The organism is Pseudoalteromonas issachenkonii, assembly GCF_002310795.1.
Lineage (GTDB): Bacteria > Pseudomonadota > Gammaproteobacteria > Enterobacterales > Alteromonadaceae > Pseudoalteromonas > Pseudoalteromonas tetraodonis.
On record NZ_CP011030.1, the window covers coordinates 1,326,441 to 1,384,111 of the forward strand.

General features: G+C 39.4%; 51 protein-coding genes (2 of these 51 cut by a window edge). 33 read left to right on the forward strand and 18 right to left on the reverse strand.

Annotated features, from left to right (window positions below):
* Nucleotides 1-705, forward strand: the 3' portion of a protein-coding gene (locus tag PISS_RS06150; RefSeq protein ID WP_058154447.1) for a hypothetical protein. The gene continues 663 nt to the left of window position 1, outside the view; the window shows 705 of its 1,368 coding nt (coding positions 664-1,368); its start codon lies off the left edge, out of view; it ends in the stop codon at nucleotides 703-705.
* Between the two features lie 23 nt (nucleotides 706-728).
* On the opposite strand, the gene PISS_RS06155 is transcribed toward PISS_RS06150, so the two are convergent.
* From PISS_RS06155 to PISS_RS06180, 6 genes are all read right to left on the reverse strand, one after another.
* Nucleotides 729-983, reverse strand: coding sequence for a hypothetical protein (locus tag PISS_RS06155; RefSeq protein WP_013464674.1), 255 nt, complete (start codon nucleotides 981-983; stop codon nucleotides 729-731).
* A gap of 16 nt (nucleotides 984-999) precedes the next feature.
* Complete coding sequence (locus PISS_RS06160) at nucleotides 1,000-1,836, reverse strand: peptidoglycan binding protein CsiV (RefSeq protein WP_058154448.1); 837 nt, start codon at nucleotides 1,834-1,836, stop codon at nucleotides 1,000-1,002.
* Nucleotides 1,836-5,309, reverse strand: coding sequence for a transcription-repair coupling factor (mfd, locus tag PISS_RS06165; RefSeq protein ID WP_013464676.1), 3,474 nt, complete (start codon nucleotides 5,307-5,309; stop codon nucleotides 1,836-1,838). Before mfd ends, PISS_RS06160 begins: the two co-directional genes overlap by 1 nt.
* 50 nt (nucleotides 5,310-5,359) lie before the next feature.
* Nucleotides 5,360-6,253: a carbon-nitrogen hydrolase gene (locus tag PISS_RS06170; protein WP_058154449.1), complete on the reverse strand. Its 894-nt coding sequence runs from the start codon at nucleotides 6,251-6,253 to the stop codon at nucleotides 5,360-5,362.
* Nucleotides 6,250-7,305 (reverse strand): agmatine deiminase family protein, encoded by a 1,056-nt coding sequence (locus PISS_RS06175; protein WP_058154450.1) that lies wholly within the window; start codon nucleotides 7,303-7,305, stop codon nucleotides 6,250-6,252. The genes PISS_RS06170 and PISS_RS06175 overlap by 4 nt, the downstream gene beginning before the upstream one ends.
* Before the next feature lie 114 nt (nucleotides 7,306-7,419).
* Nucleotides 7,420-8,028, reverse strand: a complete 609-nt coding sequence (locus PISS_RS06180) for a PilZ domain-containing protein (protein ID WP_013464679.1) — start codon at nucleotides 8,026-8,028, stop codon at nucleotides 7,420-7,422.
* A gap of 300 nt (nucleotides 8,029-8,328) precedes the next feature.
* Here PISS_RS06180 and PISS_RS06185 point away from each other — a divergent pair, with 300 nt between their 5' ends.
* From PISS_RS06185 to PISS_RS06195, 3 genes are read left to right on the forward strand one after another with little or no spacing between them, the layout of a single operon-like run.
* Entirely contained in the window at nucleotides 8,329-8,886 is a 558-nt protein-coding gene (locus tag PISS_RS06185) for an RNA polymerase sigma factor (RefSeq protein ID WP_013464680.1), read from the forward strand.
* Nucleotides 8,883-9,959: a FecR family protein gene (locus PISS_RS06190; protein WP_058154451.1), complete on the forward strand. Its 1,077-nt coding sequence runs from the start codon at nucleotides 8,883-8,885 to the stop codon at nucleotides 9,957-9,959. The genes PISS_RS06185 and PISS_RS06190 overlap by 4 nt, the downstream gene beginning before the upstream one ends.
* A gap of 9 nt (nucleotides 9,960-9,968) precedes the next feature.
* On the forward strand, nucleotides 9,969-13,001 hold the full coding sequence (locus PISS_RS06195; protein ID WP_096040830.1) for a TonB-dependent receptor plug domain-containing protein: 3,033 nt from the start codon (nucleotides 9,969-9,971) through the stop codon (nucleotides 12,999-13,001).
* Between the two features lie 65 nt (nucleotides 13,002-13,066).
* Here the strand turns inward: PISS_RS06195 and PISS_RS06200 are convergent, their stop codons facing one another.
* From PISS_RS06200 to PISS_RS06225, 6 genes are all read right to left on the reverse strand, one after another.
* Entirely contained in the window at nucleotides 13,067-13,510 is a 444-nt protein-coding gene (locus PISS_RS06200) for a ferritin-like domain-containing protein (protein ID WP_024601388.1), read from the reverse strand.
* Between the two features lie 172 nt (nucleotides 13,511-13,682).
* Nucleotides 13,683-14,621 (reverse strand): LysR family transcriptional regulator, encoded by a 939-nt coding sequence (locus PISS_RS06205; protein ID WP_028835763.1) that lies wholly within the window; start codon nucleotides 14,619-14,621, stop codon nucleotides 13,683-13,685.
* 16 nt (nucleotides 14,622-14,637) lie between these two features.
* Entirely contained in the window at nucleotides 14,638-16,356 is a 1,719-nt protein-coding gene (gene aceK / locus PISS_RS06210) for a bifunctional isocitrate dehydrogenase kinase/phosphatase (protein WP_058154453.1), read from the reverse strand.
* 355 nt (nucleotides 16,357-16,711) lie between these two features.
* Nucleotides 16,712-17,194 carry a DUF4124 domain-containing protein gene (locus PISS_RS06215; protein ID WP_013464686.1) on the reverse strand — a complete coding sequence of 161 codons (483 nt, stop codon included), beginning with the start codon at nucleotides 17,192-17,194 and terminating at the stop codon, nucleotides 16,712-16,714.
* Between the two features lie 145 nt (nucleotides 17,195-17,339).
* Nucleotides 17,340-18,836, reverse strand: coding sequence for a DUF3413 domain-containing protein (locus tag PISS_RS06220; RefSeq protein ID WP_058154454.1), 1,497 nt, complete (start codon nucleotides 18,834-18,836; stop codon nucleotides 17,340-17,342).
* Nucleotides 18,837-18,841: 5 nt separating this feature from the next.
* On the reverse strand, nucleotides 18,842-19,054 hold the full coding sequence (locus PISS_RS06225; RefSeq protein WP_008109847.1) for a YejL family protein: 213 nt from the start codon (nucleotides 19,052-19,054) through the stop codon (nucleotides 18,842-18,844).
* 63 nt (nucleotides 19,055-19,117) lie between these two features.
* Between PISS_RS06225 and yejK the strand changes: the two genes are divergently transcribed.
* A complete protein-coding gene (gene yejK / locus PISS_RS06230) occupies nucleotides 19,118-20,134 on the forward strand; it encodes a nucleoid-associated protein YejK (protein ID WP_058154455.1) in 1,017 nt (338 codons plus the stop codon).
* 690 nt (nucleotides 20,135-20,824) lie between these two features.
* Here yejK and rne read toward each other — a convergent pair.
* The gene (gene rne, locus PISS_RS06235; protein ID WP_096040831.1) at nucleotides 20,825-24,076 is read right to left on the reverse strand and encodes a ribonuclease E; all 3,252 of its coding nucleotides are present in this window, start codon (nucleotides 24,074-24,076) and stop codon (nucleotides 20,825-20,827) included.
* 770 nt (nucleotides 24,077-24,846) lie between these two features.
* On the opposite strand from rne, the gene rluC reads away from it, so the two are divergent.
* Together rluC and PISS_RS06250 are read left to right on the forward strand one after the other, a co-directional pair.
* The gene (gene rluC / locus PISS_RS06245; protein WP_010389627.1) at nucleotides 24,847-25,806 is read left to right on the forward strand and encodes a 23S rRNA pseudouridine(955/2504/2580) synthase RluC; all 960 of its coding nucleotides are present in this window, start codon (nucleotides 24,847-24,849) and stop codon (nucleotides 25,804-25,806) included.
* 11 nt (nucleotides 25,807-25,817) lie between these two features.
* Complete coding sequence (locus PISS_RS06250; RefSeq protein WP_058154457.1) at nucleotides 25,818-26,462, forward strand: HAD-IA family hydrolase; 645 nt, start codon at nucleotides 25,818-25,820, stop codon at nucleotides 26,460-26,462.
* Here PISS_RS06250 and PISS_RS06255 read toward each other — a convergent pair.
* The gene (locus PISS_RS06255; protein ID WP_058154458.1) at nucleotides 26,455-27,054 is read right to left on the reverse strand and encodes a Maf family protein; all 600 of its coding nucleotides are present in this window, start codon (nucleotides 27,052-27,054) and stop codon (nucleotides 26,455-26,457) included. The two genes, PISS_RS06250 and PISS_RS06255, sit on opposite strands and share 8 nt — an antisense overlap.
* Nucleotides 27,055-27,185: 131 nt before the next feature.
* Between PISS_RS06255 and yceD the strand changes: the two genes are divergently transcribed.
* The 14 genes from yceD (at nucleotide 27,186) to PISS_RS06325 (ending at nucleotide 39,070) form a co-directional block, all read left to right on the forward strand.
* Nucleotides 27,186-27,710, forward strand: a complete 525-nt coding sequence (gene yceD / locus PISS_RS06260) for a 23S rRNA accumulation protein YceD (protein WP_013464694.1) — start codon at nucleotides 27,186-27,188, stop codon at nucleotides 27,708-27,710.
* 9 nt (nucleotides 27,711-27,719) lie between these two features.
* Nucleotides 27,720-27,890: a 50S ribosomal protein L32 gene (gene rpmF, locus PISS_RS06265; protein WP_008109865.1), complete on the forward strand. Its 171-nt coding sequence runs from the start codon at nucleotides 27,720-27,722 to the stop codon at nucleotides 27,888-27,890.
* Between the two features lie 12 nt (nucleotides 27,891-27,902).
* On the forward strand, nucleotides 27,903-28,943 hold the full coding sequence (gene plsX, locus PISS_RS06270) for a phosphate acyltransferase PlsX (RefSeq protein WP_058154459.1): 1,041 nt from the start codon (nucleotides 27,903-27,905) through the stop codon (nucleotides 28,941-28,943).
* Between the two features lie 53 nt (nucleotides 28,944-28,996).
* Nucleotides 28,997-29,923 carry an ACP S-malonyltransferase gene (gene fabD, locus PISS_RS06275; protein ID WP_036956225.1) on the forward strand — a complete coding sequence of 309 codons (927 nt, stop codon included), beginning with the start codon at nucleotides 28,997-28,999 and terminating at the stop codon, nucleotides 29,921-29,923.
* An 11-nt stretch (nucleotides 29,924-29,934) separates the two neighbouring features.
* Nucleotides 29,935-30,681: a 3-oxoacyl-ACP reductase FabG gene (fabG, locus tag PISS_RS06280; RefSeq protein ID WP_013464697.1), complete on the forward strand. Its 747-nt coding sequence runs from the start codon at nucleotides 29,935-29,937 to the stop codon at nucleotides 30,679-30,681.
* 250 nt (nucleotides 30,682-30,931) lie between these two features.
* Entirely contained in the window at nucleotides 30,932-31,168 is a 237-nt protein-coding gene (acpP, locus tag PISS_RS06285; RefSeq protein WP_008109873.1) for an acyl carrier protein, read from the forward strand.
* Between the two features lie 269 nt (nucleotides 31,169-31,437).
* Nucleotides 31,438-32,676 (forward strand): beta-ketoacyl-ACP synthase II, encoded by a 1,239-nt coding sequence (gene fabF / locus PISS_RS06290; protein ID WP_008109876.1) that lies wholly within the window; start codon nucleotides 31,438-31,440, stop codon nucleotides 32,674-32,676.
* Between the two features lie 68 nt (nucleotides 32,677-32,744).
* Nucleotides 32,745-33,536 (forward strand): aminodeoxychorismate lyase, encoded by a 792-nt coding sequence (gene pabC / locus PISS_RS06295; RefSeq protein ID WP_058154460.1) that lies wholly within the window; start codon nucleotides 32,745-32,747, stop codon nucleotides 33,534-33,536.
* Nucleotides 33,536-34,522, forward strand: a complete 987-nt coding sequence (gene mltG, locus PISS_RS06300; RefSeq protein WP_016899837.1) for an endolytic transglycosylase MltG — start codon at nucleotides 33,536-33,538, stop codon at nucleotides 34,520-34,522. Before pabC ends, mltG begins: the two co-directional genes overlap by 1 nt.
* 5 nt (nucleotides 34,523-34,527) lie before the next feature.
* Nucleotides 34,528-35,154, forward strand: a complete 627-nt coding sequence (gene tmk / locus PISS_RS06305; RefSeq protein ID WP_016899838.1) for a dTMP kinase — start codon at nucleotides 34,528-34,530, stop codon at nucleotides 35,152-35,154.
* A gap of 1 nt (nucleotide 35,155) precedes the next feature.
* Complete coding sequence (locus PISS_RS06310; protein WP_013464701.1) at nucleotides 35,156-36,070, forward strand: DNA polymerase III subunit; 915 nt, start codon at nucleotides 35,156-35,158, stop codon at nucleotides 36,068-36,070.
* A gap of 12 nt (nucleotides 36,071-36,082) precedes the next feature.
* A complete protein-coding gene (locus PISS_RS06315) occupies nucleotides 36,083-36,409 on the forward strand; it encodes a PilZ domain-containing protein (RefSeq protein ID WP_008109887.1) in 327 nt (108 codons plus the stop codon).
* A 17-nt stretch (nucleotides 36,410-36,426) separates the two neighbouring features.
* Nucleotides 36,427-37,206: a TatD family hydrolase gene (locus tag PISS_RS06320; RefSeq protein WP_058154461.1), complete on the forward strand. Its 780-nt coding sequence runs from the start codon at nucleotides 36,427-36,429 to the stop codon at nucleotides 37,204-37,206.
* A 4-nt stretch (nucleotides 37,207-37,210) separates the two neighbouring features.
* Nucleotides 37,211-39,070 carry an alkaline phosphatase D family protein gene (locus PISS_RS06325; RefSeq protein ID WP_058154462.1) on the forward strand — a complete coding sequence of 620 codons (1,860 nt, stop codon included), beginning with the start codon at nucleotides 37,211-37,213 and terminating at the stop codon, nucleotides 39,068-39,070.
* Between the two features lie 601 nt (nucleotides 39,071-39,671).
* Here the strand turns inward: PISS_RS06325 and PISS_RS06330 are convergent.
* The 4 genes from PISS_RS06330 to PISS_RS06345 form a co-directional block, all read right to left on the reverse strand.
* The gene (locus PISS_RS06330) at nucleotides 39,672-40,994 is read right to left on the reverse strand and encodes an O-antigen ligase family protein (RefSeq protein WP_028835750.1); all 1,323 of its coding nucleotides are present in this window, start codon (nucleotides 40,992-40,994) and stop codon (nucleotides 39,672-39,674) included.
* Between the two features lie 64 nt (nucleotides 40,995-41,058).
* Nucleotides 41,059-41,604 carry a hypothetical protein gene (locus PISS_RS06335; RefSeq protein WP_058154463.1) on the reverse strand — a complete coding sequence of 182 codons (546 nt, stop codon included), beginning with the start codon at nucleotides 41,602-41,604 and terminating at the stop codon, nucleotides 41,059-41,061.
* 21 nt (nucleotides 41,605-41,625) lie between these two features.
* Nucleotides 41,626-43,632 carry a bifunctional diguanylate cyclase/phosphodiesterase gene (locus PISS_RS06340; RefSeq protein ID WP_058154464.1) on the reverse strand — a complete coding sequence of 669 codons (2,007 nt, stop codon included), beginning with the start codon at nucleotides 43,630-43,632 and terminating at the stop codon, nucleotides 41,626-41,628.
* On the reverse strand, nucleotides 43,616-44,314 hold the full coding sequence (locus PISS_RS06345; protein WP_058155475.1) for a transglutaminase-like cysteine peptidase: 699 nt from the start codon (nucleotides 44,312-44,314) through the stop codon (nucleotides 43,616-43,618). Before PISS_RS06345 ends, PISS_RS06340 begins: the two co-directional genes overlap by 17 nt.
* Before the next feature lie 262 nt (nucleotides 44,315-44,576).
* Between PISS_RS06345 and galU the strand changes: the two genes are divergently transcribed.
* The 12 genes from galU to PISS_RS06410 form a co-directional block, all read left to right on the forward strand.
* A complete protein-coding gene (gene galU / locus PISS_RS06350; protein WP_058154465.1) occupies nucleotides 44,577-45,473 on the forward strand; it encodes a UTP--glucose-1-phosphate uridylyltransferase GalU in 897 nt (298 codons plus the stop codon).
* Nucleotides 45,474-45,512: 39 nt separating this feature from the next.
* Nucleotides 45,513-46,646 (forward strand): non-hydrolyzing UDP-N-acetylglucosamine 2-epimerase, encoded by a 1,134-nt coding sequence (wecB, locus tag PISS_RS06355; protein ID WP_058154466.1) that lies wholly within the window; start codon nucleotides 45,513-45,515, stop codon nucleotides 46,644-46,646.
* 33 nt (nucleotides 46,647-46,679) lie between these two features.
* Nucleotides 46,680-47,930 (forward strand): UDP-N-acetyl-D-mannosamine dehydrogenase, encoded by a 1,251-nt coding sequence (gene wecC / locus PISS_RS06360; protein ID WP_058154467.1) that lies wholly within the window; start codon nucleotides 46,680-46,682, stop codon nucleotides 47,928-47,930.
* A 53-nt stretch (nucleotides 47,931-47,983) separates the two neighbouring features.
* A complete protein-coding gene (locus tag PISS_RS06365; RefSeq protein ID WP_058154468.1) occupies nucleotides 47,984-49,132 on the forward strand; it encodes a VpsD family glycosyltransferase in 1,149 nt (382 codons plus the stop codon).
* A gap of 241 nt (nucleotides 49,133-49,373) precedes the next feature.
* Complete coding sequence (locus PISS_RS06375) at nucleotides 49,374-50,792, forward strand: oligosaccharide flippase family protein (protein ID WP_058154470.1); 1,419 nt, start codon at nucleotides 49,374-49,376, stop codon at nucleotides 50,790-50,792.
* Entirely contained in the window at nucleotides 50,789-51,892 is a 1,104-nt protein-coding gene (locus PISS_RS06380) for a glycosyltransferase (RefSeq protein WP_058154471.1), read from the forward strand. Before PISS_RS06375 ends, PISS_RS06380 begins: the two co-directional genes overlap by 4 nt.
* Entirely contained in the window at nucleotides 51,882-53,021 is a 1,140-nt protein-coding gene (locus PISS_RS06385; RefSeq protein ID WP_058154472.1) for a glycosyltransferase family 4 protein, read from the forward strand. The genes PISS_RS06380 and PISS_RS06385 overlap by 11 nt, the downstream gene beginning before the upstream one ends.
* Nucleotides 53,014-54,474, forward strand: a complete 1,461-nt coding sequence (locus PISS_RS06390; RefSeq protein WP_058154473.1) for an O-antigen ligase family protein — start codon at nucleotides 53,014-53,016, stop codon at nucleotides 54,472-54,474. Before PISS_RS06385 ends, PISS_RS06390 begins: the two co-directional genes overlap by 8 nt.
* 53 nt (nucleotides 54,475-54,527) lie before the next feature.
* Nucleotides 54,528-54,959, forward strand: coding sequence for a serine O-acetyltransferase (locus PISS_RS06395; protein WP_058154474.1), 432 nt, complete (start codon nucleotides 54,528-54,530; stop codon nucleotides 54,957-54,959).
* Nucleotides 54,959-56,293 (forward strand): phenylacetate--CoA ligase family protein, encoded by a 1,335-nt coding sequence (locus tag PISS_RS06400; protein ID WP_058154475.1) that lies wholly within the window; start codon nucleotides 54,959-54,961, stop codon nucleotides 56,291-56,293. The genes PISS_RS06395 and PISS_RS06400 overlap by 1 nt, the downstream gene beginning before the upstream one ends.
* A 1-nt stretch (nucleotide 56,294) precedes the next feature.
* Complete coding sequence (locus PISS_RS06405; RefSeq protein WP_058154476.1) at nucleotides 56,295-57,371, forward strand: glycosyltransferase family 4 protein; 1,077 nt, start codon at nucleotides 56,295-56,297, stop codon at nucleotides 57,369-57,371.
* 2 nt (nucleotides 57,372-57,373) lie between these two features.
* Nucleotides 57,374-57,671, forward strand: the 5' end (the start) of a protein-coding gene (locus tag PISS_RS06410; RefSeq protein ID WP_058154477.1) for a glycoside hydrolase family protein. The gene runs 896 nt beyond the window's last position; the window shows 298 of its 1,194 coding nt (coding positions 1-298); it begins with the start codon at nucleotides 57,374-57,376; the stop codon falls past the right edge of the window.

Genomic DNA, 57,671 nt, shown 5'->3' on the forward strand with positions numbered 1-57,671 from the left:
GGAGTGATTTTACAGCGCCAAACACGCTATCTTAATAGCTATTTAAAGCGGTTGGTAAAAGGCTCTGTAACAGCTGTTATAATGGCTTTTGTGATGGTGGTAATACTCAATGCGCGTTCTACCTTCACTGAAATAACCGCTTCATTAATTCTAATTTTAGGGGTTATTTACGGGCTAAGAGAAATATTTAAAGAAGATATTACCCGTATTATTTGGCGTGCTATTGTGCGAGGGCGGCCAAAATGGCGCTTTATTTTTAAAAACAGTATCACAAAAGATAAAGTGGCGAGTCAGTTTATTTGGTTAGAGTACACCCGGTTTAAAAAAATCCCCAAAGAAGTGAGGAAAATTTTTTCTAAGCGTCGTCAGCAAAACAAACAGGCGGCGCAATGGCTGCATTTTGCTAGTGAAACCCGGGTAAGTGCGAAAGAATTTTTGCCAGGCTACGATAGCTTGCAGCAAACGCTGCAATTTAATCTCGCGCCGTTTGCACGTTATTTAAAAAAAGGGGAAGGGAAGCTCTATCATTTAGAAAACAATAAAATTTCTAAACAGGGAGTAGAAAGGCGCTATCAGTTAAACATGGTATTGGTTCTAACCGAACCGGATAAAACGCTCTATCAGCGTTACAAAATCACTTTAAACCGCAGTAAAATAGTCAACATAGAGCTTATTTACACCAGCGATGCAAAAAAAGAGGAATAACATACGTTATTCCTTTGTTGTCCTTATTTATCCGTTAGCCCTTTTTTGCTGTAAAGCGTTACTTTGTCTGATACCAGGGTAATTTCGATGTTTTTAGCGTCATCACCCCAAGTACAGCTAGTATGTAATGTTTTTTCTACACAGTTATCAGCACTGCCTAAAAGTGCTTCAACTTCTGTTTTGTCCATACCAATTTTAATTTTTTCGTAATTTTCCATGCTTACTTTTGAACAAGCAGCAAGACTCAGTGCTGCAGCAATTATTAGGAGCTTCTTCATTATTATTTTCCTACTGTTAATGGTTAAATTTTCGAATTTGTACAATCATACCCATATGAGGATGATCAAAGTAATGAATATCTTCGCTGAAAACGCGTCTAAATTGTGAAAAACGGGCTGATTCTAGCTCACCATTATCTTGCTTTTCACTAATATCGAAATCCGCATTAATGTATAAATAATGGCGTAAATGTATTTTCAATAAGCCATCTAACTCCCATTTCATGGTCGGAGACTGTGCTTCATTAAACAATGGCTCAGGAGTATCAAGTAAGCTAATAAAGTCGGAATTGGCGTAACTAAAACCGGTGTTCATATTGTTTTTTAATTGGTTGCCTGCAAATAAGTGCATACTAGGGGAGCGTGATTTACTTGCGCCTTCAAACCGCCAGCCGGTATGTAATATAGGGGTGAGTCCTTTTCGGTCTAAAGCTTGGCGTTGTTGTTCAAACTGCAGTTGTTCAGGAGCGAGCAGGTAAGTTTGCTCCATCGTATCTTGTACTGGTGCTTGAGGGGTTACTGGCAGCACATCGTAACTTTTTACATAATCAATGCTGTCGTTACACGCTGCAGACTGTGGGTTTGAATTAACCAAAGTGTCAGCAAATGTACGTGTTTGAAAGCGTGGGTCACCGTTTATACACGCGTCCATTGCTTGGTTTTTATAAGCAGAGGCCAATAAATCTAAGGTGTTTTTATCTTCAATGGCGTCATGCTTTAAGCTAAAGTCTTCTTGTAAGTAAGGAGCAGGGTGCTGTTTAAATATTAACACCTCTACTTCAAACCAGCGCTCTGCAAATGCAGTACTGCTAAATAAGCAGAATAAAATAACCAGCGATTTTTTCAGCAACATTAATGGCTAACCTTTTTTTCGAAATCTGCAATCATAGCAGTGATCATTTTTAAGCGTTCACGGGCATTCGCCTCGCTAATGGCAAAGCGTAATTTATTTGCGCCATCCATTTTATAAATGTGTGGCGCACTTTGTATCAAACCAATAATGAAGCTAGGATTAACCTTGGTATTTTGACTAAACTCAAAGTAGCCTCCTTTCGGGTTAGCTTCTATTTTGGTTATGCCCAAATTACTCGCCTGCATTTTTAGTTGTTGTAAGCTAAACAAGTTTTTAGCTGCATCGGGTAATAAACCAAAGCGATCTATCAATTCTACTTGCAGTTCATCAATATCAGCAAGGTTAGCACAACTTGCTACACGCTTGTACATACCTAAACGCGCGTTAACATCATGAATATAATCATCAGGTAACAAGGCAGGTAGCTTTAAATCAACTTCGGTTTGTTTTTGTAATAGATTTTCAAGGGTTGGCTCTTGACCATTTTTAAGCGCGTTAACAGCCTGTTCAAGCATTTCCATGTATAAATTAAAGCCAATGGTTTGCATTTGTCCAGATTGATCGTCTCCTAATAGCTCACCGGCACCACGAATTTCTAAATCGTGGGTTGCTAAGGCAAAGCCTGCGCCTAAATCTTCTAATGAGGCAATGGCATCTAAACGCTTTTTCGCATCTTTAGAGAGCGCTTTAGGGTTACCTGTGAGTAAATAAGCATAGGCTTGGTGATGACTTCTACCAACACGTCCGCGTAATTGATGCAGCTGAGCAAGACCGAGTTTATCGGCTCTGTCCATAATAATGGTATTTGCTGTGGGTACATCAATGCCGGTTTCAATAATCGTAGTACATACCAGTACATTGTATTTTTGGTGATAAAAATCGGTCATGATCTGCTCAAGCTCTTGCTCTCGCATTTGCCCGTGGGCTGAGGTAACTGTTGCCTCAGGCACCCATTCGCTAATTTCCTGAGCAACACGCTCAATGGTTTCTACATTGTTGTGTAAAAAGTACACCTGGCCGCCGCGTTTAATTTCACGCAGTACCGCTTCGCGAATAAGCTCTTCGTCGCGTTGGCGCACAAAAGTTTTAACAGCTAAGCGTTTAGCCGGTGGGGTAGCAATAATAGATAAATCGCGCATACCACTCATGGCCATGTTTAAAGTACGGGGGATAGGCGTAGCGGTCAGGGTGAGTATGTCAACATCAGCTCTCAGGGCTTTAATTTTTTCTTTTTGGCGCACCCCAAATCGGTGTTCTTCATCAACAATTAACAGGCCTAAGTCTTTAAAATTGATGTCTTGTTGAATTAGTTTATGCGTGCCAATAACCACATCAAGCTTGCCATTACTCATTTTTTCAAGGGTTTCTTTTTGCTCTTTGGTCGAATTAAACCGAGACAATACGCCCACTTCAATTGGAAAATCAGCAAAGCGGTCTTTAAAGTTATCGTAGTGTTGTTGAGCAAGTAGGGTGGTAGGGACTAAAATAGCAACTTGCTTATTATCGTTAACCGCAACGAACGCTGCACGCATTGCTACTTCGGTTTTACCAAAGCCTACATCACCACAGACTAAGCGATCCATGGCTTGTTTTGATTGCATATCACCCAGTACAGCTTCAATAGCGTTACGTTGATCATCCGTTTCTTCAAACGGGAAGCTATCACTAAATTGACGATAAGCTTGGCCATCCAGCGTAAATTTATTACCCGGCTTTGCTTGGCGCTGAGCGTAGATATCGAGCAATTCAGCAGCGACATCGCGTACTTTTTCAGCGGCGCGTTTTTTTGCCTTATCCCACGCATCAGAGCCGAGCTTATGCAGTGGGGCACTGGCTTCTTCACCGCCAGAGTAACGGCTAAGCATATGAAGCGCTGATACCGGCACATAGAGCTTTGCTTCACCGGCATAAATAATGGTTACAAATTCAGTAACCACACCGGCAGCATCAATTGTTTGCAGTCCTTGATAACGGCCAACACCATGGTCAAGGTGCACAACCGGTTGGCCTTCTTTTAACTCTGCTAAGTTACGAATTAGCGCATCTTGGCTTGCTTCATACTTGTGCTTACGGCGTCTGCGTTGTGATACTTTAATTCCAAGCAATTCTTGCTCAGTAATAATGCTCAGGCTAGGTTTTGTGCTAAGCACGACACTTTGTTCAAGTGGGCTTACAATTAAACCAACGTCACTACTGCTGTTGGTAAATTGCTCAAAAGTATCAAATTCTTTAAATTTTAAACCGCTGGGTTTTAATATGCTCAGTAACGATTCACGTCGACCATCCGACTCAACACTAATGACAACTCGGCCTTTTTTCTTTTTTTGCTCTGCCACATAGCTAATGAATGCGTTATAGGGTTCATGTTGTTTATGATCAATGCGGACATTGGGTAATTCATTCACGGCAAGGTTTTTATTGCCCGCTTTAGTACCTAATTTTGCTTGTGATAAACGAATACGGCCATAATTGCCTAAGTTTGAAAATAGCTCATTGATTGGCTGGTACAATTCATCCGGTGGTAAAAGTGGGCGCAAGGGGTCCACACGGCGGTTTTCATAGCGTACATTAACATCGTGCCAAAAGTTATCCGCCGCATGTTCTAAATCGCCTAGCTGCATCACGGTCGTTGATTCAGGCAAATAGTCAAAAATAGTCGCCAAGCCATCAAAAAATAATGGCATGTAGTATTCAATACCTCCAGGCCAATTACCTTTACTAACTTGCATATAGACAGAGTCTTGCTCTGCGCTTGCGCCAAACTTTTCACGATAGTTTATTCTAAAGCGTTCAATATCCGTGTCGTTAGTGGGGAACTCATGGGCAGGAAGTAACTCAATTTTTTCTACTTTTTCATCTGAGCGTTGTGTTTCCACATCAAATAAGCGAATGGTATCAAGCTCGTCATCAAAAAAATCGAGCCTAAATGGGTGTTTACTGCCCATCGGATATAAATCAACAATAGAGCCACGTATTGCATATTCGCCATGCTCCATAACTTGTTGCACGTGCATGTAACCCGCTTGCTCTAAGTTTTCACGCAAAGCGTGGGTGTCTAATCTATCGCCCACTTTAAAATTAAGCGTTGAACCGTATATAAACGAAGCTGGGGCCGTGCGCAGCATCAGCGTTGATACAGGCATAATGAGCACGCTTTGTTGCTCGTTTTTCAGGGTATTAAGCGTTGCTAAGCGCGCTGAAATAATATCTTGATGGGGAGAGAAATGATCATAAGGCAATGTCTCCCAATCCGGAAATATCATTACCGGATTATCAGGAAGCAAATACTCTAATTCGGTTTCAAGGCGCAAAGCACTTGGTGTATCTGGCGTAACTATTAACACTAAGTTATCTTGTTGTTTTACACCTTGTGCAATGGCAATGCTCAAGCCACTGCCTAAAAGCTCGCCCCATTGAATTTTATCTTTTTGAGATTTTACCCAAGGCAAGGCTGCCCATTGCTCAAACGCCATTAATTACTCCATTAAATTAGGCTCTTAGCTGCTAAGAGCCATACTATTATTTAGTCGCGATAGATTTTTGTTAAATCTTGATAATGATCAATTCTGCGGTCGCGTAAATACGGCCAGATACGTCTTACGTTCTCGCTGCGTTTTTGATCAAGTTCAACCATTAATATTTGTTCACTTTGATTATCGGCCTCTGCCAATATTTCGCCTTGGGGACCTGCAATAAACGAGTTACCCCAAAATTGAATGCCGTCACTTTGTCCACTCGGGTCGCGCTCAAGACCAACACGATTACAGCTAATCACCGGAACGCCATTGGCTACCGCATGGGCTCGCTGTGAAATAACCCAAGCATCTTTTTGGCGGGTTTGCTCGTCTTTATCATCGCGTGGATCCCAGCCTATGGCCGTTGGATAAATTAAAAGCTCTGCACCTGCCATCGCCATTAAACGCGCCGCTTCAGGAAACCACTGATCCCAACACACCAGTACGCCAAGTTTGCCCACTGAGGTTTGAATAGGCTCAAAGCCTAAGTCGCCTGGGGTAAAGTAAAACTTTTCATAAAAGCCAGGGTCATCCGGTATATGCATTTTACGGTATTTACCGGCAATACTGCCGTCTTTTTCGAGCACCACTGCGGTATTGTGGTAAAGGCCTGTAGCGCGCTTTTCAAATAAAGACGCCACAATCACAATACCAAGCTCTTTAGCAAGTTCACCTAACGTATTACTACTCGGCCCAGGTATTGTTTCGGCTAAATCAAAGACGTCGACATCTTCGGTTTGGCAAAAGTATAAACTACGGTGTAACTCTTGTAGCACAATAAGTTGTGCACCTTGACTGGCTGCATCGCGAATGCCAGCAATTGATTTTTCAATATTGTGTTCAGCGTTGTCACTGTTGCTTTGTTGTACTAAGGCAACTGATAAATTTGCAGGGCTTGTCATTGTGCTGCTCCAGCTAAAAATCCACGAGGTAATTGCATTGTAATGCAGTGAAGACTGCCAAATTGCTCAATAATAGGTAAACAATTTACCCCAATAATTGTGTGATCTGGGTATGCTTTTTGAACCTGTGCTAACGCGCGTTGGTCGTTTACATCGTTATAAGTAGGCACTAATACCGCATTGTTAATAATTAAGTAATTTGCATAGGTGGCGGGTAAGCGCGTGTTTTCATCATCGTACACGGCTTTTGGCCATGGCAACTCAATTAGTATATATGGAGTACGATCGGCAGTTTTAAAGCTTTGTAGTTGCTTTTGCATGGCATTAAGCGCGCTGAAGTGCTCATCGCTTTCATCGTCACATTGTACATACACAAGGGTATTATTTGGTGCAAAACGCACTAAGGTATCAATGTGGCTGTCGGTGTCGTCACCTGCTAAATAGCCATGATCAACCCATAAAAAATCTGTTGCGCCCAAGTGCGCTTTTAAAAGCGCTTCTATGTCACTTGTGTTTAAATTTGGGTTACGGTTTTTATTAAGCAAACATTCGCTGGTTGTTAGCAACACACCATGCTCGTTTATTTCAATACCGCCTCCTTCAAGTACCATATCGAGCGCTTGATAGTGGTTGTTTTTGCTACTTAACTCTTTTACCAAAGTACGATTAATTTGATTATCTAATGCGCTTTCAAATTTATTGCCCCAACCATTGAAAGTAAAATCATATACTTTTAGTTGCTCGGGTGAGTCAATAGCGCCACAAGTAAGCGGGCCATGATCGCGCGCCCACGTATCGTTGGTAGGGGTTACTACAAAATGAACACGATTCAAAGAGATGTTAGCGCTATTTAGCAATGCTGTAATATGCATTTTTAAGGCACTATTATGCGCCACAATAACAAGCTTTTGCTGCGTTGTTATATGCTTAGCAAGCTCAATATATACAGGTTCTACACGGGCTAAATTATCAGCCCAATCTGTGTCTTTATGCGGCCATGTAAGCATAACAGCGTCTTGCTCGGCCCATTCAGGTAAAAGTCTAAAGTTCATGGATTTTTAATACAAATAAAGATGGGGCTAGTTTAGCAGTTCAATTACTGCTAAGTCACTTCTAAATGAGCGTTTGGCTCACAATTTTAAAGCGATTTGAGAAGTAAATAAACGCTAGCTTTTATCGTTTGTACTCTCTTTGGCTTTTTCAAGTTGCTGGCGCTTTTTAAGCTGGCGAGTTTGCGCATGTAAGCTGGCTCTTACAACCAGCTCTTGGTCGCTGTCTCTTATTGATACAAATAACAGGGTATATTGGTAGTGCTCATTATCTTGTTTTTCAATGGCAACCACTTCGCTATAACAATACACCGCAGAGGCCTCGTGTTGTAAAAAAAGTTTAGTACGAAACTTTTGCCCTAATGTATACAAATGTTCACTGGTAAACTTAATGCCGCCACCGCCGTAACTGTCGCAATAGATTGAGTTATCTTCAGGTTGTTCAGAGGCTAAAATATGACTCATGATCAAATCTATTTTGCGTGACTGGGCTTGTAAAAAAGTAGTTAGTTCTTGGGCAATATCACCTAAATTACGCAAAGGGCCTAAGGCGCTTTGCTCTAAACTGCTTACTTCGTTAGCAAGTTTAAATAAAGGCGGAATATCAGCGTCAAGTTCAGCTAAGCTTTTTGGCACAGCCGAATCATCCACGGCAAACAGATTGACGCGATTACTTTCCTCAATTTGAAAGTAAAGCTCAAAATCTGATAATTTTTGATTATTCATATGTAACTCCTATCCGTTAATAGTAGCGTTGCGACTACTAAATTACTACACAACACGCCAATAAAATTAAGCTAAATATCTGTTTGCCCTCATTATAAAAAGCCAAATCAACTAAAATTGCGCTAACTTTCAATATTTACCAAACAGGCATAATGATTAAAAAAGTTTTAAAAGGTAATACGTTTACATTGCACTATGTATGTTAGCAACTAATAAATAACCAATAATTAACAAAACTCCTTGTAATTAGCCCTAAAACTCGTAATCTTACGGTAATAATAATAACAAGGGACTACCCACGTGGCTCGAGGACTTAAATTAGCCAGTACATTCTCAGACATATCCACGCAACTGCGGCGCTTCGTGTCTAAAATTGTGTTGCCTGACGATGTTGATGATATTGTTCAAGAAACCTTTGTTAAAAGTTATGAAGCTGAATTAAAGCAAGATATTCAATACACCCGTAGCTACATGTTAAAAACAGCTAAACACCTAGCACTTAATCATATAGCTAAATGGGATAATAAATTTAGTACCCCTTTAAACCACGAAACTGAACTTCCCAAATTGCTTAAATCAATGCAATTAGAAGACGAATACACCTCTAAAGAACGTTTTTTATTATTTTGTCGGGCGACTGAGCAATTAAGTCCTGTTGTAAGAAAGTGCTTTATTTTAAAAAAAGTCTATGGAATGAGCCAAAAAGAGATCGCACAGCAAATGCAGCTAAGTCAAAGTACGGTAGAAAAACACATTGCCAAAGGGTTATTAAATACCATGCTATATATGCGCGAACAGTCACACGATGAGAGCGACCATTGCCAACAAAGTGCGGACATAATGAGGGCAGCAAAATGAATAACATCCATCAATTTACCTCAAAAGAATTAATATTAGAAAAAGCATCGCAATGGATCAGTGCTATTGACCGTGGCCTTACAAAAGAAGAGCAAGAACAATTTAAACTGTGGATGCTACAAAGTACTGCTCATCAAAATGCGGTGTATGAATTAGCTCAGCTTTGGGATGACCTGAGTGTACTTAACGAACTCAGCGTATTATTTCCAAATAAACAATCGGCTAATAGCAAAACAAAGCCTGCGTATGTATTTGGCATGGCAGCAAGTATTGTTGCTGCATTAATGATGTGCAGCTATTTATTGCTAAATATAGATAGCAATTTCAACAAAAATTTAGCCAAGGTAAATTATACAAAAATTTATAAAACAAAAGTTGGCGAGCAAGCAACCTATGTTTTACCGGATGGCACAATTGTACAACTTAATACCAATAGCTCATTGGAAGTCGCTTATAGCCAAGGCCGTAGGCAATTGTTACTAAGTCGTGGCGAGGGGCGTTTTAATGTTGCTAAAGATGCATCACGCCCATTCAGCGTGATGGCCGGTGATAAAAGCTTTACCGCTCTCGGTACTATATTTAATGTGCAGCGCAATACTTCGTCAGATCTCGAGCTGGTTGTTACTGAGGGTAAAGTGATGATCACCGATCCTAGCGTTGCTGTTAATGCTGATGATTTTAAAGCGTATCAACAAGCTGATAATAACAATCATGAAATTCGTCAAATTAATGCCAATATTGTGATTTCCGGTGAAAAAGCCATTATTGAACAAAGCGTTACCAAACCAATCACACAGTTATCGGTTGATGATGTACAGCGTGACTTAGCTTGGCAAAATGGCATGTTGATATTTAATGGTGAGCAACTGGTTGATGCCCTAAACGAAGTTAGCCGTTATACCGCCACGCGGTTTGAACTATCATCTGATGAGTTAGCCCGTATAAAAGTGGCCGGTGTTTTTAAAGCGGGTGATGTGGCAGGGCTGTTAGAGAGCTTGCAAAATAATTTTTCGATTGAACATGAACGTTTAGGCGAGCATGTTGTTAGCCTAAAATATCAAAAAAAATCATAGGTAATCGTAATGAAAATCACACCATTGTTAATCAATGTTGCTCATAAGAGTGTAAAAAGTAATTTAAAGATTAAAAAAATGATAAAAAACTATAGAGGATTTTTGTTTGCTAACTGTTTATATAAGTTGCGCAGTAACCATACGTGCCATTTAACTCAATTTGGCCTTGTTGCACCGCTGTTTTTAAGTATCAGTGTGTATGCAAGTCAAACCGAGGGGCAAATGATGCAATTTGATATAAAAGCGCAACGAGCAGACAAAGCCTTAATAGAATTTGCTAAGCAAACAGAACAAACTGTGGTTTTTTCGTATGAACTTGCCAAGCAATACGAAGCAAATTCGTTGTATGGATTTTATTCTCAACTTGATGCACTAAAAGCATTACTGGCTGAGACACAGCTCGATGCGGTTGTTGATCAAAATGGTTTACTGAGTATTAAACTCAAACAAATCAATAGGAAAGATAACAACATGATGAAGCTTTCAGGAGTTAGTGCAGCTGTATTACCTGCTTTACTTGCAGTTAATTCACAAGGAATCAATGCCGCTGAACAAAGCGCAGAACAAAACATCGAAAAAATTGCTATTGTAGGTAGTCGTGTGGCAGGGCGCTCAGTTGAAGACTTACCTGTCCCCGTTGATATTTTAAGTGCAGAAGCACTCGAAAATACCGGCCAAACAGAAGTTGGCCGCATGCTTCAAGCTATCGCACCTTCTTTTAACTTTTCAAGTTCATCTATCAGTGATGGTACTGACGCATTAAGACCAGCAACGCTACGTGGCCTAGGGCCAGATCAAACGTTGGTATTGATCAATGGTAAGCGTCGTCACCAAGCCAGTATTATTCATATTAATACTTCGGTGGGGCGTGGTACGGCGGGTACCGATATGAACGCTATTCCAGCCTCAGCAATTAAACGTATTGAAGTACTGCGTGATGGCGCTGCGGCTCAATATGGTTCTGATGCAATTGCCGGTGTTATAAATATTGTGCTCAAAGATGGCAGCGAAGGTGGTAAAGCCGCTATTAACTACGGTGAGTATTCAGAAGGTGATGGCGAAACTGTTAACATCGACTTTAATAAAGGCTTTGCTTTAGGTGACAATGGTTATTTAAATACAACTATAAACTACCGTGACCGCGCACCAACTAACCGTGCAGGGCTTCATGGTTCATGTCAATTTTATGGTTGTACTGAGCTCAGTGACGGCACGTTACTGGCAGGCGACCCGCGTGAACTAACCGCGCCACGCGATACATTTAGAATTGGCGATGCCGACTCTCAACAATTTGGTTTAACGGTTAACACCGGCTACGAATTAGGAGCGGGTGAACTATACGGTTTTATTACCTACTCAACGCGTGATAACGAATCAGCAGCATTTTTCCGTCATAATGCCAATGCCGGTGGTAACCCAGTATTACAAGATGGTGATGCGACAGTTCCGGCTGGCTTTTTACCAAAAATAAACACTACGATTGACGATATTTCATATAACTTTGGTTATAAAACGCAGTTTGATAACGACTCAAGCTTAGACTTATCGTACACCTATGGTGAAAACAGCATTGATTACACCACTAGCGATACGATTAATGCCTCTTATGCCAACTTCTTACGTTACGACCAAGGCTTAAGCGCTGCAGATATTCGCGCCACTATTCCACGTGAAGGTTACGCGTATGGTATGGAGTTATCACTGCAAACAATTAATCTTGATTTTACTCAAAATTTTGATGATTACTCATTAGCAATGGGCGCAGAAATACGCACCGATGAGTACCGTATTTTAGAGGGCAGCGAATACGCATACCGCGATTACGATACCAGCAATGGTGTTAATATTTATGATGGACTGAGCTGTGGTATTGGTAGCGAAAATGCATCAGGTGGCACACAAGGCTTTGGTGGTTCATCGCCAGCATCGTCGGTTGATGAGTCGCGCGATGTGATCTCGTTTTATTTAGACGCTGAAGCTTACGTTATTGAAGATGTGATTATCTCAGGGGCGTTACGTTACGATAATTACAAAGGATTTGGCGATACAGTTAACTTTAAACTCGCGGGTAACTGGTCACTAACCGAAGATATTTCACTTCGTGGTGCATTAAGCTCAGGCTTTAGAGCGCCTTCAATGCAGCAGTTGTACTTTAACAATATCAGCACGCAGTTTGTTGTTGGTCCTAATGGCAATTTAGTGGCTGAAGAAGTGGGCACGTTTAGAAACGATTCAACCTTGGCGCAAAGTTTAGGTATTCCTAAGTTAACAGAAGAGAAATCTCAAAACCGCAGTTTAGGTATTGTTTATAATGTAAGCGATAATATTAATGTAACGCTTGATTACTACTCAATCGATATTGACGACCGTATTGTAATTAGTAATCGCTTAGGCAAAGGTTTATCAAACAGTCTTGATGCCGCGTTATTGAGCTCGGGTGCTGGTGCAGGACAGTTTTTCTTAAATGGGGCTGACACAGAAACGCAAGGTATCGACTTTGTGGCTACATGGAATACAGAAGGCCTAGGCGGCACACTTGATTTTACATTAGCGGCCAACTTTACCGAAACCGATGTGGTGTCGTTATTTACACCTGCAGGTTCTGGTCTTGAAACCGTGCCAGTCGATGATGTGTTTTCTGATCAAGAAATTTCTATCATTGAAGAATGGCAACCAGAAGATCGCATTAACTTAAGTGCGCTTTATCGCCGTGACGATTGGACTGTTAATTTATCACTTAATCGTTTTGGTGAGTATACAGTTGAAGATGGCGGCCGCCAGACTTACGGTGCTGAAATTTTAACTGACATTAAAGTTAATTACTTTGTAACTGATAATTTATCGGTAAATATTGGCGCAAATAACTTATTTGATGTTTATCCAGATGAAAACACCATAGGTAATTCACGTTCAGGCACTATTGTAGATGCTCAAGGTAATACCATTGTCAGCAGTGATGGGGTATTTAAGTACTCTCGTCGTTCAGCGCCATTTGGTTTTAACGGTGCTTACTACTACGTAGGTGCAGAATACCGCTTTTAATTAATAACTCTCCTATTGTTATTTAACAACCAAAGGGCCGTAAGGCCCTTTTATAGTTTTTAAACTTAATGTTTTTGCATTTTACTCATTTCAGCATGACAGCTTTGCATGGTAAGCAATACCTTTGACAGCGCCGCTTCACAATCATGTGATTGAGGCTTTTTTAACGCTGTTTTAATTTCTTCTAAGGTTTTATCTTCTACTTCTTCAAGCTCTTTAATGTAGGTTTGGTCGTTATCGCTAGTGAATGTACTGAGCAAAGCGGTAAATGCTCTGCGTGCTTCTACCGCGAACGAAGAGCCATCTTCACGTGCACCTTGTTGATTAATTGCATAGGGTTGTAAGCTTTCAACACTTACTTTGCGGGCGTCGATCATGCGCTGAAATAATGCACTTACGCTAGGATCTTGTACTTTATCTTGTGCTTTTTCGTAAAAGTCGATACCGCTATTCATTACTTGGATAATGTCGGTGATATGATTTATCTCTTGTCCTTGATGGGTGCTCATAATAATGACCTCTGTTAATTTAAAATACATAGATAACTAAGCAAGCGGCATTCCAACGCGGTTTTATTTTTTAACTAATTGTTTTTCATGGTTTTATTATTATGGGGAGGTCTAGGTAAGCTTGCTAACATGCTGCTAGCAAGCAAAATTTACATAAAAGCATGTAAGAAGGTTATTTAAGCTCTTCAGCTACTTCGGCCACTTTTTGACGTAACCAAATATGGCTAGCATCTCTGTGTAACAAAGGGCTCCATATCATATCAAGTTCAAATGGTGGAATTGGAAAGGGTGGTTCAAGTATTTTAAGCCCCGGATCGTCTACATAAATATTGGCCGCTTTTGAAGGTAAAGTCGCCACGAGGTTTTTTTCTTTCGCTAAATGAATCGCAACATGGTAGTTACGAGTAAACGTGGCAATATTTCGATGCTTCCCAAAATGTGCGAGCGCTTCGTCAACCCAACCCAGCTTTTGCACATCTTTTGGATCCATGCCAACCCCAACACCAAAGCCTGTTTTACTTACCCAAATATGACGGGCTTTTAAATAGCTATCTAGGCTAAAGTTTTCAATAATAGGGTTGTCGGATCTTACTAAACAGCAAAAGCTATCTTTCCAAATTCGCTTATGATGAAACGATTGCGGTAAGTTCTCGAAGCGGTTAATTGCCATGTCTACTTTACCGTTTTCTACATCATGAAAAGTTACATCGCTGGGCGTTAAAATATCTAATGTGGTGTCTGGGGCTTCTTCATGTAATTTCCCTAACAAACGCGGTGCCATGGTACTGGCTGCATAGTCACTGGCCATAATTCTAAACACGCGTTTACTTTGTTTAGCTTCAAATTCGCGATTAGGTGCTAGCGTTTCTTCAAGCGTCATCAAAATACCGCGAATAACAGGCTGTAACTCAATAGCGCGCTCGGTCGGCACCATACCATCACTGGTACGCACTAAAATAGGATCGTTAAAAAGGTTACGTAGGCGTTTAAGTCCATTACTCATTGCCGGTTGAGTAATACTAAGCTGGTTAGCGGCACGAGTAACGTTACATTCGCGCAGTAACGTATCGAGATAAACCAGTAAATTTAAATCTATTTTACTTATATTCATTGTGTGTCCTTAACGTTTACCAGTAATGGATAAAACGCTGTGCTGTAGGATAGGGATAAATATGACTCACCTTTCCATTTTTTATATTTTGTTGTGCTTGTTTCCAAAAGCTCACATCAAGTAGTTCTGGGTGCGTACTGGTTAAAAATTGTTTATATGTTGGGTTAGGCATTACAAAGGTACATAATTGCTCTGGAAATACATCTTGCGGAGCAACCGAGTAACTTTGTTCATCCATCAAATAATCATCATAACTTTTTGCTTTGGGTAGTGCTCTAAAGTTCATGTCTGTTAAATATTGCACTTCATCGTAATCATAAAAAATAATACGTTTGTGATTACTTACACCAAAGTTCTTTAACAGCATATCGCCAGGGAAAATATTCACGGCAATCATTTCTTTAAGCGCCTGGCCATACTCTTCAATGGCATCGGCGGCACTTTTTTCGTCTGCATTTTCTAAAAACAAATTAAGCGGTGTCATTCGCCGTTCAATGTATAAATGTTTTATGATTAACCAGTCACCTTCAATCACCATCGATGAGCCAATGGTTTTGTGCAACTGTGCTAACAAGTTACTATCAAATCGTGCCAAAGGAAATACGACGTTTGAATACTCTATGGTGTCAGCCATTCGGCCAACACGGTCATGACTTTTAACCAGTTGATAGCGTTTTAATACCGTATCGCGACCAAACGGCTTACTTTCACCAAATTTATCTTTAATAACTTTAAATACATAACCAAACGAGGGTAGGGTAAATACCATCATCACCATACCCGGTGTACCGGGAGCAATGGTAAATTCATCATTAGAATAGGTTAAATGATTCAAAAACTCGCGATAAAACTCGGTTTTACCTTGTTTATGAAAGCCTATGGCGTTGTAAAGCTCGGCGAGGGTTTTATTAGGCATAAGTTGATTTAAAAACCGTACTAACGCTGAAGGAGCATGAGTTTCTACCATAAAATAGGCACGCGCAAAGCCAAAAATAACGCGCATTTGTGACGACTTTGTAAGTAAGGCATCTAAATAAAGGCCTTTATCTTCATGGTGTAACACCGCAATAATAAAAGGCTGAACGCCACTTTGCGATACAACGCGCCCCACAATGTAAGCGGCTTTATTACGATAAAACGGGGTATGTAATATATCAAAACGCATTTGCCAATGTTGATGGTGTGTATCGGGTGCTTGTTTATAAAAGGCTTTAACTAATAAACGAATATCGCGTTCTAGATTGACAAAATCGGCCTTAAAATCAAAGTGATTAATAATGCGCTTAATGGTGGGCTTTAAACCATCTACAACAGGAAAATAACTACGGTATTCAGCTTCAACTGGCACAGAAGGCGCATCTTTGAGCGTGGCTTCTACAAAAATAAAGTCATTGTGAAAATAGCGGCGGTGGTACAGGCGGCAGAATACTGAATTATAAAATGTTTCAGCAAGTTCTGCTTGCGGATGAAAACATAAAAAGTGTTGGTAAAGCTTTTTCACTTCAAGCCATAAGCTCTCGTTTAGCGCGTCTGTTTGCTGGCGTTCTCGTAGTGTTTTTGTTGTTTCGTTTACCCGATCATCGTAATAGCTTATACGCAGGCGACTTATATCATTAATAGCTTGCCAGTCTCTTTTAGCAAAAGCGTAGGGAGCCTTGGCTGTTGTTCTTTGAAACAGCAAATAATGCTTTTTAAAACCGGTTAAAATTAATTCAGCAATTTGGCGTGGTTGCATCAGTACTCCTTAATAGACGCCTTTAGGTGTTTAGGATAATGCCGGTGGTTATACCAATTTTATTAAAAACATGATCATTCTAGCGTATTAAACAATCCGCTAGCTGCGTTAAAAATTATTTATATAGAACAACTATGTATCATAATTTTCGCCTTGTTATCGACTTATTTCTTTGTCGCTATAATAGATCACTAATTTAATGCAATTGGTATTAGTATTAAATCCGAAAAAGGTGGTCAAAGGAAATTACACCACTAAACACACAATAGAGTTTATGCTCTATAGATGTTAAGGGTATGTTATTTTATATTTAAAACCAAGCTAATTAAGATGATATTTATTGAAGTTAGTCTGATTAAGGTTGATAGGCATCAATCTTTTTTTGTAACTTTTTAATACGCTTTTCAATCAATGCTTTATCTTTTTTATATTGCTTATCTAATTTTTTCTGTGTGTTTCTAATATCTTTGCTAATACGCTTTTTATCATCTGCGCTCAATATATGATTTAAACGCTGCTGTTGTTTAAAATCAGCCCTGTCTTTTTCTCGTAAAAGTATTGCTAACTTATGCTGATTACTGCGCAGCTCTGCTTCTAGGTTGGAAATAATCGTATCTCGTTCCAGCTCGTTTAACTGTTTGGTATAGTTTATTTCTTTACCGGTTTGCTTAGGCTCAGTGGCGGTTATTGTGTGTGAGGTAGCATTATCACTACAGGGAAATTGAGAGAAAGTGGTGCCTTTGGGAGTGACGCACTTGAAATAGGTGGTTTGAGCTAATGCAAGAGAGCTAAAACATAAAATACAGACAGTAATGATCAGATTAATAACGCTGAACATAATGATTATCCTTTGTATATTCTGATCGAGTTAATAATTTTTAATGATAAAAACTATAACCTAGCTTGGGGGGATAGCAAGTGCAAAGGAGTAATAACAGAAACTAAGCGAGTCAGTTTTAATGACTCGCTCGTATTATGAGGTGCTATTGAGAAAATGTTTTAAGCTTTTTAATACCATGCACTAAGAATGGAATATCAAGCCCTTGTTCAATTGAAAACCCTTCAGCGGCAGAGATATTTCTAAAATTTCCATCACGATCAATAAGCGTGATTCTATCTTTTTTGTAAGCAATCACCACGCCTTGCGAGTAATTAACCCCAATATTATTACTTTTACTGTACAAGTTTTCGCCCAGCATAGTTTGTTGCGCAAGCGCATTACAGTTTAAGTATTGGCCAAGGCTCGTAGCGATAATATCGCTAGGCTGAATTAAACCGTTCACCTTAGAAATAAATTTATCGGAACTGTACAATGTTGACGTGGTTACAATTTCATTGCTATTTTGCGAGATACTAAAAGCAAAAAATTCAGTAGCGTCATCACGTACAGTGGCGTTTTCAGCCCCTTTAATAATTCTTATTGCACTGTCTTTGTGTGCTTGCTCGTTAATAAAGTTCAGCTCATCAATACCGGCCACTTCCACACTACGACGTTGGCTTTGCCAAACGGGTAAAGTTTGCTGCTCAATAATGTTCGTTTTGTAAAATGCTGGCAAGCCGTACACAAGCCCAAATAACATATCACTATGATCGGTGGGTTGTAAAAATTGCGTGTTTTTATAAATACTTTGTTGGCTGGCAACAAATTTTGCTAGCTGCTCGTCATTATCAAACACCAATATATCAACTTTTGCTGCGCTGTAATCTTCACATTTTTCTAATGGAGCAGGTGCTTGATAATTAATACCTTGGTTATTAATTTTAACGTTGTGCGCTTGCTCGTAGCTTTCAACATCCAGCAAATCGTTTTTAGCGAGTAAGCTTTTTGCCGTAGTCGGGTACGAAAGTGGTAGTACATTATCTTGTTTAGTGATATCAAATTTTAAATTTGCATCAGCCCAAATATGAATGCTGTGGCTTAGCGCAAAACAAATCACTAAAAATGAACCGGCATAACGGGCAAATTTAAACTGTTTTAAACGCCCTAAATGATGCCAAGTAAAATTACTAACAGTCAATTGAAACGCTAATATTGTTAACACTATGCTCCCTGCAAGCAAGGTGGTAAGTGCGGGTGAGTTTGTTACACGATGCCACAACAGTGAAATAATTTCAGGCAGTGCAGAGGCATTTAAGTGATAACCTAAGTTAAAGTAGACGTAAGCGTCTAAAGTAAGGATAGAGGCCCCAATGGTTGCAATCACTGCTGCCATACCGCGTATATGCCGTGGGTAGGGGAATACTAAACTCAAAGGGAAAACCGTCAGCACAAACGCTAAAAATGCAATAAAGCTAGTGTGGCTTAGCCAAGTAACCATCATATAGGTTATACCCATATAAGTGGTCGGTGGCGAATCGGCAAATAAATAGCTTAAGCTAATTAAAAGCGCTAAGCCAATATTGGCAAATGTAAACCAATGACCCCAACTTAATAATTGACTCGCTTTCGATGAAAACTGGTTGTGCTGCGATAAATTCATAGAGTTTACTTAACCGACTGCGCGAGTGCTTTTGCAAAGTTCTCGGTAACGGCTTGTCTTTTCCCTGTTGGTACATGCTCTTTTAAGATATGCGTGATAGAATTTCCTAAACACATAAGACTTAAATCAACCGGCGCATTGTGTTTTGATAAAACATCAATAAGCTGATCGACGATTTGTTCTACTTCTTCATTAGAGTATTTTGATAAGATTGGCATCAGTTGGTTCAATAAAAAGAGTTATATTCCCGTATTTTAACACCAGAGGCGTGAAAAACAAAGATGGCAATAGATGTTAAAAAATTAGTCGTACACTATGTAGACAAAAAAGATGACGACACTCAAATTCACCTTCGTAACGACGAAATGACTATCAACGATAAAGTGGCTGTATTCATTGAGCAATTACACCATGCCTACAATGGCAAGCCAGGCAAAGGGTTTTGTGCTTTTAGTGGCGAAAAAAACAGTATTGTAGCCTCTACCATGCAAAGCTATCGCAATAATGAGCTTGGCTTTTGGCACATGACCGAGCAGGCATCAACGGTGTTAAAAGAAGAGTTAGATAAATACGCCTTTAACGAAACCGGCTATTTAGTATTTTGTCACTATCAGTACGTGGCGACTGATTATATGTTGATTGCTATGATCAATATTAAAGAGCATTACTCAATGACCTCTGAGCTTGATTTAGCCGCATCGCGTCATTTAGATATTTCGCGTATGCAATTGGCTGCTCGTATTGACTTAACCGCATGGGATACCCAGGCAGACGACAATCGTTATATTTCATTTATTAAAGGTCGTGCAGGGCGTAAAGTCGCTGACTTTTTCTTAGACTTTTTAGGTTGTGAAGAGGGCATTGATCCTAAGCAGCAAAGTCAAGTGATGCTCAATGCGGTAGAAGACTACTTATCAGAGCAAGAGTTTGATAAGTCTGAAAAAGACGAGTTACGTAAGCAAGTATTCGATTACTGTAACGACTGTGTTACCACGGGTGAAGAAGCTAATGTGAGTGAACTTTCAGCAACGCTTACCAAAGGCGACGACAACCCGTTTGAAAGTTTTTGTAAAGAGCAAAGCTATGACTTAGAAGAGTCATTCCCGGTTGATAAAAAAACGGTAACCAGCATGGTTAAATTTTCAGGCTTAGGCGGTGGAGTCAGTATCAGTTTTGAGCGTAAGCATTTAGGCGAGCGTGTAACTTATAATGAAGCCACTGATACGTTAGTGATCAAGGGCATTCCACCAAACCTAAAAGATCAACTACAGCGTTTTATGGAACAACAGCAAGATTAAACTCACAGCGGGCTGCGAGCTACGGGTTTAGGGATCAGGCTCGTAATCCGCACCTCTTAGCCCGCTAACTTTTTTGACTCTAATCTTTGGTTTTTTAATCACAGAGAACACCGAGGCGCTGCGCGCTGCACCGAGAATACAAAACAAAACCAATACCCTGTACTTTTTTAATTTCATAACATTTGTATTTAATCATTTCCTCTTTTTTCTTCTATCCTCTGTGGTAAATAAATCACTAAAATCTTATTGTCATGCTTACGGCAAGTTGCGAGCTAAGGGGTTAGGGATCAGGCTCGAAGCCCGCTCCCCGCAACCCGTTAACTTTCGATTGTAACTTTACCCTCTAAAAGCGCAGCGTCTCTTAGCCCTCTTTGTGAATAATTTTCTTAAATATCTAATTGCACTGAGAGAAGAGAATGAGGAGTAAATGAGAAGATAAAACAGGTATTGCAGATAACTGGTAGACATAGAGCTTGATCTCGTGTGAAGCGAAGCTTCGAATGTTTTAACCTTTAACCTTTAACCTTTAACCTTTAACCTTTAACCTTTAACCTTTAACCTTAAGTCTTTACTCCTTACCCGATTCTCGCAGCTCGAATCCCGTTGCCAGTTACATAAATGCCAGACAATAAAAAACCGCGTTAAAATCAATTAACGCGGCTTTTTTATGCTTTGAGCTAAACTCAGTGCTTATTCAGCACTCAGCGTTTTAGTCATTGCTGAGCTTGCACGACCGGCAGGTTTTACCGAGCCAGGGCGAAGGCCGCTGTCAGGGATTAACTCACGTTTGTCATGTGCCATTGCAACCGATGTATGCTTGGTTTCGCTATCGGCTACAGGCGTAGGCTGTGCCATTGGCGCACTTGCATGTCCTGCTGTAATCACTGTTTTAGCGTTTACATTAGCTGAACTCGCTTGCGAAACTGCCTTAGGTTTATTTTCAACCACAGGTGCTTCTTTCGATTCTACAGGTGTTTCAGTAGCGCTAACCGGTGCTGTTTCAGCTTCAACAGCAACTTCTTCAGCTGGTACTGGTTCTTCAGCTTTTACTGGTTCTTCAGCTTTTACTGGTTCTTCAGCTTTTACTGGTTCTTCAGCTTTTACTGGTTCTTCAGCTTTTACTGGTTCTTCAGTTTTCACTGGTGCTTCAGCTTTTACTGGTTCTTCAGTTTTCACTGGTTCTTCAGCTTTTACTGGTTCTTCAGTTTTCACTGGTTCTTCAGCTTGCACTGGTTCTTCAGCTTTCACTGGTTCTTCAGCTTTCACTGGCTCTTCAGTTTGCACTGGTTCTTCAGTTTTTACTGGTTCTTCAGCTTTTACTGGTTCTTCAGCTTTCACTGGTTCTTCAGCTTTTACTGGTTCTTCAGCTTTTACAGGCTCTTCAACTTTCGCTAATTCTTCTTCAACAATGTTTTGTTCAACTGCATCAGAGGCATCAACGGCCGTTTTATGTGCTTTTGCTTTTAGCTCTGCTTCGTATTCAGCAGCGGCTTGATCCGCAACTGGAATGAAAGCAGGCGCTTCATCAGACTTCTCTTGCGCGTTTTCACCTTCAGGACGACGACGACGTTGGCCAGATGCACGAAGATGACGCGGTGAACGACGTGAGCGGGTACGTGTTTGCTCTTGCTCTTCATCTTGTGTTGCCACGTTATCGTTTGCATCAACAACAGCCTCAGCTTGTTCTTTAGCAGGTGCAGGTGCTTTTTCATCAGATACCGGCGCTTGCTTTTCAACAACAGGAGCTTGCTCTTTCACTTGTGGCTTGTCTTCTTTAACCACTGGTTGCTCAACAGCTTGCTCAGTTGTTTGAACTTGCTCTGTGCTTTCGTCTTGTACGCGAACTTTTTTACGTAAATTACGACGTTGACGACGTACCTTAGGCTTTTGCTCTTTTGGATCAGCATTCTTATCAGATTTTACTGCAGTATCCGCATTTTGAGTTGCCTCTGCTTTTACTTGCGTTTTATCTTCAGTTTTATGCTCAGGACGTTTACGCGTATTTGAATTACGACGGCGCTTATTGCGATTCTCATTCTTTTCTTGCGTATCATTTACAGGCGCCGACTCATTTTTAGCTTCAGTGTCTGCAGTACGTTCGTTACGCGATTTATTACGAGGGTTATTATTACGACGACGTTGGTTGTTATTACGACGACGATTATCATTACCACGGTTATTACTAGGGCGATCTTGCGATTGCTTTTCAGTCAGTTTTTCTGATTTTTGCTCAGTATCAGACCCAAATAACGACTTAATCCATTTACCTAATGCGGCAAATAAACCAATTTCAGCTTTTGCTTCTACTACCGGCGCAGCTTTTGCTGCCGCTTGTGGAGCAGGCGTTGAAGGCATAACGACGCCTTTAAGCTTCGGCTCTTCACGAACAGGTGCCGCTGGCGATTTAGACATTTCAAATGCTTCAGGCTCAGGCGCAACAACTTGCTCGTAGCTTACAGTTTCAAGTGTTTCGTCTTTACGTAAACGCATTACTTCGTAGTGAGGTGTTTCCATGTGTTGATTAGGAATAATCACTACATCACATTTATGATGCTTTTCAATACGGTGAACGCTACGACGTTGCTCATTCAATAAATAAGCGGCAACAGCAACAGGCACTTGAGCATTAACTTGAGCGGTGTTGTCTTTAATCGCTTCTTCTTCAATTAAACGAAGAATAGACAATGCGATTGATTCGTTAGAACGAATAGTACCTTGACCACTACAACGTGGACAAACACCTTGGCTTGCTTCACCTAGTGAAGGGCGTAGGCGTTGGCGCGACATTTCAAGTAAACCAAAGCGAGAAATTTTACCAATTTGTACGCGCGCACGATCTGGGCGAGCAGCATCTTTTAAGCGGTTTTCTACTTCACGTTGATGACGTGGAGGTGTCATATCAATAAAGTCGATAACAATTAAGCCACCTAAATCACGTAAACGAAGTTGACGTGCAATTTCATCTGCCGCTTCTAGGTTGGTGTTAAGCGCTGTTTCTTCAATATCGCCGCCTTTTGTTGCTTTAGACGAGTTGATATCGATAGAGGTAAGTGCTTCAGTAGGGTCAATTACAATAGAACCACCTGAAGGTAAGCGCACTTCACGTTGGAACGCAGACTCAATTTGGCTTTCAATTTGGTAATGTGTAAATAACGGTGTATCACCTTGATAAAGCTTAACGCGACTCATGAAATCAGGACGAAAACGCTCTATGTGGGCTTTAGCTTCTTCAAAAACACGTGGTTTATCAATTAAAATTTCGCCAATGTCACGACGTAAATAGTCGCGAATTGCACGGAAAATTACGTTGCTTTCTTGGTGAATTAAAAATGGTGCTTTAGCACTGTCTGCCGCTTGTTGAATGGCTTCCCAGTGGACTAATAATGCTTTTAAATCGTAGTTTAGTTCTTCAAACGACTTACCAACACCTGCGGTACGTACAATTAAGCCCATACCTTTAGGTAGTTCTAAGCGGCTTAGCGACTCTTTAAGTTCAGTACGCTCATCACCCTCAATACGACGAGAAATACCGCCAGCGCGAGGGTTGTTAGGCATAAGCACTAAATAACTACCTGCCACGCTGATAAAGGTAGTCAGTGCTGCCCCTTTTTGGCCGCGCTCTTCTTTATCAACTTGTACAATAACTTCTTGACCTTCTTTGATCACGTCGCGAATATTCGGACGACCATGAAAGGTGTAACCTTGCGGGAAGTAAGTACGGGCAATTTCTTTTAAAGGAAGGAAACCATGACGATCAGCACCGTAATCAACAAATGCTGCTTCTAAAGATGGTTCAATACGTGTGATTTTACCTTTGTAAATATTGGCTTTTTTCTGTTCGTGACCTGGGCTTTCTATATCTAAATCATATAGGCGCTGGCCGTCAACCAGTGCTACGCGCATTTCTTCTTGCTGCGTTGCATTGATTAGCATACGTTTCATAATGTTACTCTACTAGTTTGTGTCGCTGACATGACGATGTTTTCTCGCCTGTTCAGGTGTTCCTATTTTTAGAATGTGCAGCCTCACGACTGGGTCTTTAACGGAACGGCTCTGTATTTAGTAAGCAGTATTTTAAATGCCGGCAAACAATAGGGTGTAATCACGCTATTAAATTCTAAGGGGATACAAACGTGTCGGCTGTTTAGCTCAATACTCGTTTTATCCAGAAGTTGGCCTGTCATAACAATCTTATTAAATGCATTCATATTAGGTGCGTAGGGCTCTTTAGCTTCAAACCATAGTTTCGTTTTTAAAACTACCGTTATCGTTTTTATGAGCAAAAATCGCTACCGATGTTAATGAACGCTTATTTATTAGATTTTTTTAGTTCTAAATAAGCTGCTGTACGGTACTACAATATTTGAGCGAATTCTGAACGGCGTTTTTTTACGCCGCCACTATCAGACAAATTATCTGTTCATTGCTTTTACTATCACTTTAAAAATCAATTCATGTTCAAACTTAAGCAGCAATATATTACGCGCATTGCCGTTAGTTGTGCGCACGTGTTAACTGGGTATGTATAAAAGCTTTGGAAAACTTAACTCGGATCTGTATGATCGGTTACCCAGAATGTGCATCACGAATGTTTTAATGTGTTAAAAAGCACCGTTGTTATTTGCAAATACTAAATATTTGCGCTGCTGATTATCCCACTATTATAACTGTGTTAGCAACTAAATTATTTTACTTAAATCAGTGATTAGGCAATGTCAGAAAAAACCGGCTTACAAGTAACTTTTGTCACTATCAACGAAGACCACCTAGGTCAGCGTATTGATAACTTTCTTATTACCCATTTAAAAGGGGTGCCTAAAAGCGCAGTTTACAAAATTCTTCGTAAAGGTGAGGTGCGTGTAAACAAAAAACGCATTAAGCCTGTGTATAAATTGCAGTTAGACGACGTTATTCGTATACCACCAATCAGAGTGTCAGAGCGTGAAGAGTTTGTCCCTTCAAAACTCGATAAAGTAACGCGCCTTGAAGACGATATTCTATTTGAAGACAAATACCTGATTGTTATTAACAAGCCATCGGGTATGGCTGTGCATGGCGGCAGTGGCCTAAGCTATGGCCTTATTGAAGCATTACGTGTTTTACGCCCAGAAGAGCGCAGCCTTGAGCTTGTGCATCGTTTAGACCGTGATACATCAGGTTGTTTACTCATTGCTAAGCGCCGCTCTGTGCTGACTGCCTTGCATGAGCAATTACGCGAAAAAACCATGGAAAAAAATTATTGGGCACTTGTTGAGGGTCAATGGGACTCTAAAACAAAAAATGTGACTGAGGGCTTGCGCAAAAACACCCTAAAATCGGGTGAACGCGTAGTACGTGTTGATAATACCGAGGGCAAACCGTCGCATACCCGCTTTAAAGTGCTTGAGCGTTTTAACGATTGCTCATTAGTACAAGCATCCCCTGTAACCGGTCGTACTCACCAAATTCGTGTGCATACTCAGTGTCAAGGTCATGCTATTGCCTGTGATGACAAATATGGCGATCAAGGGTTTGACGAGTCAATGCGTAAACGTGGTTTAAACCGCTTATTTTTACACGCCCATGATTTAAGTTTTTACCACCCTAAAAACGAAACCACTATGCGAGTAGAAGCACCGCTTGATAAAGCACTATCAAGCTGTTTAGTGAAACTTAGAGCAGCAAAAGCGTGATCTCACCCACCATGAAAAACTACAAGCTGGTGATTTTTGATTGGGACGGCACCATTATGGATTCAATTAGCAAAATAGTTAATTGTATCCGCAAAAGTGCGCAGTTACTCAATATTGAACCGCCGAGCGATACCGCCAGTAAAAATATTATTGGCTTGTCGCTTGAAAACGCAATAGCGAGCTTGTTTCCTGATTACAGTGAGCATCACGAAGCGCTTATTGCAGGTTATAAACAGCAGTATGCGCTTGATACCACCCCAACACCGGTGTTTGAGCACGTTGAACAGGTGCTCACTGAGTTAAAAAATCAAGGCGTAATATTGGCGGTTGCCACAGGTAAAAGTCGGGTAGGGTTGGAGCGTTTATTGGATGAGAGCCAGCTGCGTCATTTTTTTAGTGCTACGCGTACCAGCGACGACGCCAAATCAAAGCCAGCTCCTGATATGCTCTATCAACTACTTGAAGAGCTGGCTATAAGCGCCGACGAAGCATTGATGATAGGCGACACCCAAATCGACATGGCAATGGCAAAAGCTGCAGGTATGGATAGGCTAGGGGTAACCATGGGCGTGCACAACGCTGCGCAATTAAACGAGTTTACGCCTATTGCAACCGCTGACAACTATCAGCAGTTGCAACAACTTTTACTTATTTAGTTTGAGCGCTTAATACATCTAAACCAAACTCAGCCAATAACTGGCTGAGTTTAATGAGTGGTAAACCAATTAAACTATTTGGATCGTCTCCGTTTAGTTTTTCAAATAAGCAAATACCCAAGCCTTCACTTTTAAAACTTCCTGCACAATTATAAGGTTGCTCTGCATCACAATAAGCACTTATTTGCGCCGTTGTTAACGTTTTAAAAGTTACATTAAAGGGCTCAACAAGGGTTTTGCTTTGCTTAGTGTCTATATCGTATACACACAAGCCAGTTAAAAAAGTGACCGTTTGCCCACTAAATAAGCTGAGTTGTTTTAGGGCGTTTTCTTTATTGTGTGGTTTACCTAATATTTGGTCATTAAATACAGCAACCTGATCGGATCCAATCGCCAAGCCTTGGTCAAAATGCTCGACCGCAGCTGCGGCTTTTAGTTCGCTTAAACGCTTAACAAGATCGTTAGGTGTTTCGTTGTTGCTGTGAGGCGTTTCGTCAACATCGGGCGAAAACGTTTCAAAAGGCAGATTAAATTTTTGTAATAAAGACTGCCTAAAAGGCGAGCTTGAGGCTAATATAAGAAAGTGCTTCATGGCATGTTTTCCTAGCGTAAATCAGATTGAGTTAGGATAAATCAGATCCGTGAGTAAAACACGTGAAAAACAACGTAAAATTGGTTTTTTACTTTGACTAACCCACTAACTATCTATATGATGCAGCCCCTATGCAAAAGGTGAAAATTCCCATCACCCTTCATCCGGGCAAAGCAGCGCAACACCGTTTAAAGTATGACGGCATTGTACCGCTTGAGAAACTTCCTCGTTTACGAGGGGTTATCCAGGAAGAAGTAGGTGAAATAGCGGTAAAAATTCATTGCAAAAACGATGAGCAAGGTTTAGTTGTGATTAGTGGCAATTTGTCCACACACGTAACTGTCACTTGTCAACGTTGTAATGGTGATTTAGGGTTGGATTTGGATCAAGACTTTGTGTATTCGCCAGTCGGTTTGGATGCAGAGTCAGATGATCTTCCAGAAAGCTACGACGAAGTAGCACTTGATGAAAATGGTGAAATAGACGTGTTTGAGTTAATCGAAGACGAGCTTATTTTAGCAGTGCCATTAGTGCCTACCCACAACGAAGCTTCATGCAGTTATACAGCAGAGCCTGCCAGCTTTGGTGTTTTAAAGGCGGAAGATGATAAACCAAATCCATTTGATATTTTGAAACAACTTAAGAAAGATTCTTAGGAGAAGACTATGGCTGTACAAAAAAGCAAAAAGTCTCGTGCAAGACGCGGCATGCGCCGTTCACACGATGCGATCAGTGGTCCAACTTTAACTGTAGACCAAACATCTGGTGAGACTCATCGTCGTCACCATGTGACTGCAGATGGTTACTACAAAGGCGTTCAAGTAATTTCTAACTAAGAGATTGCTTATATGCTGACCAATCTAACCATAGCGTTAGATATGATGGGGGGCGATTATGGCCCCCGTTCATCTATCCCCGCAGCCGTTTCCGCGGTAAATGCTAATGCCAACTTAAAACTCATTTTATGTGGCAACGAGCAAGTAATAGCTAAACAATTAGAATCACTCGATTCACTTTCTCATCCCAGATTAATAATTCGCCATTGTAATGACGTTGTCACCAATGCCTGCGAACCCGCTGTTGCTATACGCTCAAAAAAAGATTCCTCAATGCGTGTTGCCCTTGATTTAGTTAAATCGGGTGAAGCGCAAGCCTGTGTTAGCTCTGGCAATACAGGGGCGCTATTTTTTATGGCGCATTACGTATTAAAAATGCTTCCAGGAGTGAAACGTCCCGCACTCATATCGGCTGTACCGACTGAACGAAAAAATCCTGTTTACTTACTCGATTTAGGTGCCAATGTGCACTGTGATGCGCAAATGCTGTATCAATTTGGCATTATGGGTTCGGTAGTGGCAGGACAAGCACTCGGGTGTGATAACCCAAAAGTCAGTTTATTAAATATTGGCGCCGAAGACATTAAAGGTCACGACGAAATTAAGCAAGCCGCGCAGTTAATGCAGCAATGCGAGCTGATTAATTATATTGGGTATAGCGAAGGTAGCGATATTTTTTCTGGCAAAGCCGATGTTATCGTCTGTGAAGGGTTTGTCGGTAACGTAGCACTTAAAACCTGCGAAGGCATCGCCAAACTTATCATGAAAAAATTCACTCGCGCTCTCGAAAAACACGTTGTTTATAAGTGCATGGCGTTTATGTTGGCGCCAATCATAAAAAAACTCTATAAAAGAGTGAACCCCGACCAGTATAACGGCGCTTCTCTGGTAGGATTGCGCGGTATTGTTGTTAAAAGCCATGGAAATGCCTCAGCTAAAGCATTTCATGCCGCAATCGACGAAGCAGTGAAAGAAGTAGAACGTCAACTTCCGGATAAAATTGCTGCTATCTTCGAAAAAACACATTCTAAAGACACGGTGGCCAATCAGTAAATTGATGTGCCGTGTTATACATTATTTATTTTGTTTAATTAAAAGAGCAAACTATGGCACAAAAAATTGCACTTCTTTTTCCAGGTCAAGGCTCGCAAACTGTGGGTATGTTAAACGAGCTACTTGAAAGCTCAGACATAGTAAAAGCCACATTTGCAGAAGCATCAACCGCACTAGGATACGACCTAGCAGATCTCGTTCTTAACGGTCCAGAAGAAAAACTAAATCAAACTCACCGTACTCAACCTGCTTTATTAACAGCAAGCGTTGCTATTTACCGTCATTGGTTAGCAGCAAATCCAGATGCAGACGTTGTCATGGCAGGGCATAGCTTAGGCGAATACTCAGCACTAGTATGTAGCGATGTGATCAGCCTAAGTGAAGCCGTAAAACTGGTTGAAAACCGTGGTTTATACATGCAAGAAGCCGTCCCTGCGGGTGTGGGTTCTATGGCCGCTATTATTGGTTTAGGTGATGACGAAATTAAAGCGGCATGTGAAGCGTCTGCACAAGGTGAGGTTGTTTCACCGGTTAATTACAACTCGCCAGGCCAAGTGGTTATTGCCGGTCATAAAGATGCAGTAGATAGAGCATCAGTAGCTTGTAAAGAAGCCGGCGCAAAACGTGCGCTACCATTATCGGTCAGCGTACCGTCGCATTGTGAACTTATGAAACCTGCGGCTGAAAAATTAGCCGCCGATTTAGCGGCTTTAACATTTAATTCACCTAAGTGTGATGTAATTAATAATGTTGATGTAAAAGCTGAAGGTTCAGCCGATGCAATTAAAGACGCATTAGTACGTCAGTTATACAGCCCAGTTCGTTGGACTGAAACAGTGCAAGCATTAGTTGCACAAGGCGTAACGCAAAGTTATGAATTTGGCCCTGGTAAAGTATTAACAGGACTTGCAAAACGCATTGATAAAGCGATGGTGTGTGGCTCAGTTAACGACCTTGCATCAATCGATACAGCTAAATAAGAGTATATAATATGAGTAATTTATTTTCTTTAGAGGGCAAAGTTGTCCTGATCACCGGCGCTAGCCGTGGTATTGGTAAAGCGATTGCAAACACCTTAGTGGCACAAGGCGCAAAGGTAGCTGGCACAGCGACAAGCGAGTCAGGTGCGGCTAAAATTAGCGAATACTTAGGTGATAACGGTAAGGGTTATGCACTTAACGTCACCGATCCTGCGTCAATTGAGGCAACATTAGCGGCAATTAAAGCCGATTTAGGTGATATTGATGTTTTAGTGAATAATGCCGGTATTACGCGCGATAATTTATTAATGCGCATGAAAGAGAGTGAGTGGGACGATATTATCGACACCAACTTAAGCTCTATTTTCCGTTTATCTAAAGCGGTACTTCGCCCAATGATGAAGAAAAAGAACGGCCGTATTATCAATATTGGCTCAGTAGTGGGCACTATGGGTAACGCTGGCCAAGCGAACTACGCGGCAGCTAAAGCGGGTGTTATCGGTTTTTCTAAATCATTAGCGCGTGAAGTTGCTTCTCGTGGTATTACTGTTAACGTGGTTGCACCGGGATTCATCCAAACAGACATGACGGATGATTTGACAGATGAGCAAAAAGCAGCAACGCTTGCAAACGTACCTGCGGGTCGTTTAGGCCAGCCAGATGAGATTGCAGCAGCTGTGTGTTATTTAGCATCTGACGCCGCTGCGTACGTATCAGGTGAAACTTTGCATGTAAATGGTGCGATGTACATGGTTTAGCTTCGCAATGCGAAATAGTTAAACCACAAATTACCAATGAGTTTGCTAAAAAATATTGAATTTTTCGCAAACTTGCTTTAAACATACTTGAAATCGCTGTGAAAATAAGCGATAAAAGATAAAATAAACACTCAAGAGGTTTGACCAGCAAATTATTTATGGTCAAAAGATTGAATCAGAGAATTATCGGACGTAAACTACGCCGCAATCTGAAAATAACGCATTGGCGTTTTTAATAAAGGAAAGAAGAATGAGCGATATCCAAGAACGCGTAAAGAAAATTATCATCGAACAGCTAGGTGTTAAAGAAGAAGAAGTTAAAAACGAAGCTTCATTCGTTGATGACCTAGGTGCAGACTCTCTTGATACTGTTGAATTAGTAATGGCTCTTGAAGAAGAGTTCGACACTGAGATCCCAGATGAAGAAGCTGAAAAGATCACTACAGTACAATCTGCAATCGATTACGTTACAGCTCACGCTGAGTAATTAATCGCAAATTAAGGGCAGCATCCGCTGCCTTTAATCTTTATATCCAAACCACCTCAAAGTACATGATTCAATTCCAAACCCTCACCTATCATCAGCAATTAAGTTGTTATTGCTCAGCGTTGGTTATTGGTTTGAGACTCGCACTTTGAGGTAGCTTGGGTATGATCATCCCCAATACTAATAACATAACTAGCAACAGCGTTAACGCTGAAATAAACTGAGCTAAGTTAATTGGTATAATAATAATTCCTTATTGGAGGCAAACCGTGGCTAAACGTCGTGTCGTCGTAACTGGCTTAGGAATGTTGACGCCGCTAGGCAATGATGTGCAATCAACCTGGCAAGGCTTATTAGATGGTAAAAGTGGTATTCAAAATATTACCCACTTTGATACATCAAAATTTGGTACTCACTTCGCTGGTTTAATCAATGATTTTGATGCATCGGCTTATATGTCGCCAAAAGATGCTAAAAAAATGGATTTATTTATCCAGTATGGCATTGCAGCGGGTGTTCAAGCTTTTCAAGATTCAGGCCTCGAAGTAACAGAGCAAAACGCAACCCGTATTGGTGTAGCGGTAGGTTCAGGCATTGGTGGCTTAACCCTAATCGAAGAAAACCACATTAAATTACTAAACAGCGGTCCACGAAAGTTATCGCCGTTTTATGTACCGTCTACCATTATTAATATGATCTCGGGTCACTTATCAATAATGCACGGTTTGCGTGGTCCTAATATTTCAATTGTAACCGCATGTACCACAGGTCTGCATAATATTGGCCATGCAGCGCGAATGATTGCCTACGGCGATGCCGATGCAATGGTTGCTGGTGGCGCAGAAAAAGCGTGTACGCCAATTGGTATGGGTGGCTTTAATGCCGCACGTGCGCTTTCAACGCGTAACGACGACCCACAAGCAGCGTCTCGTCCGTGGGATAAAGACCGTGATGGCTTTGTGCTTTCTGATGGCGCTGGTGTAGTAGTTGTTGAAGAATACGAACACGCTAAAGCACGTGGCGCTAAAATTTATGCAGAGCTTGTTGGCTTTGGCATGAGTGGCGATGCCTACCACATGACCTCGCCACCAGAAGACGGCGCAGGTGCAGCACTGGCTATGGAAAACGCATTAAACGATGCGCAAGTAAATGCAGAGCAAGTTGGCTACATTAACGCACACGGTACGTCTACTCACGCGGGTGACAAAGCCGAAACCTCAGCGGTTAAAACCATTTTTGGTGATTCAGCGAAAGATGTGATGGTAAGCTCATCTAAATCGATGATGGGTCATTTACTAGGTGCAGCGGGCTCTGTTGAGTCGATAGTGTCTATCTTATCGTTGACCGAGCAAAAAGTAACACCCACAATTAACCTAGACAACCCAGATGAAGGGTGTGATTTAGATTACGTACCGCACACAGCGCGAGACGCCAAACTTGATTACGCTTTATGTAACTCATTTGGTTTTGGTGGTACTAATGGCTCGTTACTGTTTAAAAAGGTATAATCTTTTTTAACAACGAACGACAATAAGAACCCAGTTGTTTAACTGGGTTTTTTTATGTGTAAAAAAATATGCAAACAATAATAACAGCAAGTGAAACCAGTAGCATAAGTACCCGCGATAGGGGCTTAAACTATGGCGATGGTTTTTTTACAACCGCAATTGTTACTCATGGACAGGTTGAGCATTGGGTATATCATAAAGCGCGTTTAATTGAATGTGCGCAGCGTTTAGGGTTTCCAGCGCTTGAGTTTAAAGCACTTGAGTCGCACATTACTCAGCAAATAGCATCACAGGTTCAAGCGGTTCTTAAAATAGTGGTAACACGAGGTGAGGGCGGGCGAGGCTATGCGCCACCAAGCGAATGTAATTTAAACATTATTGTTAGTGTTTTACCTTATCCAGCGCATTATCACAGCTTACACGAGACAGGAATTAGTTTAGCTATTAGCCCAATTAAACTGGCTTTACAGCCTCATTTAGCTGGGCTTAAAACCCTAAATAGGCTTGAGCAAGTATTGATTAAAAATGCCCTACAAGCCGAGCAAAGTGATGATGCACTTGTACTTGACTACAACAACAATGTAATTGAAACCTCAGCGGCTAATATTTTTGCAATAAAAAATAATAAAGTAATTAGCCCCAGGCTTGATGAGTGCGGCATTAAAGGTGTTTTTCTGCAATCTTTATGTGATAAATTAGCAATTGAATTTAAAACTATCAGCGTTGATGAGCTTACCCAAGCAGACGCGGTATTTGTATGTAATAGTTTAATGAAAATTGTGCCGGTAAAAAGCATAGGCGAGCACTGTTTTGATATTGCTCACAGTCAGTCATTACTAACAGTAGCCAAGGAGGCTTAGTGTTAAAAGTTATAGTATCAGTATTATTGCTGGCTTTTTTTAGCTCAGTGATTGGCTATCAGCAATTACAGGCAACCATTCAAACGCCATTACAGATAGCCGATAACACCCAATTTGAAGTTAAAAAAGGCACCGGCTTTAATAAGTTGTGCCGTCAATGGCAGCAGCAACAGTGGGTAGAAGACTGTTGGCGTTTTCAAATATTAGCCAAGCTCGACCCAACCTTGACCGATTTAAAAGCAGGTTTGTACGAATTAAGCTCAGATAGCGTGCTTAATAACATCAAAAAAATTAACCAAGGTCAGCAAATTAGCTTTAGCTTTACCATTATTGAAGGCCAAGCACTTAGAGATGTTTTAAATACTCTGAGTACTTCTACACACTTACAAAACGATTTAAAACTTGAGCAACTTGGCGAGCAAATAATAGGTAAGCAAACCCATCTAGAAGGGTGGTTATTCCCCGATACCTATCATTACCATAGCAATGATACTGCCAGCAGTTTACTAAAACGTGCTGCGCAAAAAATGCAGCAAACGTTAGCTGATGCTTGGCAGCAACGGGCAAGTGATTTACCTTACGATACCGCCTATGAAGCACTGATCATGGCCTCTATTATCGAAAAAGAAACCGCGCTTGCCAGTGAGCGTCCGTTAATTGCATCGGCGTTTATAAATAGATTAAATACCAATATGCGCTTACAAACCGATCCAACCGTAATATATGGGCTAGGCGAAGATTTTGACGGTGATATTAAACGTAAAGACTTGAGAAATTACACACCGTATAATACTTATCGTATTAACGGATTACCGCCCACGCCAATTGCCATGCCATCCAAAGAAGCGATTTTAGCCGCAGTAAACCCGCCTAAAAGCGAGTATGTTTACTTTGTAGCAAAAGGCGATGGCAGCCATCAGTTTTCAACCACATTAAAGCAACATAATGCGGCGGTTAACCGGTATATTTTAAATAAAAAGAATTAGTGTTTATGAAACCAAAATTTATAGTTATAGAAGGCCTAGAGGGCGCGGGTAAATCAACCGCTATTGCCCTGTGCCAAGACTTTTTAAACCATCATCATATTGATTTTATTAATGTGCGTGAACCCGGTGGCACACCACTGGCTGAATCGTTGCGTACCTTAGTAAAAGCAGAGCATCAAGAAGAAATCGCCTTTGAAACTGAGCTACTTATTATGTACGCAGCTCGCTCACAGCTAATGCACAATGTAATAAACCCAGCACTGGAACAAGGGCAATGGGTATTGGCTGATCGTCACGACTTATCGTCACAGGCGTATCAAGGCGGTGGACGCGGAATTAGTGCAAACACGTTAGCGTCGTTATCCTCTATGGTGTTAAAAGGATTAAAACCCGATTTAACCATTTACCTTGATATTGATCCTGTTATTGGTCTTGAACGGGCAAAAGGGCGGGGTGAACTCGATAGAATTGAACAAGAAGCCATTGAGTTTTTTCAGCGCACCCGTATGCGTTACATAGAACTGGCAAACGATGATGAAAGCATTAAAACCGTTGATGCTAACCAAAGTATTGATAAAGTACACCGTGATATTACCAATGTACTGCGCACATTTTTTTCAGGATTAAAATAATATGGCATTGCCATGGCTTAACGATGTAGAGCAACGCTTAGCTCAAAGCTATAAAGCGCAGCGCTTTCATCACGCGCAGCTATTTTGCGGGCCTATTGGGGTAGGCAAGTTTGAGCTAAGCGATCAATTAGCTAACAGTTTGTTATGTCATAATACACAATCGCAGTTAAGCGCACCTAATAGCGTGTTAACGCCGTGTGGGCAGTGTAAAAGCTGCTCGTTAAACCTAGCTGGGACGCACCCAGATAAACGCGTTACTCAAGTGGAAGGGCAAAGCATAGGTGTAGACGACATTCGCGGCATAAGCGATTTTATGCACCAGTCGGCGGCGCAAAATGGCAACAAAGTGGCGATTATTGAAAACTGCGAAAAAATGACAACGGCGGCAGCAAATGCATTATTAAAAACCTTAGAAGAGCCAAGTAACAGCCGGTTTTTAATTCTTACAACCAGCCAAGTGGCACAATTACCAGCGACTATTTTAAGCCGCTGTGCTAAAACTGAGGTCAAAGTAACCAATAGCCAGCTAGCACAGCAGTGGCTAAGCTCTTTAGATGTGCCTAACTACCCATGGTTATCATTGTTTTACAGTCAACCCCTGCAAGTAAAGCAGTGGCAACAGCAAAATCAGCTAGAAAGCATTGATACACTCTATAAATTTGCAACTGAGTTTAAACAAAGCCATAATTTCAATGCGTTAGTCGATATAATAAATAAACAGCCTGAGCTTGTTCGTATTTTTACCTTATTTTTAAGTGAGCAGCTAAAACAGCAGCTTTTAAATGGCATGAGTTTTGAAGCCTACCAAGTTGCACAGCAAGCGCTGAATGATTTTTTACAAAATAACATACAAATTCTTGGGCTAAACTTACCGCTTGCGGTATCACGACTAGCGTATACATTACGCAACCAATAAAAAGGATTAGATATGCAAGAGCTATTAGTTGATATAGATGACCTTGACGAACTATATCGCTGCTATATGCCTTTTTTAAAAAAAGGGGGGCTATTTGTACGCACCAATATGCGTTATGAGCCTGGGTATTCACTCGCGTTACGAGTAACCTTACCTGATGCCTTAGAAGACGATGTGGTCACCGGTAAAGTCACGTGGATCACTCCGCAAGGTGCACAAAGCTCAAACCCTCCGGGGATCGGCATTAGCTTTTTAGATGATAAAACAAACCTAAACGCGAAGATCGAAAAACTGCTGGGGACTATGTTAAACTCCGGCAATCCAACTTATACCATGTAGTAAAAACAGGCCTTATTTTGATTGTAGATTCTCATTGCCATTTAGACCGTCTTGATTTTGATAAACTCGATTTAAACCTAGACCAAGTACTTGATAACGCCCGCGCAAAAAAAGTAGAACACTTTTTATGTGTGAGCGTCACACTTGATCAGTTCCCTAATATGCTAGAGCAAATTAAGCATTACGACGACGTATCAGCGTCATGTGGTGTACATCCGCTTGATCAAAAAGACGCGCTCAACAAACAGCAATTAATTGATTTAGCCTCGCACCACAAAGTAGTGGCTATTGGCGAAACCGGGCTTGACTACTATTATGCGAAAGACACTCACGCAGTGCAGCAAGCAAGCTTTGTTGGCCATATTGAAGTAGCCAACGAATTACAAAAGCCACTTATTATTCATACCCGCGACGCTCGTGCCGACAGCATTAATTTAATGCGTGAACACAAAGCAGAAAACTGCGGTGGGGTATTACATTGCTTTACCGAAGATTGGGATATGGCCAAAAAAGCCATTGATATGGGTTTTTATATTTCTATTTCAGGTATTGTAACCTTTAAAAATGCGGTAGAACTTAAAGAAGTGGTAAAACAAATCCCACTTGATCGACTGCTTATTGAAACCGACTCGCCGTATTTAGCCCCAGTACCGTACCGTGGTAAAACTAATCAGCCAGCGTATGTGGAAGACGTTGCTTACTATATTAGTGAACTAAAAGGTATTAGCTTTAACGAGTTGGCAAAGGCCACTACCGATAATTTTTATTCTTTATTTAAATTAGCAGCTAAAGGCTAACCTCATGACGACTCTCTCGGTGCAACACCCGCTGTTACTTATGGGGCCTATGGTGCGCCGAGCAGAAAAAACCACAGTTTGTATTCAGTTTGCTACCTCAAAGCAGGTAAACGGCCGTATAGAGCTAATGGGCTACGAATGCTATAGCGAACAAAACAGCGTTAGACTGGGTGAACATTTATTTTTACAGTTCATAGTTATTAAACCCATAAACAGTCAGTTCCCGCGCGACATATTACTACAATATCAGTTATTTTTTGATGACAGCCCCGTTGATTTATCAGCGTTTAGTTTTAATGATGGCGCGTTACCTGCGTTTGTGATCCCCAAAAGACTGACGCAAATATTGCATGGCTCGTGTCGCAATGCGCATCATCCCGCAAAAGACAGCCTAGTTAGTTCAAGTCAGTGGCAAGCTACTCAACGCAGTCATAATCAACAAGGGGCGCAGTTGCTATTGCTCTCGGGCGATCAAGTATATGCTGACGATGTAGCAGGGCCTATGTTATTAGCTATCCATAAACTCATCGAGCAATTAGGCATTTACAAAGAGCAAGCGCTTGCGCTGGATTTACCCGACGATATTAGCCAACAGCTTTATGGCCGCCATCATTTACTACCCACCACCTCGTGGAAAAAGCGCTCTAAATTAGGTATAGGTTACTGGTTAAAAAAAGACGAGCCGCATTTTTCTAGCATAAAAGCGTATAACCACCTTATTCATTTTGAAGAATTTGTGGCACTGTATTTACTTAATTTTAGTAGTACCGCGTGGCAATATGTTGACTTATCAAAGCTAAATTACTCAGGCGGTAACGAAAAAAGCCAAGCATTGTTTAGCACAGAAAAAGCCACACTCATTGATTACGCTAAAGGCTTAGCTGAGGTAGAGCGATTATGTGCCAATGTGTCTACCTTAATGATGTTTGACGATCACGATGTCACTGATGATTGGAACCTCACCGCCGGGTGGGAGCAAGCCATTAATCAAAACCCCAGTAGCAAGCGTATTGTAAATAATGGCTTAGCAAGCTATTGGCTGTTTCAGGGAATGGGGAACGACGCACTGCAAAAAACCGGTGCGCTACTTACTCCATTTACAACAAGTCTAGCTGGGGATAAGCAATGGCAATTCAAAGCATTTGATAAACATCTAAACGATTTTAACCATTGGCATTATGAGCTAATGACTATTCCTAAAGTGGTGGTGCTCGATACCCGAACACACCGCTGGCGTAACGAGCAGAACTTTAATGAACCCTCAGGCTTACTCGATTGGGAGCGCCTCACTGAGCTTGAAGAAAGCCTACTCAGCCATGACCAAGTCATTATTGTATCGCCCGCACCGGTGTTTGGGGTTAAATCAATAGAGGCAATTCAAGCGGTGTTTAACATGTGTGGGCAACCGCTTATGGTTGATGTAGAAAACTGGATGGCGCACGAAGGCTCAGCTAAAAAATTGCTCGACACATTTAGACGTACCGACACCCCAAATGAAACGCTGATTTTATCAGGCGACGTGCATTATTCGTTTTGTTTTTCAGTGCAAAAGCGTTTTGGCGATCACCCCAACAGAATTTGGCAGCTCACAGCTAGTGGCATTAAAAACGAGTTCCCGCGTAAGCTAATAAATGTGCTTGATAAGCTCGACTCCATTTTATATGGCCCTAAAAGTCCGCTTAACTTTTTTACCAAACGCTGGCACATGGAAGTCGACAAACACCAAACTAAAGGCAAAGGGCAAAAGTACCTAGTAAGTGATTCGGCTATTAGTTTGGTTTCCCTTAAAGGCGGTAATTTAGTCCGTTACCAGCTCATACACGGCGACGGCCACACCACCGAATTTGATTTAGAAGAGCAGTAAATTTGAACAGGCGATAGGTTTTAGGTGCTAGGTATCAGGTCGATATTATTGCCGACTTGTAGCAGCGACTTCATGTCGCGGCATTCTTTGATGTCGTGAGCGACGGGCGACGGGCAACGAGCGACGAGCTTCGAGTTGCGGGCTAAATAACTAAAAGCGCAGCGTCTCTTAGCTCTCTTTGTTCATCATTCACTTAGGTCTAATTGAACTGAGAGAAGAGAATAAGAAGTAAATGAGAAAATAAAGCCACTAACCCAAGTGATTAATTGTTTTGTTATTGCCTCTAAAAGCGCAGCGACTCCTAGCCCTCTTTGTGAATCATTTATTTAGATGATTATTGAACTGAGAGAAGATAATGAGGAGTAAATGAGAAGGTCAAACAGATGTAGAGTACAGCTCGTAACCCGCCCCCCGCAGCCCGATAATTTGAACCTTTAACCTCTAGAAGCGTCTCTTAACCTTCGTTGTGAATAATTTCTTTGCGCGGCATAAAGCACCGCCTACAATAACCTAGATGTTAATCTTATTCGTAGGCGGGAGTTTACCTCGCGCATGTTTTAGGTGTTAGGAATTAGGCTCGTAACCCGCTCCCCGCAGCCCGTTAACTTTCGCTGCGTCGTTTTTTAATCCGCTTTGGTGCCGGTAACTTATTGGTTAATAAAGCTAAACATAACACTACTATAAACAACATAGAATTAGCCCCCGCCTGTAGCGAATAATCAACCGACGAATGCAGCATCATTGCCACAATAGCTGTAGCACAACCAAACGCCACACCCTGATAAAGCGCCGTTTTACGTGTTCTCATAGTATTAATACATAACCATAAACAATAAACCACTAACAGCCCCAATAACGCCGTTGCAGGAATACCCAGCTCAACTGCAAATTGTACATAATCGTTATGCGCATTGTCGTAATAACCAGAGTAGGGCTCAGACTGATACGCGGGAAACGCAGTGTAAAAAGTACCGCCGCCCGAGCCTAACAACGGGTTATCTAAAATCAGCGGGATTGAGTCGCGTACAACTTCATCGCGAGTTTCCGATTGTAAACTGGTTTCGCTAATACGTTGTTTTACCTTTTCTACATCGAAAATGGCACCAATGATGATTAAATCGATAATGAAAAAGCTCACAATCAGCAATTTAAATGCTTTAGGCTTTTGCTTATAAACAAACAGCGCCAGTAAGCTCACTATAATTAAGGCGATAAAAAAAGCCGAATTACCCATGCGACTACGGGTTAAAATAAGCGCCACAATTATAATAATTAGCGATATACGCAAAATTATTTTAGAGCTTAATATAATCTCAGCCCAAGCACGTAAGGTTTGTTTTAAAGTAGGCTTGTAGCCGTTGTTAGTGCGTTTTAGTTCGCTAATTAAAACACCAATGCCTAAGCATAAGCACAGCGCTAAATAGTTAGCTAAAAAGTTAGAATAGGTAAAAGTACCAATTGCTCTGTCGGTGTGTTTGTAGCCAAATAAAGGGCTAACAATATCGGGCGATAAGTTTAAGTAACTAGCATACAAAGCCTGAAAAACACCGGCGCAAATGACGGCGTAAATTAATTTTTTAATACGATTTACATTATTACAGTAATTAAATATTAACCAGCTCAACATTATTAAAAAGCTGGTTTTTAATAACATTTGTTTGGTTTGAAAAGCATCAACACTCACGCCAAATAACTGAACCGCGCACACCAAAGCAACAATGCCTAAGGCAGTAAATAACGGCCAAGTATATCGAGGAGGTAAGAGTGCTTGCTGGTTATTTAAAACACTGTTTGCCAAGTGAGTAATAAAGGTAAAGCTAGTTAAAATACCAATAGCTAAAATTGCCCAAGGCCTGTAACTACCTAAAGGAAGGGGAAGCAAAAAAAGGATCAGACAAATAAGAAAAAATATAAAACGATTCAAAATAAACTCAAACAAAGTAAAAACGCAGCCAATTGGCTGCGTTTGAATATACTAATAGTAAAAACTAGTTACCGACTTCAGATATACCGTTATCACCGCCTGTACCACCAGAACCTGGAGGTGTTGGTAATGTTGGTAAGCTGCCTACTGGCGGAGCAGGCTGACCTGCACCAGGACCTGCAGCAGTTGCTTCAGAAGCGGTTGTTGCATCAACACCTGCGGTAATTGCTGCTAGGGTAATTGCATCAGTATCTAAACCAGCAGCCGAAAGGGCAGCTAAAAAGTCTGAAATTAATGGATTGTCTGCACCAAAACGTGCCACAACAGCAGCAACCATTGCATCTATATCAGCAGCGCCACAAGCGCCATTAAGCAGTTTTTCGTCTAGCTTGATTTTTTCTTTATTTTTACAAATACGTTTAATCGCTTCTACTAAATCTTCGCGTAATTGCTCTGGCGTAGTATCTGCTGTTACGTTATTAAGAATATCAATAATGCTATTTATGCTCACTTCTTGAACCACAGCATTATTATCCGTTTGTGCATAGGTTGGCAAAGCAGTTAGAGCAGACGCACTAGCGACTAAGCCAGCTAAAATTAATTTTTTCATTTCTCGTCCCTTGGTTGAGTACTAATTGCAAAATTTTAGCGCATCGGTGCAAAAAGTAAACTCTTTATTTACGCCATTTTCATTAGATTTAATAATTTTTGATGGTGGCAGTATTAAATTACCTTGTACCCCATCACATCCTAGGTATTCAAGTATTTCTAAAGTCTCGGTTTTTTCAATTAAACAGGCTAAAACTTTAATACCAAAGCCATGACAAATATTATTAACTGTTTGAATATAAAATTGACTTTGCGGGTTAGTTACTAAATCTTGAATGTAACTACCATCAATTTTAACGTACTCAATATCAAGACCTTGTAAATACCTAAACGACGTTAAGCTAGTACCAAAGTGCTCAATACACACATTAATACCCAGCTCTTTAATTGCATCTATATGTAAAGACGCAATATGCACGTTATAAAGCAAACCAATTTCATGTAGTTCAAACACTAAGTTTGTTTTAATTACCGGTTTAGTGTGCGAGTAAAGGGTAAGCCATTGTATAAAGTCGGCTGAATACAATGATGCTTTACTAATATTCAACGCAAACACATCATTAGGGTAGTGCTCTTTTATATCAACAAAGCTACGTATAATTTTTTTATCGAGCTCTTCGGTTAAATTTAACTTTTCAGCCATCGCGAATAAGTGGCCATTATTTACCTTTTCACCTTCATGAATAAAGTGAGCAAATACTTCAAAGTAACACTGAGAATCAGTTTTATTAGCTTGTTTAACAGGTTGCACCGAAAAACTCACTTCGCCAGCATTTATAATCGACTTAATTAAGGTACGCCATTGGTTAACACTAAATAATGACTCTTTATCGTTTTTATCAAACGTAGTGTCTTCACCTATAGTGCAACCAGTATCAAGTAGCGATAACACTTCACCTAAACTCGCTCCTTGCTCAACACCAACAATCGCTAAATTAGCGTAACCGTTTATATGTAAGCTGTTTTCTTTTTGACTTAAATTATCAATGAGGTCTAAGCGGGCTTTATTTAAAAATAAAACGTCATACGGGGCCAGTAATACAAACGTACCCCCATTAAGCCTAAATATAGTTGAATTTGGTAGCTCATCGGCAACATGCTTAAGTATTTTAGCAGCATCAAGCACATGCTGATCACCATCTTGGTAGCTTACCACTTGGTTAATATTATTTAACGAGGGTAGGGTAAGCATCATCGCAGTAATTGGCGTATCGTCAGTAATATTATTTACAACAGAATTAAAGTGGTTTTCAAACGACTTACGGTTACCCAACCCCGTTAACGAATCTATGTATACTTCTTCAGTAAGCGCTTGTGTTTGTTTGGTCAGCGAATCAAACGTACTTTGTAAGTTTATAACCATGTTATTTATGGCTTGGGTTACAGTGCGAAGCTCCCGTGCTACTGGTATTTCTTTATTTAAGGTAAAGCGTTTTCGAGTCACTAAAGTGGCTTGATCTTCTACTGCTTTTAACGGCTTAAATACTGCGCGTAAAATTAAAAATGCAATAGCCAGCGATGCTGCTAATAGCAAAAATGAGCTATATAAGCTGCGGAGTGTGTGTTGCCACAATGTAAGGTAAGATTGCCCAGTATGGCTGGTTACATCAAGTGTGCCTGCCATCATCCAACCATTGTTTATTTCAGAATGCATAGTGGGCGCACTCAGTTCAACAGCACTAATAAACCAACCTGGAACAGATTCAACGCGTTTAGGGTTTTGTAATTCAAACACTATATTATTTTGCACATCGGTAAATTTAATTTGGCTGTAATAACCAGAGTCAAAAATAGCGGTTGCCATCGTTTCGGCAATCATTAGGCTGTCGTCTTCTAAATAAGGAGATATAGAAAGCCCTAAACTGGTAGCGGTGTCTTGCGCGTGGCTGGCCATTTGCGTTTGTAAGTAATTACGAGTTGTATCCACATCGGTAATTACGCGTACACAAAATGAAATGATCGAAATTAAAATGATCAAGCCATATACTTGGGTCTTTAAACTCAATCCATATTTAAAAATTCGAGACATAACTACTAGTTCCTTTGTTGTTACCATTAGCGGGCGCAAGCTCACCTTGTTCAATTCGTTCTAGCATAGTGTTCCAAGCAGAAACTCCACGGCTATTTTTAACCTTATTACCTAACCCTTTCGATTTGGCTAACCACAAGCCTTGGCCGTTAAAACTATATATAGGCTTTAAATCGCCACGATTACTAGCAGGCACTAGTTTAGTATTAAAATTGTCGAGCACCAACGGTATTTGATTGGGTTGTTCAAAGTATATTAATACCATGTGTGGTTGATTAACGGTACGTTGGCGTACATACATAAAGCGTATTTTGTCTTCTGGAATACCTAAGGCAATTAAAGTAAAATATTTTGCAATAACATAGTCTTCACAGTCACCCATGCCCACACCTAAGCTTTCTAGTGGGGTGGCCCAGTAATCTTTTTTTTGCCAAAGATCGTCATCGGTTTTGTACTTTATATGCTTATTAAAAAAGTCATTAACTAAGTGAATTTTTTGCCACTCACTTTTATCGGCAGAGTCATCAATAAAACTCAGCCAGTTTTTTATTCGTTGATGGCCAGCATCACCGTAAAACTGTTTGGCACGGGAAATTATATCGCTATTACGCAAATGTAAAAGCATGTCTTGTGCACAAGCAAAAAAAGACACTAATATAATGATGCAAATTCCAACGCGCACAAAGCCCATCCCTAAAAAGTTAACGTAGTAATTATATTCTCATTGAAACTAAAATGATAGGTTATAAAAAAAGCACCAACCTAGCAGTTAACAACTTTGCAACATAAAACAATCAAAAAGACTGCTTTTTATATTGAGCGATTGTATAGCTTGTGTATAATAGCCGCCCATATGGATGGTAGTGCTTAAAGTCTTTGCTTAATTTGGCAAAAACATCAACAAGTGACTGCGGAACAAAAAAGTAACAATAAAAGGAATTGAAGTGAAAGTATTAAAAGCAGTCTTGCCTGTTGCAGGCTTGGGTACTCGCATGCTGCCAGCTACCAAAGCAACGCCAAAGGAAATGCTTCCACTAGTCGATAAACCTCTCATTCAATACGTTGTTAACGAAGCAGTAAAAGCCGGTATTAAAGAAATTATACTGGTTACTCATGCTTCTAAAAACGCAATAGAAAATCATTTTGATACCAGCTTTGAGCTAGAAGCTACTCTAGAAGCGCGCGTAAAACGTAGTCTGCTAGAAGAGGTGCGTTCAATAATCCCAAGAGATGTAAGTATTATATCGGTTCGTCAATCGGCGCCGTTAGGCTTAGGCCACGCAATACTTGAAACACGTCCAATCATTGGCAATAACCCTTTTGCTATTTTATTGCCCGATGTAATTATCGATCAATATAAGTCAAATCTTAAGGTTGATAACCTAGCGCAAATGATCGACCGATTTGAGCGCACCCAGCATAATCAAATTATGGTTGAGCCCGTCCCTCATGAGGAAGTGCACAACTATGGTGTGGTTGATTTAGCAGGTAAAAAAATCCAGCCTGGTGAAAATGCAGCCATTACCAACATGGTTGAAAAACCAAATAATGACGAAGCGCCAAGCAATTTAGCAATAACAGGGCGTTATGTTGTTTCGCCTGCTATTTGGGATTTACTCGAGTTTACGCCTCCAGGTGCTGGCGGCGAAATACAATTAACAGATGCATTACTACAGTTACGTCATCTTGAAACAATTGAAGCGTACCATTTAAAAGGTAAGTCGCATGATTGTGGCTCAAAACTAGGCTATATGCTCGCAAATGTAGAATACGCAATGCAATCAAACCTAATGGGTGAAGAATTTACAAAGCGCGTTAAGCAATTAATGGCAAATGCATAAAGTTATGCAAAACCGGTTAGTAAAAAATTAAGGGAAATCATGGCTATTAAAGTATTAAGTATTTTTGGTACGCGACCTGAAGCAATAAAAATGGCGCCGCTAGTTAAAGCGCTAAATGATGCAGAAGGTATTGATGCAAAAGTATGTGTTACTGCTCAGCATCGTGAAATGCTTGACCAAGTTTTAGACCTTTTTGAAATTGTACCAGAGTACGATTTGAACATTATGAAACCGGGTCAAAGCTTATACGATGTAACAACAAATATTTTGTTAGGTCTAAAACCTATTCTTGAAGAGTTTAAACCAGATTTAGTGCTTGTTCATGGCGATACCAGCACTACTTTATCTGCAAGTTTAGCGGCGTTTTATCAGCAAATTCCAGTGGGGCACGTAGAAGCAGGTTTACGAACAGGCAACTTAAGTTCACCATGGCCAGAAGAGGGTAACCGCAAGCTTACTGGTGCTATTACAAAGCTGCATTTTGCACCAACGCAAACATCGCAGCAAAACTTACTCAACGAAGCAGTAAATGCTGACGATATTCTAGTTACTGGTAACACGGTAATTGATGCATTATTACAAGTGGTTGATAAAGTAAAAACCGACACCGCTTTAATTTCAACTCTAAAAGCTAAATTTCCAGAACTCGATGAAACTAAAAAGCTTATTTTAGTTACAGGGCACCGCCGTGAGAGCTTTGGTGGCGGTTTTGAGCGAATTTGTGAGGCATTGGTCGAAATTGCAACTGCGCACCCAGATACACAAATTTTATACCCAATGCATTTAAACCCTAATGTACGCGAACCAGTAAATCGCATATTAAAAAATGTTGATAATGTGCATTTAATCGAGCCGCAAGACTACCTACCATTTGTGTACTTAATGAATCAAGCTCACATAATCGTAACCGACTCAGGTGGTGTTCAAGAAGAAGCGCCAAGCCTAGGTAAACCTGTACTTGTTATGCGTGACACCACAGAACGCCCAGAAGCGGTAGAAGCAGGTACAGTTAAACTAGTAGGTACAGATAAAGCTCGAATAGTGAATGAAGTTAATAACTTACTAACTAACGCTCAAGAATATCAGTCAATGAGCCGTGCACATAACCCTTATGGTGATGGTAAAGCGTGTGAACGCATTGTGGCTAAAATTAAACAACACTTTAAAGATTAAAATAAAGTTTAAAACTTTTTCAAGGATTTAGTAATGACAATTAAAACAGTTTCAGTTGTTGGTTTAGGCTACATAGGTTTACCCACTGCGGCGGTTATTGCATCGCGCGGTATGAAAGTAATTGGTTTAGACGTAAGCGAAAAAGCAGTTAATACCATTAATGCCGGTGAAATACACATAGTAGAGCCTGATCTCGACATAATAGTGCGTGGCGTAGTGTCTACCGGCAATTTAAGAGCCACTACAACGCCAGAAAAAGCCGACGCGTTTATGGTAGCCGTACCTACACCGTTTATTCACAGCGAAAGCGGTAACCACAGTGCCGACTTAAGCTATATTGAATCGGCTGCAAAAATGATTGCCCCAGTGCTTGAAAAAGGTAACTTAGTTATTTTAGAAAGCACCTCACCCGTAGGTGCAACAGAGCAACTAGCCGCTTGGTTAAGTGAAGCGCGCCCTGACTTAACGTTCCCACAAGATAAAGGCGATGCTGCCGACATTAATGTTGCGCATTGCCCAGAACGTGTATTACCTGGCTATGTATTACAAGAGTTAGTATCAAACGACCGCGTTATAGGTGGTATGAGCAAAGCATGTAGCGAAAAAGCCGTTAAGTTATATGAAACTTTCGTGCGCGGCGAGTGTATTATTACCAATGCCCGTACCGCTGAAATGGCTAAGTTAACCGAAAACTCATTTCGCGATGTAAACATTGCCTTTGCCAATGAATTGTCGGTCATTTGTGACAAATTAAAAATTAATGTGTGGGAGCTTATTAAGCTTGCTAATCGTCACCCGCGTGTAAATATTTTAAATCCAGGCCCTGGCGTTGGCGGCCACTGTATTGCGGTTGACCCTTGGTTTATTGTTGCAAGCTGCCCAGACGAAGCAAAAATAATTAAACAAGCACGCTTAACTAACGACGCAAAACCATTTTACGTAATTGAAAAAGTAGCAAAAGCCGCTGATGAATTTAAACGTCCAGTTATTGCATGTTTAGGCCTTTCATTTAAAGCCGATATTGACGATCTTCGTGAGAGTCCGGCATTAAATATTGTTGAAGAGTTAGCAGCAAAAAATATTGGTGAAATACTTGCGGTAGAGCCAAACATTACTGAACTGCCAGCTAACCTTGCAGATAAAAATGTTAGCTTAGTATCGCTAGAAAGCGCACTAGAGCAAGCAAACGTCGTTGTAGTATTAGTTGATCATAAACAATTTAAAGCTGCAGATAAAACAGAATTTGCATCAAAAGTTGTTATTGATACCCGCGGTATTCTTTAAAGTTTTTTACATTAATAAAGAGTTTTGAATGTATATTAATAAGAACATCAATAATGCCTAAAAAACATATCGCTTTAATTATGCCCCTTTCTACTTATGACTGGGGTAGTTTAAATTGTGGTGGAATAGACAGTGTATGCCAAATGCTTGCGGAATATATGGTTAACCATGATGACGCTAACTTTAGGTTCACCATTATTGGGCTAGATCCACAAAGTAAAACACCTTTCACCGGGGATGTTATTCATTTATCGGGTAATGTTGATTTTATCTGGCTACCTGCATCAAGTAAACAAACAGGCTTTAAAATTCCGGGTATTATATGGCAAAATTGGCATGTACGAAAATTATTAAAGATCTTAAACCCTGATTTAGTTCATACTCATCTTTGGAGTTTTTTAATAGGGAGTGGTTTTAAAGGTAAAACATTAGTCACTGTTCACAGCTATAAAAAGATTGCTCGTCGAAATGTTGGTTTTGTTAATAATTTTTTATATGAAAAAGTAATCCCAATAATAATAAAAAAAAGAAATGATAACATTGTTGTTGTGGGCAAAAAGTTACAAAGTGCAATTTTTGCAGAGGGTTTTAAATCTGAAGTGGTAAATAACCCAATAGACCAAGAGTATTTTGAAGCTAATTATGTCAAGCATCAACGAAAAGAAATAAAACTGGTTACTTGTGCGTTATTAACACCAAGGAAAAAAATTGAAGACTCCATTGCTCTACTGGCTAAGTTAGTTAATGGTGGTTTTGATTCTTCATTAACTATAATTGGCCCTGCCGCAGATAAAGAATATACAGAGCAGTTAAAAAAACAGATAACTTCTTTAGGCCTAGAAAAAAATGTTTATTTTTTAGGTAAGTTAAATAAAACTCAAAGTGTGCAGCAATATATTGATGCCGACTTAGGTGTTTTTACTTCTAGTGAAGAGACTTTTGGCTTAGTACCTCTAGAGATGTTAGCTGTTGGCTTACCTTTAATATCAACAGAGGTAGGTATTCTTGAAGATAGAAAAACCTTTTTTGATAAAATGGGGGTTTTATACCTGTCGGACTCGATAACACCTGATTGTATTACTAATTTGATCAACACTCACAATGTTAATAAATCTAAAAAAACACTTGAGAAAACCTTTAATATCGTATCTGTTTTTAAGAAATATATTTATCTCTATTTAAAAATTATAGATGAAGTATAAAAATGATTAGAACTATACTTAAGCAGCCACTCGTAGAAGTTTTGACCGTTAACGTTCCTTTTGTACTTATAATTATCGGTGTCGAAATTTTTAACGCTTTTAAATTCATAAATTCATTAATGACACTCTTTAGAGTAAATAGCGTTCAGACTTGCAAAATTATTCTATGCAAAAAAAGTTTTTTGACCGGATACGTAAGCCGAGCTCGTGTTAGTACTAATTTAAATGAGTTATTAAAATAATGCTAAAAAGCATAGTTTCTACAGGTGGTTTTAACCTTGCGTCTCAGTTACTTATATTTATAGTTGAGGTATTTATTGCGAGAATACTACTTCCTTCTGATTTTGGCGCTTTTGCCTTAGCATTAATTGTAGTGGAACTTCTCAGCGTTGTGGCGCTGAAAAGTTTTGCAATGAGTTTTGTACAAAATAAGTCGGCTTCAGAATTAGATTTAAGTAGTATTGCGTTATTAACAACCTTAATTAGTATTTTTTTCGCTGGTGTATCATACTTATTAGTAAGAAAAATAGCTTTATATTGGGGAGGAGAGCTATTTATTGGTAGTTATTCAATATTAGTTTGGATCTTACCCTTTTTAACGCTTGAATATGTTTATCGTTTAGCTTTAATGAAGAGGCGACGTTATTGGCAGGTAGCTGCTTCTGAATTAATTTCAGTTTTTGTCTATGCAATTATTGCTATTGTTCTTTCGCTCAATGGGTTTGGTTTTTATGCATTAGTCTATGCCTTCATGAGTCGTCAAATAGTTAAGCTTTTAATCGTATTATTTCTTGTTAAATATGAATATAAGCTGCTTCCTGGTTTTCGTTGCTCATCTATTGTTAAACACAGCAAAATGTCAATTGCAATGACAATACAGAGCCTATTTCTTTTTTCTACCTCTAATACAGACCGTTATTTCGTAACGCTTGCAGGGGGGGTAGCAGGTGTCGGCTTATATACAAGAGCATTAAAATTACTACAAATGCCATTAAATCAAATAGTGCGAAATGTTAGCTCAGTGTTATATGTTGAGTTTTCAAATAAACAAGATGACAAGATGTTTTTACTTAACACCTTTGTCACTGCGACATCTGTTTTAGCTTTACTATTTATACCAGCATCGACCCTAGTTGTAATTTATGCAGATCTGATTGTTAGGACAGTTTATGGCGATAATTGGATAGAAATGGTACCAATTTTAAGGGTGCTGATTGTAGGGGCTGTAATATCTTCTATGTCAATTATTGCAGGTGATTTGTTAAAATCTCAAGGAATAGTATATCGAGAGATAATATCTAATATATTTGCTTTGTTTATTCTAATAGTTATTTCTCTATTATTATACGAGCCATTTTCAGTTATTGGAGTCGCAGTTGCATTTGTTTGCGGACAATTAGCTTTTTTATCATGCCAAATTTTATTTTTATTTAAAATATTAAAGGTGAGCCCTCTTATTTATTTAAAAGCATATTTGCTCCCGGTATTTGTTTCTATAGTCGTATATTGTTGTTGTTCACTATTGTTAGTGTACCTTTCTAGAGCTTGTAGTTTCATTATAGTGCTGTTATTTGTTGTTATAGCGTTAACGAGTTCGGTTCTACTATACAAAAAAAATCCTATTAACTTTAAGCAAAAAATTATGAAATTCATCTTATGAAGAAAATTGCAATATTTAGCGTGAATGCGCAATACAAAATTGGTGGGGCTGAAACTTGTATTAAACAGATGGTTGATATCCTTAGTTCTGATTATGATGTTACGGTTATATCAGGTCAAAGGGAAATATATGAAAAGCATAATAAATATAACTACAATAATCTAAGGATCATTCCTCTATTTCATACTAAGTATCTTAATTATTTTGGGAACTTTGTTAATTATTTTCTTATATACAAATTTTTTAAGAATAACAGGTATGACGTTGTCATTGGAAACTGCTCAACTTGTTTAGGCGCTATAAACGCAACAAATAAAGTTGGAGGAAAAGCAATTTATTATGTGCATGAAGAGTTTAGTATTAATAAAAGGCCAGAATATGGTTTAAAAAATACTATTAAAAGTAAGTTGATGAGATTAGTAAAACGTATCTCAGATTATCCATTTTTTTTATTTCATTGCAAAAAAAATATAGCAGCGATTAATGGCAGTTTTCGTGTGATAGCTAATTCCCAATATATCGCCTCAGCATTAGAAAAACAGAGTAATATTAATCCTTTAATTATATATCCATTTACCGACACTGTTGGACGAGTAAAAACAAATCTAAAACAGGCTAAATATATTACTATGATTGGCAGCGGTGAGGTAAAAGGGATTACTACTTTCTTGAACACTGCTAAATTAATGCCCAATTTACAGTTTAGGGTAATAGGTCGAAATTTAGAAAAAAAACAAATTGACAATGTTTTGTACCATCCATTTTTTTATAATACCGATGAGCTTTATGCGACGACCAAATTACTACTAGTTCCCTCTATCTGGCAAGAAGCATTTGGTAAGGTATCACTAGAAGCCGCCTCACATTCGATTCCTGTTATTGTTTCTAACCGAGGTGGGCTACCTGAAACTGTATGCAGCGATGAGTTAATTGTTAGTGACTATCTGTGTGAAGTAGCTTGGAAAAAAAGAATCGAGGAAATAATGCAAAAATCAGAAATATGGGCCGAAAAGTGCTATGCACACGCATTAAAGTATGATCAGAAGATTGACGAAGCCAAACTAAAAAATATTTTAAAGGAAGCGATTGGTGAAAAATAAATATTTACTATTTAGGGTCGATTTTTCAGGTGTGAGTGATAAGCTTTTTTCCGAATTATCAAAAAAAGGCTTACAAATTGAAGAGCATAATATTCCTAAAATTTGGCGACTATATTTTTTTGCCATCATTACCTCTTTTTCCTTGAACTACAAGAAATGGATCATAAAGGCTGAAAGAAAATACAATTTATTACAAAAAACAGGCTGGGCATTTAGGCTTAAGAGTAATTGGTGTGCAAAAATCATAGATTCAGTTGATGTTGCAGATTACGCGGCTGTAATACAGGTTTCAGGTACGTTCGATGCGATGGCTTATTCAAAAGCGAAGCTACCGTTTTTTATACTAACCGATTATACGATGGAGCTTGCAGCACAAAAACAACTACAGTCAATCAAACCGTTATTACCTCCCAGCGAATTGGAGTTACTTAATTGGTATAGAAATGAAACTAAGCTGTATCAAAGGGCAGATAAAATAATTGTTCCTAGTGAATATATCACCAATTCGCTAAAAACTTTTTATTCTATTGACTCTGAAAAACTAGTGACAGTGGGGTATGGATCTAATTTATTACCTTCAAGCGTAGTAAAAAAACAAATAATAGATCCTTATGATATTAAACTTTTATTTGTTGGTAAAATGTTTAAGCAAAAGGGGGGGGAAGAAATCCTAGCTGCACTTGACTTGCTGAAAAGCCACTACCCTAAGATTACACTTACTATTGTCGGGCCCCGAGTAAACCCTTGTCCCAACCATGATAGTGTTATCTATCTAGGAAGGATTTATGATAAAGAAAAATTAGCAAGACTTTACCGCCAAGCAAATTTATTTATTATTCATTCAGCATATGAGGCATTCGGACTTGTTCTTCTAGAAGCAATGGCATTTGGCACGCCTTGTATTGGATCTAACATAGACGCTATGCCTGACATTCTAGTAAAAACAGGTGCTGGTAGGGTTGCTGACCTTGGTGATATAGATGCTATAAAAAATGAAATATTACATCTCATTGAAAATCCCTTAGCATATAAAAAAGCTTCTATTGCAGGAATAAATGCAGTAAATAATTATTATAATTGGGAAATAGTGAGTGATAAGTTTTTTAGTGCAGTAACTGAACATGTATAACCGCGCATATAAAAAATACATGCTCTGGTTTTTAGTACCCTTAGCAGTTGTATACATAGCGTATTTTGCTTTGACACAAAATACAAAAATGCTACTTTTACCAGTCGCTGTCCCCATTATGGTTGCAATAATAAATAAGCCCAAATTATGGGGCTATATTTTTTTGTTAGCCAGTGTTCAGTTTTTAGGTATCATAAATCCTGAAACATTCATTAGGTTACCAGGAGTCTTGAAATTTAATGATCTTTTGTTTCTTATTTTAGTTACATTATATTTATTGGACTCCTTAAAAAATGGCTTTTATTACCCAGTACATAACAAAGCAGCTAAGTGGGTCGCCTTTACTGTACTAACTTTTGTTAGTATGGTTATTATTCAATTCGTAATTACCGCTTTACGTTTTGATTTACCAATTGTTTCTACTATAAAAGTAGGAAGAGGTTACTTATATTTATTAGTTTATTTTTACTTTGTTCGCTTTTATTCAGATAACAAGTCAATGCAGCAATTATTATACCTTATCGTTTTTGTGTGTATTGTACAGTTTAGCTTGATGTTATTTCAAATGTTGGGTATTAATTTAACAGCTAATACGAAAATTATTGACCTCACCACTGACGCAGGGAGTGTAACAAGAGTTTATTTACCAGCATATTTTTTTGCATTAATGTGTTTCTTTTGTTCAGTTACCTTATTGCTAAGTAACTCATTGCCATCACGTAAGTCTTTTATATTAACTGTAATGGTTATCTCATTTCTATCAATTTTGCTTTCGTATACACGGACCTATTGGTTAGCAATTTTGTTAGGTATGCTGATAATATTTTTATTTTCTAAATTTGAGGTTAAGAAAAGGATTTTTAAATACTCAGTGATTACGTTTGTCTTTGTCATACCTATATTGCTGTTGAAAGCTGGTACTTTTTTTGTAGAACGCTTTTCATCTATATTTACGGAGGTGAGAAGCAGCGATGAGGGGAATTTTATCTATCGCTTTTCGGAAAACCCAAAGCGATTAGAAGCTTTTTTTGATAATCCAATTTTTGGTCCTGGTTTTGTTCATGAAAATTATGCTGCATCATTATTTAATTTTGTAATAGATGAAACTGGTTTAAGTGAAGCGCAAATAGAGCGTGCTTTACTGTTACAAACCAACGACAGCGGTTTAATCACTTTACTAGTGAGCTTCGGCTTATGTGGAGTGCTTTGGGTTTTATTTAAAATGTATATTTTAATAAAGCTTTATAAAGAGCAAAGGTTCAATTTGCATACAATACATATAAAAAACTCAATAAATATGCAGCTTGGGATGCTTGCTTTTATTTGTTCTGTTTGGCTCACTTGTGTAACAACTTATGGCTTTACTTATCCAGATGGTGTTGTTGCACTTGCTTTAAGCCTATTTGTTTTTAGTTTTTATCAAGTATCAAATAGTAGAATACATAATAAGTAGTTACTTAACGTTCTAAAACAATAAATGAAACTTTAAGAGGGAGAGAGTAATCAATGAGACTCTATTGTATCGGAAATTACTTATATAAGCTCAAAGTGCCTATGCTTCCAACTTTGATGAATATCTTGATTCGATTGACTCATAATTCAGCTGTTTTTTCTGAAACTTCTATTGGTAAGAACACCATTTTTGCTTATGGGGGGATCGGTGTAGTTATTCATAAAAGGTCAGTAATAGGTAAAAATTGTATTATTGGTTCTAATGTCACTATTGGCGGTAAATCGCAATCGATAAATGTACCTCTAATTGGTGATAATTGTTTTATTGCAACTGGCGCGAAAATTTTAGGTGATGTGAAAGTTGGTAATAATTGCGTTATAGGTGCGAATTGTGTTGTTGTCACTGATATACCAGATAATTGTGTAGTTGCTGGCATTCCTGGGAAAGTAATTAAAACAGACATTAATCCAAAGGATTATTATTAATGTTTACAAGTAAATTATATAAATCAAGCCCTGTATTTATCCAAAATATTTTATTAAGTAGTCGTGCATTTATACGTAAAAAACTCAGGGAAAATACTGACTGTGAAAAGCTTACTCAAAAGCTACAAACTCATGAATTTAACTATGAATTGTTAAAACAGTATAGTGATAAAATGCTTAGTGATGTAGTTACAAATGCAAGTGAGACTATTGATTATTATAAAGGTACTGGAACAGGTATAAACAAGTATCCTTATATTGATAAACCCACCGTTAACACCCATAAAGACAAGTTTTTATCGCCTCAAAAAAAAGGCGCTGTAATTAATGGCGCAACGAGTGGCACAACAGGTGTGCCACTCGTTATCCCCCAGGATATGAAATCAGTTATAACTGAGCAAGCTTTTGTTAACCGAGGGCTTGCTTGGGCTGGCTTTGAAAAGGCCGATAAACGGGCATGGATCCGTGGTGATATGATTGTACCAATCGAACAAAAACAGTTGCCATTTTGGCGTTATTCTTATTTTGAAAATATGATTATGCTTTCATCGTTTCATATGGCACCTAAAAATTTACAGTCATATATCAATGCAATGGTTGATTTTGGTGTACAAGTTATTCAGGCCTACCCTTCATCTATTGTTACGTTAGCTAAGTATCTAGAGGTAAATAATGAATATTATCCTGGTGAAATAAAGTCAGTTGTTACTTCATCTGAATCACTAACAAAGGAAGATAAACACCTCATTGAAACGCGATTTAAATGTACGGTTTTTGATTGGTATGGCTTATTTGAACGTGTAGCTGCTATTGCAAGCTGCGAGCACGGCCGTTATCACATATTAACAGACTATGCTCATGTAGAATTATTGTCAGCTGGTAAAACAGAGGATGGTCGTGATAGGGCTGAAATTGTCGGGACTAATTTTAATAATGCGCTATACCCTTTAATACGTTATAAAACCGGTGATCATGTTATATTGTCAGACGAAAAAAATTGCCCCTGCGGCCGTGTATTTCCACTCGTTGATTCTATAGAAGGGAGAACAGGAGATTACCTAGTTGCTGAAGATGGGCAGAAAGTGCATATATTAAATCATATTCCAAAAGGTGTTGAAGGGTTATTAGGTTCACAGTTTGTACAGAAAAAAGATCAGAGTATTGATGTTTTGGTTGTAGTTGATGGGGCGTTATTTAATAAGACTCAAAAAGATAAATTAATTACGAACACAAAAGAAAGGTTAGGTGAGTCTATTAAAGTGAATGTAAAAAAAGTTGATGCAATTCCAAGGACTAAAAACGGTAAAATAAAGCAGGCTATAAGAGAGTTTTAACGTGAAAAAATCAATAAATCTAACAATAGCCACAGATAAAAACGGACACGGTGGTATTGCAACAGTTTTAAATGTTTACGAAAGCGAAGATTTTTTTTATGACACAAATTCAGAGCTTTTAGTAAGCCATTCAACCAATACTGGGTTTGGCATGGCAGGCCAACTATTCAATTATTTACTTTGTATTATCAAGTTAGCTTCTAAATTAATAATATATGACGTTGGCGTAGTGCATATTCATATGGCTTCTAGAGGGAGTTATGCTAGAAAGTCAATGCTAATAAAGCTGATTAAATATTTTAATACAAAAGTTATTCTGCATTTACATGGAGCTGAATTTAGAGAGTTTTATAATAATGAATGCTGTGAATCTAAACAAGCACAAATAAGAACAACCTTTAACTCTGTAGATAAAGTTATTGTTTTATCTACTCAATGGTTAAGTTGGCTCGATACTATACTGGACGAACCAAAAAAAGGAGTTGTAGTTTATAACGCTGTTCCTAAGTTAGAAATAGAAAAAGAGAAAACTAATAACTTTAATTTTGTATTTTTAGGCCGGTTAGGTGAACGTAAAGGCGTATCTGATTTAATACATGCTTTTAATTGTGTTGTTAAAGAGCATCCAAACGCTAGATTATTGCTTGGTGGTGACGGCGAGATTAAAAAATATCAGACAATGGTTAATGAGCTAGGTCTAGATGAATGCGTTGAGTTACTTGGTTGGGTTGCTGGCGATAAAAAAATTAATATTTTAAAGCAAGCAGATGCATACGTGTTACCAAGCTATAACGAAGGCTTTCCAATGGGGGTGTTAGAAGCTATGTCATGTAACATACCTGTTATTGCTTCTACTGCAGGTGGAATTCCAGATGCCATTACAAATAATATTGATGGCTTACTTATTGAACCCGGTGATGTTGAATCACTAAAAATGGCAATGAATAGGTTAATTGAGTTTCCTGTAGAAACAGAAAAAATGAGAGATGCTGCAAAAGAAAAGTTTTTAAATAACTTTAGTCCTAGAGTAATCATTCCAAAGCTTAAATGTATTTATAAAGAGCTGGGAGCAATTTAGTAATGTTAGATAGCAACTACTGCAAAAAACTATTACTTAATAAGGCAAAAAGAGGGAATTATGCTGGGCAAGATCCATTTGATGGGCTCAATAGTAAACTATTTGAATTAATTCCTCAATTTAAACAAGGCATTGTAGGGCTTGCTTGGATTCAGCTGCATAAACGTTTAGCAATTAACTTACGGCCATTATGTGGTGTGCCTAAAAAGCGCAACCCTAAGGGTATTGGTTTATTTATTTTAGGTTTATTGGAAGACTATAAAGCAACCAATGAGCAAACTTATTTAAATGAAGCGATAA

Excerpts from the sequence above, each read along its gene's own strand:
- PISS_RS06190 (WP_058154451.1), top strand. The coding sequence starts at position 8,883 with ATGAATAACATCCATCAATTTACCTCAAAAGAATTAATATTAGAAAAA.
- PISS_RS06195 (WP_096040830.1), top strand. The coding sequence starts at position 9,969 with ATGAAAATCACACCATTGTTAATCAATGTTGCTCATAAGAGTGTAAAA.
- PISS_RS06155 (WP_013464674.1), bottom strand. The coding sequence starts at position 983 with ATGAAGAAGCTCCTAATAATTGCTGCAGCACTGAGTCTTGCTGCTTGT.
- PISS_RS06395 (WP_058154474.1), top strand. The coding sequence starts at position 54,528 with ATGAGACTCTATTGTATCGGAAATTACTTATATAAGCTCAAAGTGCCT.
- pabC (WP_058154460.1), top strand. The coding sequence starts at position 32,745 with ATGCAAACAATAATAACAGCAAGTGAAACCAGTAGCATAAGTACCCGC.
- PISS_RS06225 (WP_008109847.1), bottom strand. The coding sequence starts at position 19,054 with ATGCCAATCTTATCAAAATACTCTAATGAAGAAGTAGAACAAATCGTC.
- PISS_RS06205 (WP_028835763.1), bottom strand. The coding sequence starts at position 14,621 with ATGAATATAAGTAAAATAGATTTAAATTTACTGGTTTATCTCGATACG.
- PISS_RS06215 (WP_013464686.1), bottom strand. The coding sequence starts at position 17,194 with ATGTTCAGCGTTATTAATCTGATCATTACTGTCTGTATTTTATGTTTT.
- fabG (WP_013464697.1), top strand. The coding sequence starts at position 29,935 with ATGAGTAATTTATTTTCTTTAGAGGGCAAAGTTGTCCTGATCACCGGC.
- PISS_RS06335 (WP_058154463.1), bottom strand. The coding sequence starts at position 41,604 with ATGAAAAAATTAATTTTAGCTGGCTTAGTCGCTAGTGCGTCTGCTCTA.
- PISS_RS06250 (WP_058154457.1), top strand. The coding sequence starts at position 25,818 with ATGAAAAACTACAAGCTGGTGATTTTTGATTGGGACGGCACCATTATG.
- PISS_RS06365 (WP_058154468.1), top strand. The coding sequence starts at position 47,984 with ATGCCTAAAAAACATATCGCTTTAATTATGCCCCTTTCTACTTATGAC.
- PISS_RS06200 (WP_024601388.1), bottom strand. The coding sequence starts at position 13,510 with ATGAGCACCCATCAAGGACAAGAGATAAATCATATCACCGACATTATC.
- aceK (WP_058154453.1), bottom strand. The coding sequence starts at position 16,356 with ATGCAACCACGCCAAATTGCTGAATTAATTTTAACCGGTTTTAAAAAG.
- PISS_RS06310 (WP_013464701.1), top strand. The coding sequence starts at position 35,156 with ATGGCATTGCCATGGCTTAACGATGTAGAGCAACGCTTAGCTCAAAGC.
- PISS_RS06390 (WP_058154473.1), top strand. The coding sequence starts at position 53,014 with ATGTATAACCGCGCATATAAAAAATACATGCTCTGGTTTTTAGTACCC.
- yejK (WP_058154455.1), top strand. The coding sequence starts at position 19,118 with ATGGCAATAGATGTTAAAAAATTAGTCGTACACTATGTAGACAAAAAA.
- wecC (WP_058154467.1), top strand. The coding sequence starts at position 46,680 with ATGACAATTAAAACAGTTTCAGTTGTTGGTTTAGGCTACATAGGTTTA.
- PISS_RS06160 (WP_058154448.1), bottom strand. The coding sequence starts at position 1,836 with ATGTTGCTGAAAAAATCGCTGGTTATTTTATTCTGCTTATTTAGCAGT.
- rluC (WP_010389627.1), top strand. The coding sequence starts at position 24,847 with ATGTCAGAAAAAACCGGCTTACAAGTAACTTTTGTCACTATCAACGAA.
- PISS_RS06375 (WP_058154470.1), top strand. The coding sequence starts at position 49,374 with ATGCTAAAAAGCATAGTTTCTACAGGTGGTTTTAACCTTGCGTCTCAG.
- PISS_RS06170 (WP_058154449.1), bottom strand. The coding sequence starts at position 6,253 with ATGACAAGCCCTGCAAATTTATCAGTTGCCTTAGTACAACAAAGCAAC.
- PISS_RS06325 (WP_058154462.1), top strand. The coding sequence starts at position 37,211 with ATGACGACTCTCTCGGTGCAACACCCGCTGTTACTTATGGGGCCTATG.
- acpP (WP_008109873.1), top strand. The coding sequence starts at position 30,932 with ATGAGCGATATCCAAGAACGCGTAAAGAAAATTATCATCGAACAGCTA.
- PISS_RS06180 (WP_013464679.1), bottom strand. The coding sequence starts at position 8,028 with ATGAATAATCAAAAATTATCAGATTTTGAGCTTTACTTTCAAATTGAG.
- rpmF (WP_008109865.1), top strand. The coding sequence starts at position 27,720 with ATGGCTGTACAAAAAAGCAAAAAGTCTCGTGCAAGACGCGGCATGCGC.
- rne (WP_096040831.1), bottom strand. The coding sequence starts at position 24,076 with ATGAAACGTATGCTAATCAATGCAACGCAGCAAGAAGAAATGCGCGTA.
- PISS_RS06220 (WP_058154454.1), bottom strand. The coding sequence starts at position 18,836 with ATGAATTTATCGCAGCACAACCAGTTTTCATCGAAAGCGAGTCAATTA.
- PISS_RS06340 (WP_058154464.1), bottom strand. The coding sequence starts at position 43,632 with ATGTCTCGAATTTTTAAATATGGATTGAGTTTAAAGACCCAAGTATAT.
- plsX (WP_058154459.1), top strand. The coding sequence starts at position 27,903 with ATGCTGACCAATCTAACCATAGCGTTAGATATGATGGGGGGCGATTAT.
- PISS_RS06175 (WP_058154450.1), bottom strand. The coding sequence starts at position 7,305 with ATGAACTTTAGACTTTTACCTGAATGGGCCGAGCAAGACGCTGTTATG.
- PISS_RS06400 (WP_058154475.1), top strand. The coding sequence starts at position 54,959 with ATGTTTACAAGTAAATTATATAAATCAAGCCCTGTATTTATCCAAAAT.
- fabD (WP_036956225.1), top strand. The coding sequence starts at position 28,997 with ATGGCACAAAAAATTGCACTTCTTTTTCCAGGTCAAGGCTCGCAAACT.
- yceD (WP_013464694.1), top strand. The coding sequence starts at position 27,186 with ATGCAAAAGGTGAAAATTCCCATCACCCTTCATCCGGGCAAAGCAGCG.
- tmk (WP_016899838.1), top strand. The coding sequence starts at position 34,528 with ATGAAACCAAAATTTATAGTTATAGAAGGCCTAGAGGGCGCGGGTAAA.
- PISS_RS06255 (WP_058154458.1), bottom strand. The coding sequence starts at position 27,054 with ATGAAGCACTTTCTTATATTAGCCTCAAGCTCGCCTTTTAGGCAGTCT.
- PISS_RS06380 (WP_058154471.1), top strand. The coding sequence starts at position 50,789 with ATGAAGAAAATTGCAATATTTAGCGTGAATGCGCAATACAAAATTGGT.
- PISS_RS06315 (WP_008109887.1), top strand. The coding sequence starts at position 36,083 with ATGCAAGAGCTATTAGTTGATATAGATGACCTTGACGAACTATATCGC.
- mfd (WP_013464676.1), bottom strand. The coding sequence starts at position 5,309 with ATGGCGTTTGAGCAATGGGCAGCCTTGCCTTGGGTAAAATCTCAAAAA.
- wecB (WP_058154466.1), top strand. The coding sequence starts at position 45,513 with ATGGCTATTAAAGTATTAAGTATTTTTGGTACGCGACCTGAAGCAATA.